Raw genomic sequence first — 57,671 nt, 5'->3', positions numbered from 1 at the left:
CCCATTGCTAATTGCCGCCGCTGGCGACTTGCTTATTGCCTATTGTTGTTGTCAATAATAAGTTTCACTGCCAATTCGCAAACCAAGAAAATAATCGACGTAAACGAAGCCATAAACATCGCTTTGCAAAATAATGGCAACATTAAGGCGAAGGATTTTGAGGTAAAATCTGCCCAAAGCTTAACCAAGTCTGCAGGCGAACTACCAAAGTTCGATCTTAGCGCTCAGTTAGGGCAGTACAACAGTTCGGAATTTGATCAGTCGTATCAGGCGTCGCAAACGATTCCCTTCCCGACTTTGTTCGGTGCTAAAAAGCAGCTCCTGAATGCAACCGTAAAAAGCAAGCAATTGCAAGGCGAAATGTCGGCGCTCGACTTAAAAACCGAGGTGCGGACGCATTATTACCAAATACAGTATCTGCAAAACAATCAAAAGCAGCTCTTGAATCTCGATAGCCTTTATAACAGTTTCACCAAGGTGGCTGAGTTGAGATATCAGGTGGGCGACATTAAAAAGGTGGAGATTAGCACCGCTGAAGCGAAAAGAGGCGAGATTAATTTGTTGCTGAAACAAAATGAAGTTTACCTGCAAAACGCTTATCAGGATCTACAGGCATTAATGAATACAAAAGAACAGTTTGAAATCAGCAGCGAACCCGAATTTAAGCCCCTGCAAATTAGTGCTTTGCTCGATAGTGATGCCGTGGCAAACCATCCGGCTATACGAATGCTTTATCAAGATGTTTTAATTGCCGAACAAAACAAGAAGGTAGAGCGGGCACAAGCGTTGCCCGATTTTACTTTGGGTTATGTCAACCAATCTTTAATCGGTTTTCATACTATAAACGGGCAGGAACGATACCTCAATTCGGGCGATAGATTTAGTTCGGTAAATATCGGAATCTCCATTCCCCTGTTCAGTGCAACCAAATTCAAAACCCGGGCTTTCGATTACCAAAGGCAAGCCGCAGAAGCCCACGCGAAGCAGCAACAGCTATTATTGGAAAAACAGCTTCAAAATGCGCTGCAGCAATACCAGCAAAATTTGAAAGGGTTCAGTTACTATCAGCAACAAGCGCTTCCGAATGCAGAAAAAATAGTTTCTGCAGCGCAATTGGGCTATCGTACGGGCGATATCAGCTACGTAGAATATCTTTATGCCTTACAAACGGCTACCGATATAAAGCTAAACTACTTACAAAGTATTCAACAGGTAAACCAGTCGGTAATTAACATTTATTCATTAATCAATAAATAACAATGAAATTCTATATAAACAAGATCACAGCAACAGTAGCCCTAACTTTATTGCTTTTTACCGCTTGTAACAACGAAAAAGGAAGCAATAGCGAAAATAAAGACGCAAAAGAAGAGGCAAAAACTGAAGAGGCCGGGCACGAGGAAGAACCAACAACCATTGCAACACTTACCCAAGAGCAAATAAAGGCAGCCGGGATAAAATTTGGCAACCTCGAAAACAAGGAGCTCACCGCAACTATAAAAGCTAACGGTACACTTAGGGTTCCAAACAACAATAGGGGAAATACCACTTCGCTGTACGGTGGTGTGATTAAAACACTGAATGTACAGATTGGCGATTATGTTAAAAAAGGACAGGTAATAGCTACAATTTCCAATCCACAGTTTATCCAGTTACAAGAGGAATATCTGGCCGTAAGCAACAAGATAACCTTCGCCGACCAGGAAGTGCAGCGACAAAAAGAACTTAACGCGGGCAATGCGGGAGCTTTGAAGAATTTGCAAAATGCTACCGCCGAGTTAAATTCGCTGCTTACCCGAAAGGCATCATTGCAGCAACAGATCAGGTTGATGGGCATTAATCCAGCTTCGGTATCAAATAATAGTTTAAAAACCACACTGGTAATTAAAAGCTCGCTCAAGGGCGTAGTTAGCAATGTATTTGCCAAAATTGGCAGTTATGTTGATGTGTCTGCTCCCGTTTTAGAAATTGTAGATAACAGCTCGCTGCACCTGGATTTACAGGTGTTTGAAAAGGATTTACCCTTGTTAAAAGTTGGCCAGACCATACATTTTACCTTAACAAATAATCCTGTTGACGAGTACGACGCAAAAGTTTTTAGCATTGGCTCATCGTTCGAAAATGAGAGTAAAACCGTTTCGGTGCATTGCGATGTAACGGGAAACAAACGCGGTTTAATTGATGGAATGAATGTTACAGGGATTGTAAGCCTGAATAATGTAACCGCACCAGCCGTGCCTACCGAGGCCATCGCAAGCGATAATGCCAGAGATTATGTTTTTGTAGTCACCGATAAAAAGCCAGAAGAACACCACGAGGAAGAAGGAGGTGAAGAACATTCGCACGAAGATGAAAAGACTGCTGGCAATGGCATTAGTCTCGAAAAAATAGAAGTGGTAAGGGGTGTTTCAAATATGGGCTATACGGCGGTAACCTTTGTGCAAGATGTGGCAAAGAATGCTCAGGTTGTAACCAAAGGTGCATTTTTCGTCAACGCCAAATTATCTAATACGGGAGGTCATGAGCATTAGCAGCCCAATGTTCTAAACCAGAGCCGACCTGTATGGCATTACGAAAAACGGTCGTTGTCCTCGACGGTCAGTTTTTGAAAGAAACAAAGGAGTTGGGGTGACAGAGTTTTCCACGAACTGTCATTTAGACCGATTGCTCCGCAGGAGCTCCTGTGGAAGAGAAATCTTTGAACAAAGTCGGGTTCAAAGATTTCTCGACTGCGCTCGAAATGACGATTTATATTGTTTTTAAAAGCGTTGTCGAAGGGTGTATGTTCACGGCGTTGATCGTTTCCAGGCCACTATAAAGAATATTTTTTTGCGTTTTCACAGCAACTTAGATACGTTCTGTTCACAATATTGTTACAGCCTAAAGGCGCATTTTTTAGCGGCATAAATGGAAATGATAAACAGAAAAGCTACTTTAGGCAATGAAAGGTTTATCGTTTTACTGGCGGTAACAAAGCACTTTCTAACCAAATCACCCTACTCAAGCTGATGAAAAAAGCACTTTTAATTTTACTGATCCTCTGCGGCAAGCTGTCATTTGCCCAAAATTTAATTAATCTAAAAGCCGTTAAAAAAAATGGTGCAGTTGTACAGGCCAAACAAACGGAATTAATTGTAACGTGGCCCGCCGGAAACGGCAGTACAGGTAAAATGATTTTAAATTTAGCACAAGATAAACCCTTATTTACCAGCTTGCAGCTCGGCAACAAAGGGGCGTTTAAAGAAATTACGAGCAACCTCGATCCTGCTTTTGTGCTTCGGGTAGGCAGCCGAACATTAAGCCCATCGAGTGGCGGCTGGGACGTGTTTTTCGATCGGGTACCTACAAGGCCATACACTACAAATGCTGTAAAATTCAACAAGCGGAATGCCACAGTGCGTACTGAGGGAATACAAACGATTGTTTCTATTGCCGAGGTGGAATCGACGATTTTTAAGGGCACGCTCGAAATTACCACCTATAACGGAAGTCCGTTGTTTAATGTAGCTGCGGTAATGGCTACGGACAAAGATTCGACCGCTATTTTATATGATGCAGGCTTGGTTTGCAAGCAAAATGTTTGGGGAAATGTGGCCTGGAGCAACGTAAAAGATGAAATGCAAAGCGAAAAGCCAGTTAAAGGAGAAGCAAGCAAAAATCTCGAGGTTAAATACCGCACTGTAATTGGCGAGCAGGCCAACGGAAGCCTGGCCTTGTTCCCAGCGCCACACCAGTATTTTTATCCACTGGATGAAGCCTTCAATTTAAAATTCACATGGAAGGGAAGTAATTATTTAAACTTGATTCCTGATTATGGGATTGGTATTCGTCAAGATCCATTGGGCGATAAACGGTTTGTGCCCTGGTTTAATGCACCACCAAAAACAGCGCAGCGACTCAATTTTTTCTGCCTTTTATCGCTCGAAAATGCAAAAAGCACACTTAACGAAGTTAAAAAGTTTACCCATGGCGATACTTATATTCCTGTAAAGGGCTATAAAACGATGGCCACCCACTTTCACAATGAATTTATCTCTGATGTGGTTCTGAGCGGAAAGCCCGTTCCGGAAAAGCCTGAATTTGTTGATGTGTTGAAAAAAGCCGGGCTAAACATCGTTAAGCTTGCCGAATTTCACGGACCGGGGCATCCGAAAGGGCCAGATTCTACCAGATTAAACGAACTGGATGCACTTTTTAAGCAAACCAAACGGTTATCGGACCCGAACTTTTTATTGCTTCCGGGCGAGGAGGCAAATAATTTTTATGGTGGTCATTGGTTGGCATTTTTTCCCAAACCCATTTACTGGGTAATGTCTAAAAAAGATGAACAACCTTTCTCAATGACAGATCCTAAATACGGCACTGTTTATCATGTAGAGAACAAGGAAGAAATGTTGAAACTGCTGGAACAGGAAAAGGGCCTGGCATGGACTGCGCATGCCCGCACCAAAGCTTCGACCGGATATCCCGACAAATATAAGGACGAAAATTTCTTCAAATCGGAAACCTTTTTGGGCGCTGCCTGGAAAGCTATTCCCGGCGATTTGTCGTTGCCCACCTTAAGCAAGCGTGTACTAAACCTGATGGATGACATGGCCAACTGGGGATTGAAAAAACATGTAATTGCCGAGGCCGATATTTTTACCATTACCCACCAAAACGAAATGTACGCCCACTTAAATGCCAATTATCTGGAACTTGATAAAGTGCCCGATTACAAAGATGGCTGGCAACCAGTGTTAGATGCCATTAAAAATGGTAAGTTTTTTGTTTCAACAGGCGAAATTGTAATTCCATCATTCAGTATAAACGGAAAACGAGCTGGCGAAACGCTTAAAATAGGAGACGGCAAGGCAAATATCAAAATGGAATTAAACTGGACTTTCCCCTTGAGTTTTGTAGAAGTGATTTCGGGCGATGGTAATAAGGTTTATCGAACACGTATCAATTTAAATACTACCACCGCATTCGGAAACAAAGCCTTTAATTGGAATGTAGATCTGAAAGATAGGAAATGGGTTAGGGTAGAAGCCTGGGACATCGCAACCAATGGCGCCTTTACCCAAATGATTTGGTTGGAAAACTAGGCTTTCGAGAGCATATTCCTTAAAAACGATTCGTCATCTCGGCCAGCACCGTCCGCTAATCAGGATTTGCAATCCTGATTTAAATAGCCCTGGATTTAAAATCCAGTATTAGATAGGACGAGATTGGAAATCTCGACCAGCACCGTCCGCTAATCAGGATTTTCAATTCTGATTTAAATAGCCCTGGATTTTAAATCCAGTATTAGATAGGGTGAGATTGGAAATCTCGACCAGCACTGTCCGCCAATCAGGATTTGCAATCCTGATTTAAATAGCCCTGGATTTTAAATCCAGTATTAGATAGGACGAGATTGGAAATCTCGACCAGCATGGATCTCGACCAGCACTGTCCGCTAATCAGGATTTGCAATCCTGATTTAAATAGCTCTGGATTTTAAATCCAGTGTTAGATAGGATCAGATTGGAAATCTCGGCCAGCACTGTTTTGAGTGCACTTGTGCCTAAAAAAAAAAACTACTATTTTTCATTATATTTGCTCATATTAATTTTGAAAATTATGGAGCAAAAAGTTAGGAAAATGGCCATGGTGATGAATAAATTTAATATGCTGGAACATGATGAGGCATATGAAAACTTGAATTATTGGCTAACTAAGTCTCCACAGGAAAGAATTTCAGCGGTTACTTTTCTGATAAATCAAACTTTAAAGCCTGGACAAAGAATGGATAAAACAAAGTTTAAAAAAGCTATTATCCGGAAATGATTCTCTCCAATGATTTTGAAGATTTTTTATTGCTTCTTAACCAATATGAGGTAGATTATCTAATTGTGGGGGGTTATGCTATGGCATTTCACGGAAAACCAAGATATACAGGAGACTTGGACGTTTGGATTGATATCTCTGAAGAAAATGCATCTAAGATGGTAATGGTCATTAATGACTTTGGATTTGCCTCAGTTGGCTTTACTAAAGCAGACTTTTCGAAACCAAACTTAATTAATCAGATTGGTTTTCCTCCTTTAAGAATCGATATTTGACGAGCATAGACGGAGTAATATTTGAAGAAGCTTATTCTGAAAGGTTGATAATAGAACTCGACGATGATTTGAAAGTAAACTATATTGGCTTGGACGAATTGATAAAGAATAAGAAATCAAGTGGACGAAAAATTGATATTGCAGATGTTGCTGACCTTGAAAAGAAACGCGAAAATCCCTAACCCTCCATTTCCCAAATCATCAACTGCCTGTCATCGCCGGTAGAAATTAAATACTTACCATCATTGCTCCACATTATTTTATTGATGGAATGTGTATGGCCAATGCCTGTTTTTTCTAAACTTAAAATTTTATACAGCTTAAAGTTCTCGGCATCCCAAATTTTTATGCTTTTATCTTGACTGCTGGTTGCGAAATAGGGTAGGGTTGGGTGAAAAGAGATATCATAAACCGTAAACATATGCGCCGGAATATTTTGCAGAAGCTCGTAATTAGGTAGGCTCCAAATTTTCAGCTGCGCATCTCTGCTTCCAGAAATCAGGTATTTGCCCTCCGGGTGGTAAGCTAACGATGTAACCGGTAATGAATGGCTGTCTAAATTCTGTTTGATGCTATAATCATTAAGGTTGTAAATCTTGATTAAGTGGTCTTTGCATCCAAAAGCGATTTCGGTTTCATCGGGCGAGATTGCAATAGCCCTTACGGTATCATAAGCGGCCTGAAAGCGATATATTTCTTTAAAATCATTAAGCGACCACACGGCAACTGTTCCATCTTCGCCAGTAGTTAAGAGTTCATTTTTGCCTTTAACCGTCTGAATATTGAAAATGGGTTTCGTGTGTGCATTAATTCGTTCGATTACCTTTTGCGCATTAAAATCATACACACTGAATGCCCCACTGCGTTCGCCAACAAAAAGCTGGTTGTTGTAATAATGCAGGTAATACACCGAACTTTGAACGGGCATCATTACCTTAACAAAGGCCATCGTTTCCAGCGACCATTCTACAACGCCCTTGTCATTCCCTGCACTGAAAAAAGTTTCATCGCGATCGGAATTTGCCAACGCATAAATAGGATTTTGATGGCCAGAAAGGGTTTTGAGGTGTTTAAGCATGGTTTATTAAGGTTTAAGGCGAAATGTGGAGGGAAATGGAGGTTTAAGGTGAAAGGTGTAGGGAAATAGAGGTTTAAGGCGGAAGGTGTAAGGTCTAAGGTTTTTGCACGTAGCACAAATTGCGATTTAGCGCTTTGTTTTTGGTTCGGGATAGCGCCTTCTAACTTACGCCTTTGACCCTCTGCCTCTAACTTCAGGCTCGGGATAGCGCCCTATACCTTACACCTTTTACCTTCTACCTTATTTATGCCTTTTCTCTAAATTTTTCGCAATATCTTGTATGGATAGTCCTTTCTCTTTCAATAAAAATAGCAGGTGAAAAACTAAATCTGAAGCCTCGCCAATTAACTCTTCTTCCGTTTCTGCAAGTGCGGCAATTACAGTTTCAACGCCTTCTTCACCAACTTTTTGTGCAATTTTGTTCAAGCCCTTGCCACGCATTTTGTTGATGTACGAACCTTCAACCGGATTTTCGTATCTATCATTTATGATGTTTTCAAGCTCGAAGATAAAGTTTTGATTAAACTCCGTTTTAAAACAGCTGCGACTTCCTGTATGGCAAGTAGGGCCTACCGCATCAGCCTTGATTAAAACGGTGTCGTTATCGCAATCAACAAAAAGTTCTTTTACATAAAGGAAGTTGTTGCTGGTTTCTCCTTTTGTCCAAAGGCGGTTTTTTGAGCGTGAAAAGAACGTAACCTTACCTTCAGTTTGTGTTTTTTCGAGCGCCTCAGCATTCATGTAACCGAGCATTAAAACCTCCAGGGTTTTATAGTCCTGAATAATTACTGGAAGTAAGCCAGCCGTTTTATCCCAATCAAGGGTACTAACATCAATAGTCATTTTATTTGTTTTTGCTGTCATGCTGAGGAACGAAGCATCCCCGACTAACTCGGGCAGGTGTTTCATCGCTTGCAGATCCTTCCTTCGTCAGGATGACAGCGTTAAGTTTTATATTCTAACTGGAATTTGCTGTCTTTTAAGCTCCTGCTTCAAATCCGGAATCAGAATCTCGCCATAGTGAAAAACCGATGCCGCAAGAGCTGCATCGACATTTGCTTTTTGGAAAACCTCGGCAAAATGAGTCATATTTCCTGCGCCACCTGAAGCAATAATCGGGATGTTAATCATCTGGTTTACTTTGCTGAGTAGCTCACAATCGAAACCCGATTTTGTGCCATCATGATCCATCGAGGTGAGCAAAATTTCGCCTGCACCTAAATTTTCGGCCTGCTTAATCCAGGTTTCTGTTTCAAGTTCAGTAATTAATCGCCCACCGTTTAAGTGAACCCTGTTTTTGCCGTCAACGTGTTTAGTGTCGACCGCTAAAACTACAAACTGAACGCCAAACGTGTTTGCCAGTTCTTCAATGAGTTTGGGGTTCCGTACCGCTGCGGAGTTGATGCTGATTTTGTCTGCGCCGGCATTTAACAGGGCATCCGCGTCGGCAATTTCTGTAAGTCCCCCGCCAATGGTAAAGGGAATATTGAGCTGCCGTGCTACAGATTTCACCATTTCTACCATGGTTTTGCGTCGTTCGTGAGTGGCTGTAATGTCTAAAAACACCAATTCATCGGCACCTTGCTGCGCGTATTGAGCGGCGAGTTCTACCGGGTCGCCTGCATCGCGTAAGTCGACAAAGTTGACGCCCTTTACCGTGCGACCGTCTTTAACGTCTAAACAGGGGATTATTCTTTTTGATAACATTTGTTTGTGTTTTCGTCATGCTGAATTTATTTCAGCATCTTTTATGTAAATAAAGACCCTGAAATAAATTCAGGGTGACGACCGATGTGAGATTGCTTCGTGCCTCGCAATGACGATCGTGTTAATTTTTTGCCCTATATAGTGCTCAAAGCTCTCAAATTCCACTCTTTAATCTCTTCGATGGTAATTCTGTCTTCGTAAATTGCCTTTCCAACAACTACGCTTCTAATCGGGTATTTGGCCAGCTCATGAATGTCTTCCATTGAACTTACACCACCTGAAGCAATCAATTTGATCATTGGAGAGTGTTCGAGCAGTTTTTTATACAATTCGATGGCAGCACCGCCCAGCTTTCCGTCTTTGCTGATATCTGTACATAAGAAACGGAAGAACCCTAAGGCAAGGCACTTATCCACGTAATCCATTAATTTAATTGGCGAACTTTCCATCCAGCCCGAGTATTTAATTACCTCGTCCAAAACATCAATAGCGATTACAATTCGATTTGCGTAATTGTCTTTTTTGGCAAAAGCCTCGCTTAACTGTTGCAAAAAATCGGGGTTGGTAATGGCCTGGGTGCCAACAATAACACGGTGGATTCCGGCGTCAAGTAGATTGGTTACCTGCTCAATTGTACGGATCCCGCCACCGTACTGTACCCTCATTTCGGTTTTCTTAATAATTTCGAAAAGGGATTTCTGGTTGCTGAAATCGCCTTTGGCACCGTTAAGATCAATAATGTGGATGAAATCTGTTCCGTTTGAACGATACTTTTCTATCATATCGGCGATAGAAACATCGTATTCAGTTTTTTGGTTGTAATCTCCCTCACGAAGTCTAACAACCTTTCCATCCAAAATATCAATAGCAGGAATTATGTACATTTTATAAGCTTAAGTTTGAAAAATTCTTTAATATCTGTTCGCCAGCCTTGCCCGATTTTTCGGGGTGGAACTGAACGCCATAAAAATTATCTTTTTGTACCGCCGCCGAAAACTGTAAACCGTAGTTGGCAGAGGCGATGTCAAAAGTAGGGTTATATTCAATAAAGTACGAATGAACGAAGTAAAATTGTGCATTATCTTCAACACCTTCAAATAAGGAATTGTTTTTATGGTGCACCGCATTCCAGCCCATGTGTGGAACTTTGATATTCAATGTGTTACCGAATTTTTTGGTTTTTACCGGTACGATATCCAAAAGTTCCGCATCACCCTCTTCAGAATGTGCGGTGATGAGCTGCATGCCTACGCAAATGCCCAAAACCGGCTTTTGTAATTGCTTTATGGCCTCAATTAGCCCTGTTTGCTTTAGCTTTTCCATCGCTGCACCAGCATGCCCCACACCAGGGATGATGATATGGCTATATTTTTCGAGGTCAGCCTCAGTGTTTACCATGCCGTACGCTACATTTAAACGTGCCAAAGCTGCAGTTAAAGAGAAAATGTTGCCAGCGCCGTAATTTACTATTCCAATCATTTTAGTATCAAGTATTTAGTATCGAGTATCAAGACTCAATACTTTGTCTATTAATTTGAAAACGAATGTCAGTTTTTCAAAGGTTAAGGAGTCCTGTGTCAAAGGCACTACAAAGCAAAAAGATTTTCATTGCTATGGGAGTTATTATATGATGTTCTGTGCATCTTAAACCCTCAGCCTTTTACCTTTTAACCCTCAACCTTTAAAGCATTCCCTTTGTACTCGGCAGAACCATTTTTTCGGCATCACGCTTAATCGCCATCTTAATCGCTTTTGCGAAAGCCTTAAAGATAGCCTCAATTTTGTGATGTTCGTTATCGCCTTCTGCTTTTATGTTTAAATTACATTTTGCGGCATCGCTGAACGACTTGAAAAAGTGATAAAACATCTCTGTTGGCATGTCGCCTACTTTCTCTCGTTTAAATTCAGCATCCCAAACAATCCAGTTGCGGCCGCCAAAATCTATGGCCACTTGCGCTAAACAATCGTCCATAGGCAAGCAAAAACCATAGCGTTCAATGCCGAGCTTATTTCCCAAACCTTTGGCAAATGCTTCGCCAAGTGCAATTCCGGTGTCTTCTATCGTATGGTGCTCGTCGATATGCAAATCGCCCTTGGCTAGAATTTCCAAATCTACACTTCCGTGCCTGGCAATTTGATCCAGCATGTGATCGAAAAAGTTTAAGCCTGTTTCAATTTTCGCTTTTCCTGTTCCGTCAAGGTCCAGGTTAATGGCAATATCCGTTTCATTGGTTTTGCGAACGTGGCTTATTTTTCTGCTTCCAGCTTTGAGCAAATTGTAAATATCTTCCCATTTTTGGGTTTCCAAAATTATAATATCGAGCAGGGTTTCGTGCTTATCTAAAGCTTCGGTAGAACCCAGGGCATCATTTTGACGAAGAAATATTGCTTTTGCACCTAAATTTTTTGCCAGAACCACATCGTTTAGTCGGTCGCCGATAACATATGAGTTTTTCAAGTCATAATCGCCGCCCAAATATTTTGTCAATAGGCCCGTGCCTGGCTTTCGGGTTGGGGCGTTGTCTTTCGCAAAAGTTCTGTCGATAATGATCTCACTAAAATTTACGCCTTCGCCAGCGAATGTGTCTAACATAAAGTTATGAATGGGCCAGAAGTTTTCTTCAGGATTGGACGGAGTTCCCAGTCCATCCTGATTGGTTACCATAACCAATTCGTAATCCATTTCGGCCGCAATTTTCGAAAGGTAATAAAGCGAGCGGGGGTAAAATTTCAACTTCGCAAAACTATCTACCTGTTCATCATCTGGCTCAATATTTAACGTTCCGTCGCGGTCTATGAATAGTACTTTCTTCATTTTTTAAAAATTTTTCAGAATAGTTAAGAGTTGATCATTTTCTTCTTTCGTACCCACGGTAATTCGCAGGCAACCCTCGCATAAGGTAACTTTCGATCGGTCGCGAACGATGATTCCTTCATCAACCAAAGTGTCGTAAATTTTAGTTGCATCGTTTACCGCTGTTAATATAAAATTAGCATCCGACGGATAAACTTTTGTAACGATATTTAATGCATTTAATTCTTCAGATAGTCGGTCTCTTTCAGCCACAGATTCTTTGATCCAATCGTTTACTTGCGCTATGTTTTTTAGTGCTTCGAAAGCCAGATCTTGAGTCGCCTGATTGATGTTATAAGGCGGCTTAATTTTGTTCAAAACATCGATCACTTTTCGTGATGAAAACGCCATTCCCAAACGCAAAGCGGCGAGGCCCCAGGCCTTCGAAAAAGTTTGTAAAACTACCAGGTTTGCGTACTCGGTTAGCTCTTGAATAAACGTCTTTTGGCGGGCGTAATTGATGTACGCTTCATCCACCACAACGATGCCATTAAAGTTGGTTAAAATGGTTTCAATATCTTCGCGGTTTATCGAATTTCCGGTGGGATTATTCGGCGAGCAAATGAAGATTAATTTTGTGTTTTTATCAATCGTTTCTGCAATCTTTTCCATGTCTAACTGGAAGTTCGGCAACAAACTCACTTTGCGTATTTCCACATCGTTAATGTTGGCCGAAACCTCGTACATTCCGTACGTTGGTGGCAGTACAATTACGTTGTCTTTTCCGGGGTTGCAAAACGCCCGAAACAGCAAGTCGATAGCCTCGTCGCTTCCGTTGCCCAAAAAGGTATTCTCAATCGGCACGCCCTTGATTTTGCTGATGGCATCCTTTAAATCAAGCTGCAAAGGATCGGGGTAGCGGTTATAGTTGGCCGGTAGGGGAGAACCGTAGCTGTTCTCGTTAGCATCTAAAAATACCGATGCCTGGCCCTTAAACTCATCTCTGGCGGTAGAGTACGGCTTAAGGTTTTTTATGTTTTCTCTAACTAAATCGTTAATATCCATATCTAAAGGTGAAAGGCGTAAGGCGTAAGGTAAAAGGGATTGGCGTGTTGCCTAAACGTTTTTTACTTTATATCTCACACAGTTTTTAATCATATTTAAGGTTAAAGTCCGAGGTCGGAGGTCCGAAAGTCGGATGATATTGTTTGTTATTTGATGTCATTTTCCCTCTTCGGGTTGTTATGCTCTCCCTAACTGGGCGGGCAAGGATTGAAGAGATTTTACAAGTTTTTTTTTACTTCAGTCTTTCTGCTTTCTTTTACCACCCCGTCCTTAGGGCACCGCTCTAGAGGGGGATTGTATGGCGCTTTAGTCTTTTAGTCTTTAGACTTCGGACTCCGGCCTTCCGACTTTCCGACTTCTTCTAATCGTAATTGCATTTTTATGTGCTTGTAAGCCCTCGGCGGCGGCAAGTGTTTCCACTGTTTCACCGATGTTATTTAATCCATTGGCCGACAGGTGCTGAAAGGTAATCTTTTTAAGAAAAGCATCAGTTGATACGCCGGAATACGCTTTGGCAAAGCCGCTGGTGGGCAAGGTATGGTTAGTGCCTGAGGCATAATCGCCGGCACTTTCCGGTGTAAGGTTCCCTAAAAATACCGATCCTGCATTGATTATCAAGGGAATTAGCTCCTCAAAATTTTCTGTCGCAAGAATTAGATGTTCAGGCGCATACTCGTTTGAAAAATTCATCGCTGATGCCAAATCATCAACCAATACGGCATACGAATTAGCTATTGCCTTGGCCGCTATTTCCTTTCTTGGAAGTATAGCCAACTGATTTTCAACTGCTAACAACGTTTGCTCAATAATTTCTTTTGAGGTAGATACTAAAATTGCCTGACTATCAGCGCCATGTTCGGCTTGTGCGAGCAAGTCGGCCGCTATATATGACGGATTGGCAGTGGTATCGGCAATTACCAAAACCTCTGATGGACCCGCGGGCATATCGATGGCAACCTTATTTTGTACCATCGTTTTTGCCGTGGTAACATAGCGATTGCCGGGGCCAAAGATCTTATACACTTGCGGAATGGTTTCGGTTCCAAAGGCCATTGCGGCAACGGCCTGTGCGCCTCCAGTCAGATAAATTTTGTCGATACCCAAAAGCACTGCGCAGTACGCCAAATAACAGTTCGTTTTGCCATCATTTTGGGGCGGCGAGCAAACCACAATTTTTTTACAGCCCGCGATAATTGCAGGTGTTGCAAGCATTAAAAAGGTGCTCGGCAAAACCGCTGTTCCACCGGGTATATATAGGCCAACTTTTTCAATTGCACGCGATTCCCGCCAGCAAACCACACCGGGCATGGTTTCTATTTTATCCTCAGTTTTTAATTGAGATTGGTGAAAGGCCCTGATGTTTTGATAGGCTGTTTCAATTGCTTTTTTTGCATCGGCTGGAATGGTTGACGCGATCGCTTTTAGTTCTTCTGCGTCTAAAAAAAGTTTCTCCAGCTCCACTTTGTCAAAAGCTTTGGCGAAATTGAAGAGCGCTTGATCACCTTCTTTTTTTACTGTATTTACGATTTCTGCAACACGCTCTTCAACCAATTTATCGTCGTCGATTTGCCTCGAACACAGCTCTTCAATTTTTGATTTAGATAAATCTGTATAATTGTAGACTTTCAATGTTTTATAATTTAAAATTAACTATTAGTTAATATGAATTTATGTGTTTTCGAGTGGTTTTTAGGTGATAATTTTTTCAATTGGCATCACTAAAATTCCTTCCGCACCGGCAGCTTTTAAGCTGTTGATTTTCTCCCAAAAATCTTCCTCGGCAATTACCGAATGAACAGCAACCCAATCGGGTTCGAACAACGGAACTACAGTTGGACTTTTAACGCCGGGCAACAAATCTACCACTTTTTGCAGGTTATCTTTTGATACGTTTAGTACGACATATTTGTTCGACTTGGCGCTCAAAACTGAACGGATTCTTTGCAACAATTCGGCAACTTCAGGGTTATCAAGTATCGATTTATTTCCGATTAAAATGGCTTCCGATTGCATCACATCGGCGAACGGTTTTAGCCCATTGCTCTTTAGTGTTCCGCCTGTAGAAACGATGTCGAAAATGGCATCACTTAATCCCAAACCCGGGCCAATTTCTACGGATCCGGAAATGGTTCTGATATCAGATTTTATGCCTTTTTCAGTTAAGAATTTTTCGAGAATTACGGGGTATGATGTGGCGATTGCTTTGCCATTTAAATCTTCCAGTTCTTGAATGTCGCTGCCTTTCTGAATGGCGATTTTTAGCGTGCATTTTCCGAAGCCCAAACGCTGCAGGTATTCAACGCCAGCCTTAGTTTCAGTAATCACATTTTCGCCTACAATACCAAGGTCGGCAATGCCATCTTGCACGTACTCCGGAATGTCATCATCGCGAAGGAAAAGAATCTCTAAAGGAAAGTTTTGAACGGTTGATATTAATGAGCTTTTATAGTTCTCGAAAGAGAGACCACAATTTTTTAATATTTCTACGGATTTTTCGTTTAACCTACCCGATTTCTGGATAGCAATTTTAAGTGTTTTCAAAGTATTGAATATAGAATGAACAAGAAATAATTTTACGGAAAAATAGTTTTGAAGTACAAAACAAACATATCATATCGCCTAACGGCGATGGTGTAAATGTAAGTAATGGTTCAAAGTTAAATTCATAAAATATTTATGCCCAGTATCAATACGTTAGCTGATATGCGGTGGCAAATATAGCGTTTGAAACCGTAAATCAAAAAATAATGGCACTTAATTTGCCCATATTGTGTTTTAGCTTGCAATAGACTTATTTTTGTATTAAATTTTTACGTATTGAAGAACATCCGCTTTCTAATTGTCCCTGTTGTTTTGTTCATTTCCGCTTGTGGCTGGTTTAAATCTCCCCCTGAGATTGGAAAAGTTTTGGCTGAACACTTTAAAAATAATATTTATAAAGACTTCGACACTGTGGCCTACGACAGTGTTTTTGTAAATACGCTGGCATCGCTTTCGCACAATTTTGCTAATCCGAAAACAATTAAGTCGTTTTATGAGGCGAATAATGACGAGCCCAGATTGGTAACCAAATTTTTTGTTAACGGAACACTCGATTCGCTTACCCATTATTTGGAAAACAGTACAGCACACGGATTGAACCCGGCGATATTTAAAACTGATGAGATAAAAGCGCTGCTCAGGGAACTCGCGGCCAATAAATTTAAAAAGGTAGATGACGCTTATCCCGTAATTGCAAAGCTCGAAATTCTGAGTGCAAACGCCTACTTAAATTATACTAACTTTTTAAAGTTTGGCGTGGTTAATCCCCGCAACATATTTTCGCGATATTACATCAGGGTGAAGCGTCCCGATAGTGCTGGTATGCTCAATTTATTGGGATCAGATCACATGCTCGATTCGTTAAAATCGGCGCAACCCGTTTCGCCCCAATACAAGGCTTTACAGGCCGCCTACTTGAATGCAAATGGTGCAGATGAGAAGCGGATTTTAGCAGTTAATATGGAGCGCTTTCGTTGGCGAATGCCCGTTACCGGAAACAATTTTGTACAGGTTAACATTCCTGATTTTAGGTTAACCTGGTTCGATAATTTGGATACCGTTATCACCATGAAAGTTTGCGTTGGTGGTAAGCGTGAAAATGGCTATGAAGAGAAAATGAAAGTTTATCTGAAATCGCATAATTTAGATGATAAGCCCAAGAACCATGAAACGCCGTTGCTGTACAGCGAAATCAACTCGATACAGGCCAACCCGATCTGGAATATTCCGGTGAGCATTGCGCAGAGCGAAATTTACTGGATGGCCCGAAAAGACCCATATTATCTGTCTAATAGTAATATTAACGTGTACTATAAAGGCAAGTTGATAGCGGAACCCGATACCATTAACTGGGGCAACTATTCGAGAGATAAATTGCCTTTCAAGTTTAAGCAGGGCTCGGGCGACGGCAATGCGCTTGGCAAGTTTAAATTCATTTTCAATAACAGCTCGAGCATTTACCTGCACGATACGAATAACAAAAACGGCTTTGCTTTAAGAAACAGGGCAATTAGCCACGGCTGTGTTCGTATAGAAAAACCTTTGGAATTTGCCGAAAAGCTGGTAGGCGATACCTATACTTATGATAAGCTGCGGGCGGAGGTTGATTTGCCTCCCGTTGATAGTACCCACATGAAATGGTATCAAAAGCGTATGGCCGCGAAAGCCGATACCTTAAAAACCTTTCAGTTAAAGCCGGCCTGGTTTGCACCGAAAAAACGGATTCCATTATTGATTACTTATTTTACCGCCTGGTCGCAAAACGGAAGGATAGAATACCGGCCGGATGTTTATGAAATGGATGAGAAACTTTGGATGGCAATGAAGAAATATCGATAGAAGGTGTAGATTTGTGCAATGCAAGATAACCCCACTTTTAATCATCAGGCTGATCTCGTAAATAGTGCCATCAGATTTATAAACTCGTGGTTTAAGCAGTCGAAAGCAATTACGCAAGAACTGAACGACTTTTTTATGCTTCCCGGCAAAAAGGTTGTTAGCAAAGAGGTAATTATAAGTAAATTGAAAGGTATTTTCGGTCAGGCTGATGAATATGTCGGCGGTAGATACGACATTATCGATGTCAATTTCGAATTACTTAGCGACGGAAAGGGAATGGGTTTTGTTGAAGGTGTCGCCGGCTTCAGGTCGGTGGTTAACAAAGAATCAAAAATTGTAAGCGGGCCTTTTAAGTTGTATTTTGCTCTAAATAATAACAACTGGAAGATCGTGAATATCGAGTTTCCAGGTTTTGTATATTAGTGCCTTATAAATTAATCAGACTTTGGTATGAAAGACACATCAGATGAAATAAAAGAAATGCAACTTAAATTATGGCTTGCGAAAGCGCCACAAGAAAGATTGCGCCAAATGTTGATCGATAATGAATCTCTTTACGTGTTTTGGGCCAACCTTAAACCTGCTGGTACGCGTAACATTATCAATAAAAAATAAGGCTCACTTCCATAATTTTTCTATCTTTGGTTTTTAATGAATTTCCTGTATCCGGGCTTTCTTTTCGCACTATTATCGGTTGCAATTCCGGTTATCATACATTTATTCAATTTCCGAAAGTTTAAAAAGGTTTATTTTTCTAATGTTCAGCTTTTAAAAGAAGTAGAACAGCAACATTCTTCCAAAGAGAAGATCAAAAACTTGCTGATCTTACTTTCGCGGATTCTTGCAATTATTTTCCTTGTGCTTGCTTTTGCGCAGCCGTACATCCCCGTAGCCAATCAAAAAATCAGCTCCCTTAACAATACGGTAAGTATCTATGTCGACAATTCGTATAGCATGGAGGCCGTAAACAAAGATGGTAGCTTGTTAGATGAAGCAAAGCGCAGGGCAAAGGAACTGGTGGCTGATTTTGGAATAAACGATCGTTTTCAGCTTTTGACCAACGATTTCGAGGGGAAACACCAACGGCTACTAAGCAAAGATGAGTTTTTTAAAGCGCTTGATGATGTTCAGATTTCGTCGATAAGCAGAAATCTCCAACAGATCATAAATCGGCAAGCCAGTGTTTTAACGGGCGCTGCGAATAAATATAGCTTCCTGATTTCCGATTTCCAGCGGAACATGTCGAACGGCAAACAGTTGCAAACGAAAGACGACATTCAGTATTCAGTTCTCAAACTAAACGCAACCACGCTGCCCAATGTAGCTGTAGATAGCGTTTGGATGCTTTCGCCCAACCATCAACCCGGTGCAAGCGAAAAGCTCGTTGTTCAATTGAAAAACTATTCTGAAGAGGAGGCGCAACGCATTCCATTAAAGCTTACCATTAACAATCAGCAAAAGGGGTTGAGCTCGGCTACCATTGCGGCAGGTAAAACCAGGCGAGATACATTTAGCTTTTCGGGGCTGGCGGCAGGGTGGCAAAAAGGTGTAATCAGCATGAAAGATTTTCCGGTAACGTTTGATGACAGCCTTTTTTTTAGCTTCAAGGTAGAGCAGAGCCGCTCTGTGCTATCTATAAACGGCCCCGGTGTTGGAAGTTACATCAAAGCGCTTTTTGGAGCAGATCATTACTACAAGCTTACTGAAAATCCTGAAAGCAACATTAACTATAACGGGTTCGCAGATTATGGCCTGATTGTGCTGAACGGACTAAAAAATCCATCGAGCGGACTGGCGCAGCAATTAAAAAGTTATTTAAATGGTGGCGGAACCGTTGCTGTTTTTCCCGATTTGGATGCCGATATACAATCTTATAACGCTTTTTTAAGCAGCCTCTCATTGCCGGTTATCGATAACTTAAACAAGGCAGAAACTAAGGTAGACCGCATTGATTTACAACATCCGATATTTAAAGGTGTTTTTGAGCAGGTTCCCAAAAATCTCGATCTGCCAACGGCAACAAGGTATTTTTCGTTCAAAGAAAGCAATTCTGCCAATAAGGAAAGCATTTTATCGTTGCCGGCAGGAAAACTCTTCTTTGGGAGGTACGGAGTGGGCAACGGATCGGTATTTTTATCAGCTACGGGGTTGGGAAACGGCGACGGTAATTTGGCCCGGCATCCGGTATTTGTACCATTGATGTATCGGTTGGCGCTAAATTCTGGACGGGAAAGCGCCTTATATTATTATTTGGGAAATGAATATGCGCTTGCAACAAAAAAAATAAATCTGGGGAAAAATCAAACCTTAAAGCTTAGTGCAAATAATTTTGAGGTGATTCCTGAGGTTAGGCAACTGAACGGTAAATCGTTGATATATGTTGCTGACCAAATAAAAAGGTCGGGCTTTTATAACCTCAATATGGCCGATTCGTTGGTGGGAGTTTATGCCTTCAACAGCGGCAGAACAGAATCAGACCTGCACTATTTGAGTAAAACCGCACTCGATAGCCTCGCCGGAAAAAGCAATTTAAAGATTTTTGATGCCGATAAAGATGCGGTGAAGTTACTTGCAGGCGCAAATAAAATAGGGCAAACTTTATGGAAACTTTGTCTAATTTTGTCGCTGATTTTTATTGCGGCAGAAATCCTGCTCATCCGATTTTTTAATAAACCTAAAAAAACAATATGAATCTCCTAGTTAAAAATGTAACCATCGCCGATCCACAAAGTAGTTTTAACAAACAAAGCTGCGATGTTAGCATAGTTGATGGTAAAATTCAAAGCATAGGAAAATTAACTCCCCAAAACGATCAAACCGTTTTCGATGGCGAGGGTTGTTTTCTAACACCGGGATTTTTTGATCTGAATTGTGTTGCCGGCGATCCGGGCTTTGAAACCAAGGAAGATCTGCAAACCTTAACCAGCGCAGCTAAAGCAGGAGGTTTTACTGGGCTGGCGCTATTACCACAAACAAGTCCGGTTGTGCAATCGAAATCGCAGGTAGAATATATTATCAATAAAACGAAGGCGAATTTAGTTGATGTTTTGCCAATTGGGGCAATCAGCCAAAACCGCGAAGGAAAGGAACTGGCCGAACTGTTCGATATGCAGCAGGCAGGTGCTGTGGCTTTCTCTGATGGCGACAGGCCATTGCAGGATGATGGTTTTATGAGCCGTGCGCTCCAGTATGGTAAAGGTTTCGACGCTTTGTTGATGGTTTATCCGGAGAATAAATCAATTGCTGGAAAATCGCAAATTAACGAGAGCAAAAACTCTGTTTTGTTAGGTATGAAAGGCATGCCCGCGTTGGCAGAAGAAATGCACATCGCACGCGATATTTTTTTGGCTGCCTATAACGAAACCAAGGTTCATATCAGCAATATTTCTACCGCGGGTTCGGTAGCGCTTATCCGCAAGGCGAAAAAAGATGGTGTTCGCGTTTCGTGCGATGTTACCGCCCATCATCTGGTGTTTACTGAAGAACTTTTGGCCGATTTCGACAGCAATTACAAAGTTAAACCGCCACTGCGGAGCCAAGCGGATGTAAAGGCTTTAATAGCAGGACTAAAAGATGGTACAATTGATGCCATCACCTCGCAACATCGCCCGGAGGAGATTGAGTTTAAAAATGTTGAATTCGAAATTGCCCATTACGGCATTATCGCACTTCAAACCGTACTTCCATTGTTGCTAAGGGCCGGTCTCGATTCGGGTTTAATTGCAGAAAAGTTGGCCGTTAATCCACGCAAATTGTTAAATTTAGCAATTCCGGTAATCGAAGAAGGGGCAAATGCAAACTTTACAGTCTTCAATCCAACCGAAAAGTGGCAGTATAATTCAGCAAGCAACTTCTCAAAATCAGCTAACAGCCCATTGTTGGGCACTGAACTTACCGGAAAGGTTATGTTGGCAGTTAACAATGGACAGATCTTTAAAGCGTAAAGAGAACGATTTAGTTAACTCAGGCCACAGAGCATTTTGTCTTGATACGAACTACTTGATACTAAAACTATGGATAACAGAGTAAAAAATGCGCTTGTCGCATCGTTGAATAAATATGCCGAGGTTTCGGCGATAAACGTCGAAAATTTCGAAACCGAGCTGGTAGCCGCTTTTGAACTCGATGTAAATTTTTTGGATAAGGTTACCGCCTTTGATGAAGTTTTTGATTCGCACCCAAAATTTGAGGAGTTACGCGAAGTGTTTTTCGATTTGCTGATGATTAATTTCTTCAGTAGCGATGTTCAGAAACTAGAAGATGATTATTTGGAGGGCGATGAATGGGCAAATATTGAAGAGGATACCATTGACAGGGGAACGGAATTACTAAACCTGCTGCTTTATATTAAAGAGTGTAAGGATGAAGACCTTGAACCTGAACTGGGCGATTTTTTGAAAGAATTTTTGTTAGTTGAAGATGACGAGTTCCAAGATGAATTTGAAATTTATGAGGAAATGATCAGCAACCAGAATTTGGCAGAAAGCAGTGTTGAGGCTATTTGCAAGGCTGCTGAAAAATTAAACATCAGCGAAGAATTACAAGCGCTTTTTGTGCCGTTTATGGTTTTTTTCCTCGATGTAGAAGGCAGCGCAACCACCACCAAAGAATTAACACAATTTAGTAGTAACAAAGCTTTTGAAACTGCATCTTATACATTGATAACAACCATTAACAACTAAATTAAACTTCTTTATTATGGACAAAAGTGCTCAAATTTCCCAACTATCGCTTAAATACGGCTTCATCCTTGCGGCAGTTTCAATCGTATTATCGCTTACCTTACATTTTGTAAATCCGGTATTGGTTTACACCAATTTTATGGTTTCGATCGGAATTTTTATCGTTTTTATTGCGTTACTGGTTATTTCTGGAATCAACATTCGCAAGGAGATTGGTGGGTTTTGGACTTTTGGCGAGGCATTCAAAGCTTTTTTAATTATATCGCTAATTTTGGCGATAACGGCTACACTTTACAATTTTGTATTGATGAAGTTTATCGACCCTGATTTGCCGGCGAGAGCAGCTGCCGCTATTGAGGATGCTCAACGGGCAATGATGGCTAAATTTGGCCTGGGTAATGACGAAATTGATGCCGCACTGGAAAAGGGTGGAAATATGCAGGAAAAGCTTGAGCCTAACTTCAAAAACACGTTTACTAGCTTTGGCGTTTCTATCGCATCATATGGTATAATCTCATTGATTTTGGCTGCAATATTAAAAAGAAAAGAACCTGAAACCTTTAATACCTTCCCAACGGAGGCATAATTGTTTTCCTAATTTTGCCGTCCGAATTTAGCATGTTCAAAATTCTTTTCCATATCTTTATTGAAGTTGTTTGTGCGAAGAATTTAACAAAGGATATGGGCAAATTTGAAAACTGAATGTTGAAATTGCTTTCGGGTACTTCTGATAACCAGAAATTTGAGATAATCATTTATTGGAGTGCAGAAGATGATAGGTTTATCGCAGAAGTGCCTGAGTTGGCCGGATGTATGGCAGATGGAATGACACAGGTAGAGGCGCTAAACAACACACATGTAGTTATTCAAGAATGGATAGATACGGCGGTGAGCCTGGGCCGGGAGGTTCCAACTCAAAAAGGCAAACTCATGTACGCTTAAGTTACAAGCCATTTAAATACCAATCAAAATTTCTAACGTGCACATTTTATCATTTAATTTGATGAAATTTGCACGTTTTTTAATAATTCGTCATCCGATAGCTATCGGATGCGAACGAAGCAGGGTAACAAGGAAGGAGTGTGACATCTTACTAAATAGATTGCTTGGTGCCTCGCGATGACGATAAAGTTTAATAAATGGATATATCAGTTATAGTACCCTTATTTAACGAGGATGAATCGCTGCCTGAGTTAACGGCATGGATAGCCAAGGTAATGAACGAAAATGGTTTCAGTTACGAAATTATTCTCGTTGATGATGGCAGTACCGATCGATCGTGGGAAGTAATTGAATCGCTTCGCTTACAGAACACCGCAATTAAGGGAATCAAATTCAGAAGAAATTATGGCAAATCTGCTGCGCTAAATGTAGGTTTTGAGGCCACAAAGGGAGACGTTGTGATTACAATGGATGCGGATTTACAGGATAGCCCCGATGAGATACCCGAACTGTATCGCCGAATTAAAGAAGAAAAACTCGATTTAATTTCGGGTTGGAAAAAGAAACGCTACGATCCGATTACTAAAACAATCCCGACAAAGCTTTTTAACGCCGCAACCCGCAAAATGAGTGGCATTGAGCTGAACGATTTCAACTGCGGTCTAAAAGCCTATCGTAGTGATGTAATTAAAACCATAGAGGTTTACGGCGAAATGCACCGTTACATTCCGGTAATTGCGAAATGGGCAGGGTTTGGTAGAATTGCTGAGCAGGTAGTTGAGCACCGTGCCCGCAAATACGGAACAACAAAATTCGGTTTCAGCAGGTTTATCAATGGCTTTTTAGATCTACTTTCTATTTTCTTTGTAGGTAAATTTGGTAAGCGGCCAATGCACTTTTTTGGCTCGTTGGGTGTGCTAAGTTTTTTACTCGGCACATTTATGGCCCTATGGATGATCGGCGAGAAGCTTTACCACATCGCCGCCGAAATTCCATACAAGCGAGAAATCACCGATCAGCCACTGTTTTATATTGCCCTGGTTGCAATAGTTGTCGGCTCGCAAATGTTTTTAACCGGATTTGTAGCCGAGCTGGTTACCCGCAACGCACCCGAAAGAAACCAGTATTTAATAGAGAAGAGGGTATGAGGCAAAGGGTTTAAGGTGTAAGGTTATACCCCTAAACCCGTAACCTTTTAACGTTTAAATATAAGAGTTGTATGGCAGGAGGTTTAATGCGTTAGTTTTTTTGCACTGAAGCCCTCTACCCTAAACCCTCCACCTTTTACCTTTTGAAAGCAGCTTCAAGACATGTTTTTCTCCATCATAATTCCACTTTATAATCGTCCTCAAGAAATTGACGAGCTTTTATATACCTTAACCAGGCAAACCTATTTGCAGTTTGAGGTTTTGGTTATCGAAGATGGTTCAAAGATCGATGCTAGATCGATTGTAGATTCGTATGCAGACAAGCTTGATATCAAATACTATTTCAAGGAGAATGCAGGGCAGGGTTTTGCTCGAAATTACGCTTTTGAACGGGCAAGCGGCGATTACTTCATCATTTTCGACTCTGATATTCTGGTTCCGCCCGATTACCTGGAGATTGTTAAAAACTACCTGTTCGAACATCAGTTAGATGCTTATGGCGGGCCCGATGCGGCGCATGAGAGCTTTACGCCCGTTCAAAAGGCAATAAGCTACGCAATGACATCGCCGTTTACCACGGGCGGGATTCGCGGTAACAAAAAACACGTAGGACAGTTCCATCCGCGGAGCTTCAATATGGGCGTATCGCGACAAGCCTGGGAAAAGGTGGGTGGCTTTGTCTTAACCCGATTGGGCGAAGATATTGAATACAGCATTCGTATTCACGAAGCCGGCTTTAAAATCGGTTTGATTCCCGAAGCAAAGGTTTATCATAAGCGGCGGACAAGTTTTAGTCAGTTTTATAAGCAGCTACATTTTTTCGGTCGGGCACGGATCAACATTTATAAGCACTTCCCGAAAGAGTTGAAACTCGTTCACTTCTTTCCGGCGGTTTTTACCGTTGGACTAGGCTTTACTATTTTATGTAACTTTGTATATCAGCCATTAGCCAGTTTCTGCACCACGCTGCTGCTGATTTATTTTCTGTTGATATTTTTTCATTCGTTAGCTGTAAATAAATCGTTAAAAGTTGCATTTTTGAGCATTATTTCCTCATTGATCCAATTAACCGCTTACGGTTTAGGTTTTATTCAGGATTTATTTAAAAGAGTGGTATTTAAACAGCAATGATCAATTATCTAAAAGAAAGTACGTTCGCCGTAAACGATGTAATCCAAAAGGCCTGGAACATTTTAAGGAAAAATTATTTTTCTATTGCCACGCTATGCTTTTTGATGTTTATTACGGCAAGTGCGTCGAGCTTAATGGCATTTTTTATTAAAGATGTTAGTAAGGTGCTTAGCGCTGTTATGGCCATTGTGTTTGTGTTTTTGTATTTTACCATCAACCTGTCGTTGTTTAAATACATCTTCCATTTAATGGATGACGAAGACGATGATGTAAAAATTGTAGATACCTTGCCCACGAGGCAGCAAATTATCCGGTTCTTAATCGCCACTTTATATTTTATAGGCTGTATACTTTTTATTGGGCTCATTTTGTTTCCGGTGTTGTATGTGCTGGATCCTGTTTTGCGGTATCTGGTACAGATTGGCTGGGTTAAGAGCTTTAAAGCTACAGGCGTAATTATTACGCAGATTGCAGTTGGTATTGCTATTTTGGCGCTTTTTATCACCTGGTTGAGAATTTCATTCTTTCCATTCTTTATCATTGATAAGGATTCAAAGCCTTTCGAATCGATCAAATTGAGTTTAGCCATTACAAAAGGAAACTTTACCAAAATTTTGTTGTTGCTTTTAGTGCTGGGCGGAGGCTATTTAATTTATTTATTGTTCAACTTGTTGCACTGGCCATTTGTAGCCTTCATTGTAAATATTTTAAGTTCGTTTTTAATTGTGCCGCTTTCGAGTGTGGCGCTAACGGTGGCTTATAGAAAAATTGCAAGCGAGTACAAGGGCGATGAACACCCAGATATTTTGCATAATATTGTTTAAATCCCCAAAGGGGACTTTGAAAACGATACAATATTACGCTAATTGTAAGAATATTGGGGACGAAAGAATTTGTAAGAGGGTAGTTTTAGCTTTGTGAAGCACAATCTCGTGTTAGCACCTATTGTCTCAACCACAACTTAAAATTTAACCTAAAATTATTTTGTAAATTTGTACTGTTATGAATAGAGAACTAATAGATCGAATTACAGTTAATCCTGAAATTTGTCACGGACGACCAACGATTAGAAATACTCGTTATACAGTGGATTTGATTTTAGATTTACTGTCTGCTGGAATGTCGGAAATTGAAATCATTGAGGACTACCCCGCTCTAGAATTAGGTGACATTAAAGCATGTCTTTCATTTGCTTCGCAACTATCTCGGATTAAATCAATTGCAAAAATTCTTGCATGAAATTCTTAATCGATGCAAACTTACCTTTTAAACTTGCTTTGCATTTAAGAAACAAAGGGTTTGATGTTATTCATACAGATGACTTACCAAATAAAGAGCAAACAACTGATCGAGAAATAAGGAAAACGTCTCTTGAGCAAGATCGAGTCGTTATTTCAAAGGATTCTGATTTCTTAGATTCTCATATAATAATTGGTGTTCCGAAGAAATTTCTCTTTATTTCAACAGGTAATATTATTAATCGCAACTTAATAAACCTTATCGAAAGCAATTTAAACCAAATAGTTGATTTGCTTTCAGAGTACGATTTAATAGAAATAAATAACAAAGAAATAATAGCACACGAAAATTAACTACAACTGCCGGGTAGAGACGGTTTAGCGGTCAAAATCGCATAAAAAAAACAACATGCCAAAAATTGACCTAGGATAAAAATCTCAAGCACCCGTCAAGAAAAAAATCTTTTTAATATGTTTCAATCTCAGTTTTTTGTAAATAAGATCAATAGAAAGGGTAAGCCCTTCTAGGGGCTTGGAAGTTATGGGATTGAAATCGATGCTAAGTAAGCCTTTTGCGGCATTTGCAGTTTGGCGAATAAACCGATGGAAGAATAATGCTGTTAACGCTCAGCAGAACATTCTTGAAAGCCTGATCAGGGAGGCTAAACACACCGCTTTCGGTAAAGACCATCGCTTTAACACCATTAATAACTATAACGATTTTAAGCTGCACGTACCCGTTCGGGATTACGAAGGTTTAAAGCCTTACGTAGATCGCGTTGTGGCCGGAGAGGCGGATGTGCTTTGGAAAGGCAAACCGCTTTATTTCGCCAAAACCTCAGGAACAACTTCGGGCGTAAAGTATATTCCACTTTCAAAAGAATCGATGCCTGAGCACATTAAAGCCGCTCGAAACGCCATTTTAACTTATATTAATGAAACCGGAAAAACTGACTTTGTAAACGGAAAAATGATCTTTTTACAGGGAAGTCCGGTGTTGAGCGTAAAAAACGGCATCAACGTTGGGCGCTTATCGGGCATTGTTGCACACCATGTGCCTGCCTACCTGCAAAAAAACAGACTGCCATCATACGAAACCAATATCATTGAAGACTGGGAACAGAAAGTTGATGCCATTGTTGAGGAAACCGTTCATCAGAACATGACTTTAATATCTGGTATTCCGCCCTGGGTGCAAATGTATTTCGACAAGCTATCAGAAAAAACAGGAGGCAAAAAAATCGCTGAAATATTCAAAAACTTCAGCTTGTTTATTTATGGAGGCGTAAATTTCGAACCTTACCGGGCCAAAATAGAGCAGAGCATCGGCAGAAAAATCGATTCTATTGAAACCTATCCCGCATCTGAGGGATTTATCGCTTATCAGGATTCGCAAAAAGATAAAGGTTTATTGTTATTGGCCGATGCAGGGATATTTTATGAGTTTATTCCAGCTGATGAATACCACAACGAAAATCCAACCCGGTTATCGCTCGGCGAGGTGGAGCTAAATACCAATTATGCACTGATTTTGAATACCAATGCCGGTTTGTGGGGCTACAGTATTGGCGACACGGTTAAATTTGTGTCCAAAAATCCTTATAAGATCGTCGTTACCGGAAGGATTAAGCATTTTATCTCGGCGTTTGGCGAGCATGTAATTGGCGAAGAAGTAGAACATGCACTGTTAACAGTTGCCAACGAGGAAAAGGTAGAGATTACGGAATTTACAGTGGCGCCCCAGGTGAATCCCAACGAAGGCACGCTGCCTTACCACGAGTGGTTTATAGAGTTTTCTGCTGCGCCCAACGATTTGGCCGCTTTTAGTAAAAAAGTAGACCTGGCCCTGCAAAAGAAAAATATTTATTACTTTGACCTCATCGAAGGCAACATTTTGCAGCCATTGATAATACGTACGCTGCAAAAAGATGCCTTTGTAAATTACATGAAAAGCGAAGGGAAACTCGGCGGACAAAATAAGGTGCCGAGATTGAGTAACGACAGGAAACTGGCGGATGGGCTGGAGAAGTATATTATTTAATAACCAAATTCGTCATTGCGAGGAGGAACGACGAAGCAATCTTACCAGGCAAGTTAGATTCCTTCAGCTCAATCAGGCCCAGCTTCGCATTGACGGAACGATAATTAGGGTGAACAAAAAATGCTTAATTAAATTTTAAGCATCACGATATTAAAACGATTTGAAAAATATTTCCATATTAGGCTCTACGGGAAGCATAGGCACACAAGCCCTCGAAGTTGTTCGCGATAATCCGGACATTTTTAAGGTTTCGGTATTATCTGCGTTAAAAAATGCAGAACTACTTATTCAGCAGGCAAAGGCATTTAAACCCGAGGTTGTTGTAATTTGCGATGAAGGCCAGTATTTGCACGTAAAAGAATCATTATCACCATCAGGCATTAAGGTTTTGGCAGGAGAGGATGCTTTATCTGAGGTGGCTGCCTATCCGCAAAGCGATATTGTATTAACAGCCTTAATGGGCTCGGTTGGCTTAAAGCCGACTATTGCCGCTATCAAGGCAGGTAAAAACATTGCGCTCGCCAACAAGGAAACGCTGGTTGTGGCGGGAGAATACATCACTGCTCTAGCCAAAGCGCATCAGGTAAAAATACTTCCGGTTGATTCGGAGCATTCTGCAATTTTTCAATGTTTGGTGGGTGAGGAGCAAAATGAAATTGAAAAAATCTATTTAACCGCTTCTGGTGGCCCATTTATAGGAAAAGACCGCAATTTTTTGTCAAGCGTTAAAAAAGAACAGGCTTTAAAACACCCTAACTGGGTAATGGGGGCAAAAATAACTATCGATTCGGCCTCTTTAATGAACAAGGGTCTGGAGGTAATTGAGGCTCGGTGGTTGTTCGATCTCGATGTTGATCAAATAGACGTAATCGTTCACCCGCAATCCATAATTCACTCCATTGTGCAGTTTAACGATGGATCTATGAAAGCGCAAATGGGCGTTCCCGACATGAAATTGCCTATTCAGTATGCATTAAACTATCCCGATAGGCTAAAAAACACTTTTAAGCGTTTTAACTTTTTAGACTACCCGAATTTTAGTTTTCAGAAAGCAGATTTGGAAACTTTTAGAAACCTCAACCTGGCTTTTCAATCGTTGAGAAAAGGCGGCAACATGCCCTGTATATTAAATGCAGCCAATGAAGTTGTGGTAGCCGCTTTTTTAAAAGACGAAATTGGTTTCCTCCAAATGAGCGAAGTAATTGAGAAGTGTATGGAAGAAATCGGGTTCATAGCAAAACCACAATTGAGCGATTATTTAGAAACTGACAAACATAGCCGTATCTTAGCCGGCGAATTAGTAACAAAAAATATAAATTAACATCTAACATAAAATTTTATAAGCATATATGAATGGATTGATTATGGCGGGGCAGCTGTTGCTCGGATTGTCTTTATTAGTTATACTACACGAATTAGGACATTTCCTGGCGGCAAGGGCGTTTGGTATTAAAGTAGAAAAGTTTTATTTGTTTTTTGATGCGTGGGGCTTTAAGCTCTTCAGCTTTAAAAAAGGGGATGTAGAGTATGGGGTAGGATGGTTGCCGCTTGGTGGTTACGTTAAAATTGCCGGCATGATTGACGAAAGCATGGATACCGAGCAAATGGCCCAACCTGCGCAACCCTGGGAATTTCGCTCTAAACCCGCCTGGCAACGGCTTATTGTAATGCTGGGTGGTATAATTGTAAACATTATTGTTGGTATCATTATTTTTTGGATGTTGACCTTTAATTATGGACAAAACTATACGGTTAACGAGAAATTAACAGATGGGATCTCTGTAGGGAACATCGGCAAAGAAATTGGCCTAAAAAATGGCGACAGAATTTTAGCCATCAACGGCAACAAACTTATTCGTTTCGAAGATGCCATTTCGAGCAAGGTATTATTTGACGGTGCGCAACTAACGATTTTAAGAGGCAATAAAACATTATATGTTTCGGTGCCTGACACCATTTTAAATAAAATTTCGAAAAACGACAGGGAAAACTTCATTGCGCCCAGATACAGAATGCAGCGCATTGATAAAGTATCTGTTCCCGATCCGAGCGTAGATGAGCAATCGTTTTTTGGAAAATTAACCGATAAGATTTTTGGCAGTAAATTTGAAAAACCAACTTATCCGGCGTATAGTGCTGGCATTAAGCCCGGCGACAGCGTTTTAACGGTAAATGGCAAAGCGATCACTTTTCTTGATCAGTTTAAGGAAGAAGTATCGGCTAACAAAAGCAAAAAAATAACGATTACCGCTTTGCGTAATGGCAAGCCAGTAAGTTTTAACCCTACGGTGAGTAAGGATGGCACAATTGGCGTAATTCCGAACGTAAATGTTCCCGAATCGGCACATATTGAATTTGGCTTTGCCGAATCGCTTCCGATTGGGGTTACCATGGCCAAAAGCACCTTTTTAGATAACGCCAAGGGCATTGGTAAAATGCTTACCGGGAAGCTCAGTGCAAGAAACATCAGCAGTCCGATTGGAATTGCTAAAGTTTACGGCGCAACTTTCGATTGGGTAAAATTCTGGACATTAACCGGGCTGATCTCTATGGCACTGGCTTTTATGAACTTGTTGCCAATACCAGGCTTGGATGGTGGCCACGTAGTATTTTTGCTAATTGAGATGGTACAGCGTAAGCCGGTGAGTGAAAAAGTGCTGGAAAAGGCACAGATTGTCGGCTTTGTAATCTTAATCTGCTTAATGGTATTTGCCTTTGGCAGCGATATTTTAAAATCTTTCGGTAAGTAAGATCAAATTTTTATTATTGCCGCAGATGTGGGCGTTTGATAAATCAAGCCAAACATCTGCGGCTTTTTAATTTATACCCTGTTATGATGAGCAACGATAAGCAACAGCCTAATTACTTCGAGTTTTACGAGCTACCCGTAAAATTTAACCCAGATCAAAATGCGGTGAAAGCCAAATTTTATGCGCTCAGTAAAAAATATCATCCCGATTTTTATGCAAACGAAAGCGAAGAACGGCAGCAAGATGTGCTCGAACTATCTACACTTAACAATAAGGCTTACCAAACACTAAGCAACGCCCAAAAGCGATTAAAATACGTATTAGAGCTCAAAGGAATTGTAGCAACTGACGAAGGATATCAGTTACCTCAGTCTTTTTTGATGGAAATGATGGATGTTAATGAGGCGCTGATGGATCTTCAATTTGAGCCCGATCCCCAGCGGCTTGCGGAAGTAAGCAATCAGGTCGATGTGATCGAAAAAGCGCTTAAAGAAACACTTGCTAAGTTGATGGTGCAGTTTGATAGCGGGCTGGAAGCGCCAGAAAAGCTGTTGGCTGAAATTAAGGATATTTTTTACAGACAGAAGTATGTTGCGAGGATCAGGGAGAAATTGAACTAGTTGATTGGTAATAGGCGACTAAACAATTGGCAGTTACAATAAACTAATGACTAATGACCAATGAACTAATAAGCAATAACCAATAAGCAATGACCAATAAGCAAGAACCAATGAACTAGTTCCTTGATGACCAGTGAACTAATGAACCAAATGAACTAATGAACCAACACTTCATTGTCAAATCATTTTTTAGTTTTTGATTGCTGACTGCTAAGTTTTATTTTCGGACAAAACAATCAGATATATGAGTTCGCTTACTATTTTTCGCAAGGTTGCGGTTGCCGAAGGTGTTTCTTACCTGCTTTTATTGTTCGTGGCAATGCCTATTAAATACTTGTTGCATTTCGATTTGGTAGTGAAGTACGCAGGTTGGTTACACGGTATTTTGTTTATTGGTTATGCCGCTACACTGATCATGGCCTGGCAAGAGCAGAAATGGAAATTTGGCAAAGCATTCTTAATATTTCTGGCTTCGTTACTTCCTTTTGTTCCATTTTTGGTAGATAAAAGGCTTAAGGATGAGCAGCCCCGCAATGCAAGTGACATAGCCTAAGCGGTTTGCAAATTATTTTAAAATATTTTTGCGATTTAGATAACCGTTATCTACATTTGCATCCCCGTCCAACACATGCCCGGATGGCGGAATTGGTAGACGCGCTGGTCTCAAACACCTGTGGGAAACCGTGCCGGTTCGACTCCGGCTCCGGGTACATTTTCTTAGGGATCCCAAACGGGATCCCTATTGCTTTTACAATCAATTTACATTCAGAAAATTATTCTATCGCTTAGTATTGTTGATTGCAAGAATCCATCAGTATTAACGTAAATTATTAACATTATACCGCCGATTTATAGTTCGCTAAACCCTATTTTAATGAACAGAAAGGGAACTGAACAAAAAAATTATTATCCAAAATTGATAAGTATCAAAATATGATAAATAAAATATGATAATCACATGGTTGTATTTATAGTCTGGTTTTGGAGGGGAGACTTTGTGCTGATATTCCCAAGGTTCATTCAAAATGAATTGTATAAGGGACTTATGGTAGATTTAATGAGCAGCAGAACCACCGTTATTTATTAATCATAAATGAAGGCATTTGCAACTTTAGCAACTGGAATTACGTCTAGTATAAAAAGAATACTGATGGTAAGCAAAATTATATGCTCATTTCTACTAATTACATGTTTTAACTTCGCTTATGCCCAGACTCGAAATAGTTGTGACTGTTCAATAGTCTTAAAAGAAATTATCTCCGATGTTGAAAGTAACTATCCGGGGTATAGAGCTAAAGTTGACGTTGCCAAAAAGAAGGAATATAAAAAGTTAAAAGCTAAAGCAATTACCGAAGCGACAACCAATACAGATCGTGAGAATTGCTTTTATATTATAGAGCGTTATATCCGTTTCTTTAAGGACAATCATATTATTTTTAGCGACCGAAAAACAGCTCCTAAACAGGCGATGTTTACAAAGAAAGCACTGAAGAATGCATCTGATCAACTTACTGGTGTCTGGCGGAGGAATAACGATTCGCTGTTGGTAAGGATCGTAAAGGAGTCGAAAGATAAAGCCTTTTCTACGTATAAAGGGTACAGTTTGAAGCCAAATGGCATCATTGGAAACATTTATTTTGAACTCATTGGGAATGAACATGAGTTTAGGATTAGAAATTACAATAATTATCTGACCACTGACTTACTTCGGGGACGAAGGCTAAAAAACCTACTAATTGAGCCTGGTGGAATTTGGCAGAAAATGGGTAATGAAAAAGATAATCTGACGGTAAAGACATCATCATACCCCGACAATTCAGAATTTATTTACAAATCAATAGATGACAACATCTATTATCTGGGAATACCATCATTTACCGCAGACATCGCAAAATTTGACTCAATAATTGTGAAAAAAGTCATTCCTGAACTAGCGGTGAATAAAATACAAAACTTGATTATCGACCTCCGGAATAATGTTGGTGGGAACAGTTCATTTTTATCACTAATGAGACTTGCCTATGAAAAACCATTTTCTGTTCCTGGCGATTTTTTACTTTCGACCCCGAAATTGATTAAAAATTACGAAACATCCACAAGCGCATATCGGGTGGCTATGCTTTCTAAACTAAAGGCAAACATTGGCAAATTTGTGCAGCGAGACTCACTTAAGATGGCGCTTAAAGAAAACTATGAATATCCTAAAACCATTAACATAATAGTAAATGAAAACTCTGCAAGTAGTTCGGAGTATTTTTTGATACTTGCAAAACAGAGCACAAAGGTTAAACTGTATGGAAGACATACAGCGGGGACACTTGATTACAGCGAATTGCTTGAACCGGAAGAACTTTCTTGTCCAGACTACTCTTTTATGCTTCCAACTACCAAGTCATATTGGACAGATACGAATCCAATAGATAATAATGGTATTCAGCCAGATGTAGATTTAAGCGTTTATCCGGAAAATGAGTGGATAGATATAATTGTACATAATCATCTTCGCAACAGGATCAGAGAATAGCTATTGTTGATAGCAATAAGTTGGGCATAAGCATTAACCCCAAAAATGCTATTATTCCCTTGTTTTTTAAAAGATGACTGCTGGTACAAGCCATGATTCCCAACTAAGCTACCCCTATTGTATTTTCTAATTCAATCCTCTGTTTTTAACTTCTGAAGCAATCGCTTTGCTGGTCTTTTGGCCATTGATGATTACGAACACGAAAAAGAACGGGAAAAAAGTAAAAAAACCAATACCGTTTTTAGCCGAACTATAGATAGCAACACCTACTAAAGCACCAATGAGTATACATGTAATAATTAAATTGGATTTTGCTGCCTGATGTCTTTTTAGAAGTTCCTTATCAGATAGCTGCTTAATTTCTTGTGTAGTATTCATGAGGTTAAATTTGGGATTTTAAATCTGTAGTTTAAATTGGTTATAAAAAATGTGTTAAAATAAAGGAACTGCGGAGCGCATAAGAAATTAATATGTCCCAGTTATCAATTAAACAGGTTAAAGAGACTTCAATTTATTGATCTTTTTATGAGACAGAAACCCCAAATCCTTATTTATAGAATAATGAATAGCACAAAAATAAAGTAATTCAGCACATGTGGTTTTTAGTTCTGTGTTGCTGAGCTTTTCTTCAAATTGCAAAACTGCGTGCTTATGATTTGGCAAGCAATCGGATAGATTAATTGATCAATTTGATTAGTGCCATTATAAAACCTATCGCCATAGAAAAGACCAAGTAGGAGACAGGGATCATTATTGCTCTTAATAGTTTCGATGTTCTTGAATAGCCGTATCCGGTAAAAAACTGATTGTAAAACCAAATACTGTAAAGGAAGCCCCCTATAGCTATAAACACATAATAAAAGATCAAAAGCGTAGGAATATGCGTATAAAAAATCGTAACTATTGTAAATAGTAAAGCCAGAATGAGTTCGACTGCTGTTTTGTAAGAATTCAAGACCAGGTGTTCACTATAATTAAGTTTAGCTTTTTTAAACCAGAAATAACTAAATGATGAATATAAAGGTATTAATATCAGCATAATGATCTTAGGATATTTTGTAGCGAAATCCTCGTAGGCACTAACTGCCTGCTTACTGTTCAGTGGCATTATGTCCGCTAAATGGATCTTCGCAAACGGGGCTACTAAACTGGAAATAGCAAGTAAAAGAATAATCAGGGTAACAAAGCTGAAAAACCCGACCCTTTTTCCCTGTATAAATTCCCGGACGCTATCACCTGGTCTTAAAATCAGCTCTTTTACCGTAAATAAAACTCCCTTATCAACATGCCACACGCCGTGAATCAGATCGTGTTCCATGAAATGAAGTAAAGAGTAGCGATGAGTACTTGCCTTTTGCCCACAATTTGCGCAGTAAGTTCCGGAAGTTTCCGACTGACAATTTAGGCAAGCATGGAGCTGTTGATGTTCTGAACTTTCCACTATCACTAATTTCTGGTTTTTATAGCCTTGTTAAGTTGACTAACTCTCATCAATATAGGGATCATCACGATCAGGCAAACCGGAAGAATAGCAAGTAAATAAGCCTGTTGTTTTGTAAAGGTTAAATACAAGGCTAAGCTTATTGCCACCGCCATTACCAGCGCATAGCCTATAGCTACGCCTTTCATTAAGTTTCGCTGTTTTTTTAATGATTCAATAGGCTGATCTGAAACTTCAGTTTTCATTAGGGTTGGTATTTATTTTAAAGTCTTAAATTTCTAAATTCTGTGCTAGTCATCCTGTGATGTCGATAAACAGTCCAAATATAGACAAAAGTCCCTAAATAGTGACAAGCTACGACATTATTTTAATTCGCTAATCGTTAGTTATTTATATGAATTTTTTGCCGGGGATTTACTGGAATTTAAGACCTGCTACGCGTCGAATGGCTAAATTGTGGTAAAATGGCGCTTGCGCCAGGTGGGGACCTATATTTAAATAAGTCGTCAATGGTCGGAAATATTTTCGTAGCTCAAATCTACAAGGAGGTTCAGGGCTTCCTCGATGCTGTGTTTGCCCTCGGGGGTGTTTAAATCAATACCGCAAAAAACGCTACCATTAAACTGCGAAAACAGGTTAAGATAGTAAATGCCCGAAACCAAAATTGCAGAGATTGCCCGGAATTGTTCTGCTTTTTTACCAAAATGTGGATCAATAAAGCTCTTAAAAAGGGCTTCTCCGCTTGCCTCCTGATTCTCTGTAAGTTTTCTAAGCGATTCTTTTTCTTCAGATAATCGCCAAAGCAGAAGCTTTCTGAATGCTTCATTTTGCCTGATGTATTCAAATTGAGCTTTGAGGGCCGACTTTACAAATGTTTTTCCGCCATCTTCAATCTTTTCGAAGGTTTGTTCTTCATTTACATTGCTCCAGAAATCTTGAGTACTGATGTATTGATCGATAAGCTGCTGTAAATTGCCAAAGTACCGATAAATTAGTTTTTTATCCAATCCTGCAGTTGCTGCAATATCGTTAATTTTAAGGCCTGGGAAGCCTTTTTCAGTTATTATTTTTCCTACAGCATCGAGAAACTTTTGCTTGCTTTGCTCTTTATTCCTCACCGGCCTCTTTTCAACTTTGTCTTTCATTTCCTTTAAGTTCAAGGTATACATTTATAAACGAATAGACAAGCACTACAGGTGAAAACTAAACAGGCAGGCGTTGCTTTGCTTTTAATGGGCTACAGTTATGGCATTTTTTTATTATACTCAGTTGGCGTTGTCCCAAACTGTTTTTTAAACTCCCGGCTAAAGTATTTGCGATCTGCAAATCCGACCATGTACCCGATTTCATATACCTTAAACTGCTTTTCTTGAAGTAATTGCGCAGCCCTTTTCAGGCGGATCGACTTAGAAAAATCATTTACCGACATATCTGTAAGTGCTTTGATCTTCTTATATAATACCGACTGGCTCATACCTATTTTCTCCGAAAGAATCTCCACTCCAAAATGTTCATTCTCCATATTATCTTCTATAATCTGTACAAGCTTTGAAAGAAATTTTTCGTCCATTGAATCAACATTGATGTGAGTTGGTTCTAGAATAAAGGATTGGCTGAATTTCCTACGCATGGTGTCACGCAACATTAACAGATTGCCAACACTTAGCTGAAGCACTTTTTTGCTGAAAGGCTTGGTGAGATAAAGGTCGGCCCCACCGGATAAGCCCTGGATGAGGTCGCTTTCGGCAGTTTTAGCGGTTAAAAGTACAACTGGAATATGGCTGGTTCTTTCATCTGATTTAAGCTTATTACAAAGAGTAAAACCATCCATCTCTGGCATCATAACGTCACTAATGATCAACTCGGGAATCTCCGTTATTGCTTTTTTCCAACCGTCCAATCCGTTTTCGGCAATGCTGACATGGTAATTGTCTTCCAGAGATTCCTTAATTAGTAACCGGAGGTCGTAATGGTCTTCCACAACTAATATGCTCCGTTTTTGAACAGTATTCTGAAGTAGGTTTTGAGTGGTTTCCGCCGTTTTCGCGACGTTCATCTCCGCCGGCAAATCAGCATCATGCGGCGTTTGGGGCGTTGGCAGGTAGGATGTACTTTTAAAATGAGGTTTGCCAGCCAATAGTGTCACCGTGAAATTTGTATTTCCCGGTGAATTGCCACTTGAAGGAACACTCGTAACATCGATTTCGCCGTTGTGGAGCATTACGATGTTTTTAGAGAGCGCAAGTCCGATGCCGTACCCGGTATTCTGGATATTGTAATCATCCACCTGAAAAAAGTTCGTAAACAACCGGTCAAGGTATTCAGCTGCAATGCCACGCCCGGTATCAGCCACATTGATGATAACCTTATTTTTCTGTCGTTGAATACCAATGGTAATACTTCCGCCTTCGGGCGTAAATTTAAAGGCATTTGAAATCAGGTTGAAAAAAACTTTCTCAAGTTGTTCCTTATCGAAATCCAGCAAAATTGGATCTTCCTCATAATGAAATGAGAATTTAATATTCTTTTTTCTGGATAGTTCAGTGAAGGAATTATAGATATCCTGAATAAACGAAACCAGATTATGTTCAGCCAAATGAAGTTTTAGGTTTTTTGTTTCCGCTTTTCTAAAGTCGAGCAGCTCGCTTACGAGTTTTAGTAAACGATCGGCATTGTTTTTTACACTCGTCAAGTGCTTATTTATCGTTGCATTGTTCTGGTTATCATTCATCATGCTTTCTATTGGCGCCATAATGAGTGTTAAATGCGTTCTGATCTCATGAGAAACATTGGTAAAGAAGTTTAATTTCACTTGATGAAGCTCTTTATCTTTGGCGATCAGCTGCCTCAGGTAAAAAAACCTCGTAATAAAAAACAAAATCACTATCACTAAAATGGCGTAAATGCAAAACGCCCACCACGTTTTGTAAAATGGTGGAAGTATTTCTATTTGCAGGCTCATGGGCACACTCCATACCCCGTCATTATTTGCTCCCTTTACCAGTAAACTGTAGACTCCGGGTGGGAGGTTAGTGTAAGTGGCGGCGGGAGTATTGGTTTCTATCCATTGATCGTTGATACCTTTCAGCTTATAGGCATACTTATTTTTGTCTGATTTTATATAATTGAGCAGCGCAAATTCAATAGTGAAAACATTTTGATCGTGTTTAAACCTTAATTTTTTGGTAAACCCAGGGTCTTCCTGTAACAGTCCATCCGGGGCATTTATTTTTACAGGCATATTAAACAACCTAAGTCCGGTAAACTCAATAGGCGCTTTGTAGTTATTTTTTTGGATCTGGTTTGGAAAGAAATGCGTAAGACCATTGTAGCCACCAAAGAACAACTCCCCATTTTTGCTCGCGAAAAATGAGTTATAATTAAATTCATCCCCGGCAAGGCCATCGCTTGTAGTATAAATCTGGAAGGTTTTATGCATTGGATCAAACTTGTTTAAGCCGTTTGATGTACTGATCCAAAGCTGTTGCTTGTTGTCCTCAATTATTCCTACTACATTATTGTGCGATAAGCCATCTTTGGTGGTGTAATTTTCAGCAAATTTGTTAATTCTGGGATCGTAATAAGTTAATCCGCCGTAATACAGCCCAAGCCAAATATTGCCACGGGCATCTTCCACGATACAGTTTATATAATTGGAATTAGTACTTACGCTGTTGCTGCCTTTTGGCAGTTTATAGGAACGTATGGTGTTAAAGGTTTTTGAGTATACGTACAGGCCAGTTGTGGCGGCAATCCAGATGTTTTTACGCGAGTCTTCAAAGAGAACCTTGATGTTCTTATCCTCAAACGTTTTCAGTACCGAGGGTGCCATTAAAGGTTTCAGGTCGGTTTTTTCCTTGTTGAAAATTCTTAATCCACTCTGGCTGCCAACCCAAAATGTTCCATAACTATCTTCCAGTAGGGTTACGATTTCCGAACGTGTAATATTTAAATCTGCTTTGTAGCTCAGTAGGCGTTTGAATTTACGCGTTAATGGGTCAAAGAGGTTTAATCCCCCGCCATGGGTGCCAATCCATAAATTTCCCGAGCGGTCTTTGTAAAGAATTTTTATCAGGTCGGAGCCAATGCTTCCGTAGTCAGCTGATGTGTGTTTGTACGCTGTAAACCCGCCCGAAGCCCAGTCATAGTAATTTAACCCGCCGCCTTCGGTACCAATCCAAAGATTGTTAGCGCTGGTTTCCGAAATTGAGCTGATTACATTATGGCTAATCCCCGGAAGCTTATCGTTGTATTGCCAGCTTTTAAAGTCGGTAGGGTTGGCATAGGCTACATTTACGCCACCGTAGTAGGTACCAATCCATACTGATCCATTTAAATCTTCATATATACTATAGATCGAATTTTGGTTAAGGCTGCGGAAATTGGCTTTTCGGTGCTGGAAAGTACGAAAGTTTTTGGTTATCGGATCAAATATGCTCAATCCTTCCTGTGTGCCAATCCAGAGTTCGCCAGACGAATGTTTAATAATTCTACGAATGGCATTATGTACAATGCTGTTATTGTTGCCCTCCCGATGTAAAAACGGCGTAAATGTTTGGCTTTTCTTGTTAAACAGATTCAGCCCCCCGTTTTCGGTAGCTATCCAAAGGTTGTGCTGGTTATCTTCTATAATATCAGTTACTGCATTATCGCTTAGGCTGCCCGATATTTCAGAACTGGTAAATGTTTTTTTAAGATAAAGACGCTTGTTGAATAGCGCCTGGCTGAGCCCTTGATTGGTTCCAATCCATAAAAAACCATCCTTGTCTTCGTAAATACTTAATATTTCGCTTTTTGCAATATTGCCGGGCAATCCGAAATGTCCGGCAGAGACGAACTGATTTATGTTGCGGTTAGCGAGTAAATAAAGACCATGATTGGTAGCAACCCACAAATGGCCTGTTCTGTCTTGATAAATATTTTTGATTCCGTTATGAGTATGCGTCGGGTTTTCCTGGTTTAAATAGATTCTTTCGAAGGTGTTTTTTTTGGGATTGAATTTGTTTAGGCCGTTTGCCGTTCCAACCCACAATATCCCTTGGGTATCGCTGTACAATGCCGTAATGTAATCGTCTGTTAAGGTATTCGAATCAGCCGCATTGCTTTTATATAACCTGAACTGATTGCCATCGTATCTGTTGAGCCCAAACCTGGAGCCATACCACATAAATCCGTGGCTATCTTGTGTAATTGCGAAAATAGAATTTTGCGATAAGCCATTCTCCGTCATTAAATGATTGAAAATGAGCTCCTGAGCTTTACAGTATAAGTTTAAAATTACAATAGAAAGTATGAAAAGGATTCTTTTTTTCATCTGGGGATGTGATTTCTAAAGACAATAGGGATTTTACGGCAGTATGATCCCTAAAAATACAATTTCAGGAAGTATTAAATGACTTTGAAACGCATGAATTTTATGTTTTGATGCAAAAACAAGATTTTCTACCCAGATAAACAGATTCTTCACCCCTTTAAGTTTTCGCATCTCGACAACTTTACCCAAGCCAAATATTTGTTGCGCGCTAGCAATATCAACCCTAAACAAAACAAACTATGATGAAACGTTACTTAAAGAAGGTAATGTACCTTAAACCAAGGCATGAGTTACTTTTTTTGCAATTAATTTGCCTGGGCTTAATCCCGTTCAGCGGATTAGCCCAAAACAGTTCTGTAAGTAAGACGCAAGAGACCTTACTTTCGGGCACCTTAAAGGGCATAATTTCTGATATATACGGAGAGCCATTGTTTGGCGTAACCGTACTTAATAAAGCTAAGGGGGAGCACACCTTAACCGACAGAAGCGGAAAATACACCATAACGGGAGAGCCGGGTGAAATACTGGTGTTTTCACTTAATGGATACTTAACAAAGGAAATTGAGGTGGTAGGGCAAAACCTAAATCTTCCTTTAACAGAGAGTACGCAAACCGAAAAAACATTTAATAGTTTGTACGGACCACGCAAGAAATCGACCAGTATTCAATCTTATGCAGATATTTATTCAAGGGAACTGGCCCAATCGCCAACCGTATCGTATTTAAATGCCCTTACCGGTCGACTTCCGGGTTTGACGACACTACAGGCAAATGGCGAACCGGGCAACGATTTTGTGGGTGCTTCTATCAGAGGAGTTGCTCCGCAGATCCTGGTGAATGGCATTCCAAGAGATCTTACTTCCATAGATCCTGAACAAATCGAATCCATTACTATTTTAAAGGATGCGTTAAGTACTGTAATGCTGGGCCAACGGTCGTCGGGTGGCGTTATACTAATCAAAACCAAACAGGGCGAGATTGGGAAGCAAAAGGTTTCATTTACTGCGCAAAGAGGTATTCAGTCATCCACAACTATTCCCAAAGCGCTGGATGCCTACAATTATGCTTCGTTATTTAATGAGGCACTAAGAAATGATGGTAAGGCAGAAATTTATACTCAGGCCGATTTACAGGCTTATAAAGATGGCTCGGACCCTATTGGCCATCCCAATGTTGATTGGTATGATGAAATACTTAAGCCATCATCCATATTTTCTCGTTACAACCTCAATACGTCAGGCGGAGGGAATAATGCAAGATATTTTGTATCAGTCGATTATTTAAATCAAGATGGTCTGTACAAAACGTCAGACGACAATTCATATAACACCAATGTTAATTACAAACGGTATTTATTACGATCAAATATCGACGTTGATATTACCAAAAATTTATCTGTAAATCTTAATCTTTTTGGTGCTATAGAAAATGGAAATTACCCGGGAGGCGGGGGTATATACGGTGCTTTGGCAACTACGCCGAATAATGCTTATCCTATCTTTAACAGCAACGGATCTCTTGGCGGAAATAACGATTTTCAAAACAATATCTGGGGCTTAAGTACCAGATCGGGTTATACACTGAGTTATAACAGAACCATTACGGCCGATCTTTCTCTAAAAAGAACGCTCGATGATGTTTTGAAAGGCTTGTTTGTAAAAGCAACCCTTTCATTTAATACAGGGCTGGGAGATGCAACAAACAGAACGAAAACATTCGCTGTGTATAAGCAAACGCCAAATGCTACCGGCGAGTACGATTACCAGAAATTTAAGGTAGATGGTGTTCAAAATGCAGGATCGAGCACAAATACTGCTCAGAACAAAAATTTATACAGCGAGTTTCAGGCAGGTTTCGACAGAAGTTTTCAAAAGCATCATGTAAGTGCACTGCTTAACGGAAACATTCAAAACGTTTATGTAAACGGCCCCAATTTACCACTCGATTATAAAACACTGGCCAGCTCGTTTTCTTATGATTATGATGAGAAATACATGTTTGAGGTAGCCATGAGTTATAGCGGGTTAAACAGGTACCTCGATAACAACAGGTACGGTTATTTTCCGGCCGTGGGTGTGGCGTGGAATATTTCTAAAGAGAACTTTTTAAAGGAAAATGTAAGCTGGATAAATAACCTCAAACTTCGTGCTTCTTATGGGAAGACAGGAAACGCCAATATCGGATATTTCGTTTACGACCAATATTATACAGATGGTGTAGGCTATTACTTTGGCACCAGTGCTACATTCGCCTATACCAAAACAGAGGCTACCCTGGCCAATCCAAATGCCACCTGGGAAAAGGCAAGAAAACTGAACATCGGGATGGATGCTGATTTTTTTAACAACACCTTTAACTTAACTGTAGATTACTATAAAAACAGGTTTTACGATTTGATGCAGCAAAGAGGCAAAAGCGCATCAATTATTGGCAATACTTATCCGCTGGAGAATATCGGAATTACTGATTACAGGGGACTGGACCTACAGGCTACCTATAGAAATCATATCAATAATCTAAACTATTTTGTTTCTGCCATAATTTCTGCCGGAAGCAATAAAGTGATTGATCAGGACGAAGTTTTTCGGGAATATGACTGGATGAAAAGAACCGGACAAAGCGGTAGCCAAACATTTGGTTATCTGGCCGACGGCTTTTTTCAAACGATTGAGGAAATTAATGCCAGCCCAAAAATTGCAGGTTATAACCCTGTTCCGGGCGATATTAAGTACAGAGATTTAAATGGCGACCAGATCATTAACGAATTTGATGTAACCGCCCTCAGATCAAACAAACCGATGGTTTATTATAGTTTCAATCTGGGCATTAACTATAAGGGGTTTGATTTTTCGGCCTTGTTGCAAGGCGCCAGAAACCGTACCATTTATGTATCGGGTACAACCGAATGGGAGTTTCAAAACAACGGATTAGGACAGGCGTTTGAACATCATTTAAACCGCTGGACGCCTGCAACTGCAGGAACTGCAACTTATCCCAGGTTAACCGTCGGAAGCAATGTCAACAATCAGGCAAGTTCTTCGTTCTGGCTTAGAAATGGCAATTACTTAAGGCTTAAAAATGTTGAGCTTGGCTATACCTTACCGGGCTCATTAAGTCATAAAATTGGTCTTTCTTCTATCCGTGTATTTGCTAACGGGCTCAACCTGCTCACCCAATCAGAATTCGACAGGGTAGACCCCGAAACCATCGGGAGCATTTACCCCGCCCAACGCGTAATCAACATGGGTATTAACATCAAATTTTAAATCTTATGAAAAGATATATATACGTTATTGCACTGGCGGCAGGATGTTTAGCAGCATGCCAGAAAAATGATATTGAGAAAACGCCCTTAAATCAATGGACGGAGGAATATGTTTTTGATGAAAAAGACTCCGTTGGAGATTTTGCCAGGGGATTTTTAATTGAAACTTATAGCAACCTGCCCACCGGTTTTAACCGCATTGGGGGCAATATATTAGCGTCTGCATCTGATGATGCTATTGCTTCGCAAACATCCAGTACAATTGAACGGTTTACCAACGGGCAAATTAGTCCCTTCAACAATCCCGATGACCAATGGGCCAAAAATTATACAGGTATTCGCCGGGCCAATATCTTTCTGGCCAATATAGGCAAGGTTCCGTTTAAGCAGTCGATGATTACAGAAAAAAATTATTGGGTTGCAGAGGCCCGTTTTCTCAGGGCGTATTTTTATTTTGAACTGGTGAAGCGATACGGCGGTGTCCCTTTATTGGGCGATAGGGTACTGACGTTGAATGATGATCTCTCCATTCCAAAAAATACGTTGGCCCAATGTGTCGAATACATCCTAACCGAATGCGATGCCATTAAAGGCGCTTTAAGGAAAGACCCGGTAAGCGATGCAGAGTTGGGAAGGGCTACCCAGGCAGCAGCATTAGCCTTAAAGTCGCGGTTGCTTTTATATATGGCCAGCCCCTTGTATAATGCCGGCGCAACGGCCAACGATCCGAAGTGGAAAGCTGCAGCAGATGCTGCCAGAGAGGTAATGAAATTGAACGTATTTTCTCTCCACGCCAGTTTCGGTACACTTTTTACCACCCGAAAAAATACGGAGGTTATTCTTGCATTTCAAAGGGCAAATGGCACCGATGTAGAAAACAACAATACACCAGTTGGCTACGCGGGGCCGGTTACTGCAAATGGCTATACCAGCCCTACGCAAGAATTGGTTGATGCCTTCCAAATGAAAGATGGTAAGCCCTACAATCAATCAGCACTTTATGATGCTGCCAACCCTTATGTAAATCGCGATCCACGTTTTTATCTCACCATATTTCACAATGGCTTAAAATGGCTCAACAGAAATGTGGAAACTTTTGAGGGTGGAAAAGACAAACCCGGCGGAATTGTAACCCAAACCCGTACAGGCTATTACATGCGGAAATTTATGGGCGATTTTACGTCCAGTACAGTCTTCAGCAGCCAGACACACAACTTTATCCTATTTAGGTATGCAGAGATCCTGTTGAATTTTGCAGAAGCACAAAATGAGTTTTCAGGGCCAGATGCAGATGTTTACAAGGCCATTGAGGATATCCGCAAGCGTGCTGGATTAGTGCCTTTTGCCTTACCGCTTAATCTTACCAAAGAGCAGATGAGGGAAATAATCAGGCACGAAAGAAGGGTTGAAATGGCTTTTGAGGAGCAAAGATTCTGGGATATTCGAAGATGGAAGATTGCTGAGAACGTATTGAACGGTTCGCTACATGGCATGCGCATAACCAAAAATGGAAATGCACTTGTATATGAACGATATGAGGCTGCGAAGGTGAGCTTTTCAGCACCAAAAATGTATAGCTATCCAATACCCTACACTGAAATTACAAAGAACCGCAACCTGGTTCAAAATACAGGATGGTAAAAAAGGATAAAAAAATTAAACAGACATTACATATACATGTTTTATGAAAAAATTTTTAATAGTAGTATATATGCTCACCTGTGTTTCTTGTGGCCTGGTAATGGCACAAACCAAAACGGTAACAGGGGTAGTAAGGGATAACGCAGGGCCACTTCCGGGTGCCGGAATAGTAGAAAAAGGTTTGCCAAACAATGGTACAGTGGCCGATGGAGAAGGGAAATTCAGGTTCGCACTTAAGGGCACCAGTCAAATTATCGTTGTAAAAAGTGTAGGCTATCTTAGTCAGGAAATAAATGTGGCCGGCAAAAGCTCAGTTGAAATTCTGCTGGAAACAGATACAAAAGGATTGGAAGAGGTAGTAGTGGTAGGATACGGCGTACAGAAAAAAATAACCAATACCGGTGCCGTGAGTTCGATTAGTGCCGCAGAGGTAAGGCAAAACCCAACAGCGAGTGTTCAGAACACACTTGCAGGACGTTTGCCAGGGTTTACATCGCAACAAAGAAGCGGACAGCCGGGGAAAGACGGGGCAGATTTTTTTATTCGGGGGGTAAGCAGCTACGTAAGTGGTCAGCGACCTTTGATCATTGTTGATGATATTGAATATAATTATGCCGATGTGGCGCAATTGGATCCGAACGAAATTGAGACCATCTCGATATTAAAAGATGCTTCAACAACAGCTATTTATGGGATAAAGGGGGCCAATGGCGTGCTGGTAATTACTACAAAAAGAGGACGGGCCGGCAAACCAGGCATTAACTTCAAATCGGAACTTGGCCTATCGGAGATGACTTTCAAACCTAACTTTCTCGATGCCTATAATGCAGCCGTGCTCACCAATCAAGGGTATATAAATTCAGGACAAACGCCTTTTTATACCGAACAGGATCTTGAATTGTTTAAAAATGGAACCGACCCGTACGGGCACCCGAATGTAAACTGGTTTGATGAAATTTTTAATAAAACCTCTCAGCAATCGAGAACAAACCTCGATATATCGGGAGGAACGGAAAGCGTGAAGTACTTTGTTTCCATGGGCTATTTATGGCAAAATGGATTAATGAAAGACTTTAGCTCGGCAAGTGATGTGAATAACAACTATTATTATAAACGCTATAACTTCAGATCGAACTTAGATGTTCAGGCAACCAAAACACTGAGCTTTCGTTTGGATATGACCGGGCGCTTTGGGGAAACCAACGATCCTATTACTTACAGCCCCGAAGGAGAAGGATTAATCCGCGAAGTGTACAGCTACAACTTTTTGCCCCCATTTGCATACGCAATTTACAATCCCGATGGTAGTTATGGATATAATCCAAGATTGAACACAACCAACGTAATCGGCAGACTGGCTACCCAGGGGTACAATCGTTCTTTTGATAATGATTTAAATATCACTTTTGGCGGAACGCAATTGCTGGATTTTTTAACCAAAGGTCTAAGTGCGAAAGCGTTAATTGCTTATTCAAGCGCACAAACCAATAGTCGTGGTTTGGTAAGATCAGGAACGGTGAACAGTTTTCCACAGTACAGCTATAATATCGCAACCGGGGCCTATACCCCCAAAGATCCAAACCTTTATCGTTTGCCGCCATTTAACTTAACCAGTTCTTCGGGAAACGCCCAGCGAACCACCAACGTGCAGGCATCCATAAACTACAGACGCTCATTTGGCGATCATAATACTTACGGGTTGGTATTGTTAAATCAAAACAGCTATATCGATGGCCCGATAGTTCCGGTAAATTACAGGGGCTTAACCTTTAGGGCAGGATATGACTATAAACAAAAATACCTGATAGAATTTAATGCCGGTTACAATGGTACAGATAAGTTTGCCGAACAAAACCGTTATGGCTGGTTTCCTGCTGTGTCGGTAGGGTGGAACCTGGCAGAAGAAAAGATGTTTAAGGAAACACTTCCTTTTATCGATTTATTCAAATTACGGGCTTCATACGGGCTTGTAGGATCTGATTTTACGGGAAGCACTTTTGCCTACGCTTACGATCAGATCTATTCGAGTTCGGCAACCAGCTATAATTTTGGTCCATCGCCTACAAATGCGCTCGGCATTACCGAAGGCACCCTGGGCAATAATTCCATTACCTGGGAGAAAGAGAAGAAACTCGACATCGGCGTAGATATTAATATTTTTAAAGGTAGGGTAGCCCTGACCGTAGATTACTTTAATAATGACCGTTATGATATTCTGACAAGAAGAGAAAGTGTGCCTGCCTTTATTGGTATAGGCCTGCCACCAGTAAACCTGGGTAAGGTAAATAACAAAGGATGGGATGGCGAGATCACTTTTAAAGACAGGATGGGTGAATTTGACTATTTTGTACGGGGAACTTTTTCGTTTGCTGAAAATAAAGTGGTATTTAGAGATGAGGCCCAGCAGCGATATCCCTGGCTACAGGCTACGGGTAATCCGGTCGGACAAAATTTCGGGTATGTTTTTGATGGGTTTTACAGCGAAACAGATGTAACAGACCCATCGGTACCAAAGCCAACCACTGCTTTTAGGGCGGGCGATTTAAAGTATAAGGATTTAAACGGCGATAACATTATCGATGCATTTGATAGAAAAGCCATTGGCAAACCCAATCTTCCGAGCACAACACTTGGGGTAACACTGGGATTTAATTATAAAGGCTTCAATTTCAGCGCCCTGCTAACAAGTTCGTCGGGCTATAGCCTGGCCTTTGCCTCTGAAGCAATTTCTGCCTTTACCTCCAATTTTCAGCCCATCCACCAGCAAGCGTGGACACCCGAATTGGGCAATGCGGCAAAATTTCCGATTATTTCGAGAACGGTTAGTACCATTAGCGCCGCCAATGTATCACAATCAGATTTTTGGCAGGTAAACGCCAGGTATGTAAGACTTAAAACGATGGAAATTGGCTATCAACTCCCTGCTAAATGGGTAAAGCCAATAGGGATGAACGCCATAAGGGTATATGCAAACGGATATAATTTATTAACGTGGACTAATATCGATAAATTTTATCAAGCTGACCCGGAAGCCAATACGGGAGGAAAGATTTCAGCTTACCCTAATCAAAGAGTCTATAATTTCGGTCTTTCATTTTCTTTATAAAATCAGTTATGAAAATAAAACACATATTTTTCTATGCTTTGCTGTTGATTACAATAGCAAATGCCTGTAAAAAAGGCGACAGTTTTTTAGACGCCAAGTTGAACGACGTTTTAAATGAGGAAAGTACTTTTAAAGACAGTACCAATACGGTTGCTTTTTTAACGCGGGTTTATGCCGACGTTGGTTATAGCTTTAATCCTGGCCGATGGGAAGCCGGGGGGCACCCGGTGGTTGGCGATGAGGCAGTGCCGGTACAATATACCGGGCCGCAAAATGATGCAGTAGTGATGGCTTCGGGTGCATTATCTGCGGCTACCACAAACGTGGCCAAAAACGTACAAATATTAAATAACTGGAGTACCGCGTGGGCAAATATCAGAAGGGTAAACAAATTTTTGTCCAAAGTAGACCAATCGCCATTAAGTGCAACATTGAGAACACGCTTAAAAGCAGAAGCCCGCTTTTTGAGGGCATGGTATTATTCCATTCTTTTAAAGCATTATGCAGGCGTTCCCTTAATCGGCGATAAGGTGTTTGAGCCAGCAGACGACTTTAACTTAGAAAGAAATACTTATGAGGAATGCGTAAATTATATTGTATCTGAACTGGATGCCGCCATGAAAGACCTGCCTACCATTCAAAGCCAGATCGTTACCGATTACGGACGGGTAACCAAGGGCGCCTGCATGGGGCTCAAATCGAGGGTTTTGCTCTATGCGGCAAGCCCCTTATTTAATGGCGGAAACGCAGGTTCGGGAACACTAAAAAGCATTACGGGTTATACCGATGCCGACCAGCAGAGATGGAAAGCCGCTGCCGATGCCGCCAATGAGGTTATTGTTTCGGGGGCGTACAACCTTTACGAAGACAATACCACCAGAATGGGTTACGGATTTTACAAAGTGTTTACCATGCGGGTAAATAGCGAATATCTGTTTCAGGCCAACAGGGGCTTAAACCGCGACTTTGAAAGCCTTTTTCTCCCTTCTTCGCGAAGTGGAAGCTATGCCAGTAATGTGACCCAGAACATGGTAGATGCTTATGGTACTGCAGATGGTCTGGCAATTACCGATCCGGCTTCAAAATACAACCCTCAAAATCCCTATGTAAACCGAGATCCGCGTTTTTATAATAGTGTAATCTATAATGGCTCATTGTGGTTTCTTTCATCAACCAATCAGGTGGTAAATACGTTTTATGGCTCGAGTCCCGATGGCGTTGGCGTAAAAGCCCAAACCACAGGTTACTACAACCGAAAGATGCTTCAGGAAAGCTCATCAGGAAATACCGAACGGGTATGGCCACTAATCAGATATGCTGAAATTTTATTGAATTATGCAGAAGCACTTAATGAATATGAAGGCCCGGTGGCAGGCGTGTACGACGCATTGAAACAAATCAGAAAAAGAGCCGGAATCAATCCCGGGGCAACCAATAATTATGGCCTCAAACCAAACATGTCAAAGGATGAAATGAGACTGATTATTCAAAATGAGCGCAGGGTAGAGCTTTCGTTTGAGGAACATCGGATCTGGGATGCCCGCAGGTGGAAAATAGCCGAGGATTATTTTAACAGACCATCCCGCGGCATGAAGATTACTAAAACTGGTACATCCTTTAGCTATGAGATTTTTGATGTTATTCCTCATAAATTCTCCAATAATTTTTATTTGTTTCCAATACCGGAAGGAGAAATATCCAAAGACCCGAAATTATTACAGAACCCCGGATGGTAAAATGTATAGTTGTGATTTTAGGTTTTAATAATTGCCTATCTTAAGTAGTATTGAAACAATTTTTAAGGTAAAAAATAAAGAAAAATGATGAGAATACCACTGTTGCTCTATTTTCTGCTGATCAGTTTAACAAGTTCGGCAGCATGGAGCATAACCGATCCAATGGTTACCCATAAGTTTTATATCGATAGCCAAAATGGAAACGATAACGAAACAGGAACCACTAAAAAGCGGGCCTGGAAAACGCTGGCTAAGGTAAACGAACAAACGTTTGAACCTGGCGACCAGATTCTGTTTAAACGTGGAAGTAAATGGGACGGGCAGCTTGTGCCAAAAGGCTCAGGCACTAAAGAAAATCCGATTGTTTTTAGCGCTTATGGTAAAGGTGCTCTGCCCGTAATTGCCGCCAACGGGATGTTTACAGATGCGGTGCTGCTAAAAAACATCAGCAATGTGGCCGTTGAGTTTCTTGACATTTCTAACCGTAACCCAGCCGTAAAGGAGCAAAAAACCGGGCCCACGGGGCTGCGCATCCTTGCAGAAAATATCGGAACGATTTCAAATATCCGCATTTCAGATTTATATGTGCACGATATTAATGGCGATAATAAAAAGGGCAGTAAAGAAGGACATGGGATTTTTTGGGACTGCCAGGGCCCAAAACCAAGTAATATCGAAAATCTTTTGATAGCGAACTGCAAGCTTGAGCGGGTAGATAGAAATGGAATAAGGGGAAATGGAACCTTTAGCTTTAGAGATAACTGGTTTCCAAATAAAAATCTGGTCATCCGCAATTGTACCCTTGAAGATATCGGTGGAGACGGAATTGTAATAAAGGCATTCGACGGTTCTTTGGTAGAACACAATAAATTATTTCACATCCGCACGCGGGCTAAAGATAATGCCGTAGGTATTTGGCCTCACAGCAGTGATAATACCATTATTCAGTTTAACGAAGTTGCTTATACTCAAAACCGAGACCGTTCTAACGACGGACAATCGTTCGATATAGACGGAAACTGCAACAACACCATTATTCAAAACAACTACAGTCATGATAATGATGGAGGGTTTATGCTGATTATCTCAGATGCCATTAATGCAAAGAGCTGGATGACAAAAAACAATATTGTTAGAAATAATCTGAGTATTAATGACGGAAATAGGCGGAAACGCATTTTTAATTTTGCACTAGCCACCGATAGTACACTCATTTCAGATAATGTGTTTTACAATAATACACCTGATTCTGTGAAAATAGAGTTCGTAGATATTGAATATGGTGGCCCAAAAAACGTGGTGTTTGCGCACAACATTGTTCGCTTCACAAATTCTTCAACGTTGGTTTTTAGCAAAAGCCAAAAACAGTACGCCCATCTGTTTTGGAAAGAAAATGCGCTTGAAGGAAACATCACCGGCGAAGAAAAATTACTGAATGTTACCGAGGGAAATGTGTCTATCAAAGACAAAGATTTTAAAAAATATCCTTGGTCAGTATTAAAAAAATTAAAACTTGATAAATAATGGAAAGTGGCCAATCATCAGGCGAAAAACTGATTCGAATGCATTTAAATGTGCTTCTATAAAAATCTTGGTTAGCATACCAGGTTAGTTAGTGTAGTATGCCTCTCAGCTTTGAGAGGCTACTTTTAACCTCGTCAAATCAAACAACGGTCTAAATAATCAAACCCAAATAAATTAAATCCCATGAAAATCAGAACATTAATGATTTGCCTGTCCATGCTGTGGATATTGTCATCTTGTAAAAAATCAGATATGATCGCCAGTTCCGATCAAGGTACCGAGAGCTTGATCAACGTAACACATGATACTGCGTATGTGAGCAACCAACCCAGAAATCTGAACCTGATTTATTTTGTACCCAATGACCTGGATACACTTCCCTTGTATGAAAAGCGATTGAGTGAGCTGATGTTGTGGACTCAAAACTATTTCAAAAATGAAATGAACAGAAATGGCTACGGCTACAAAACTTTTGGCCTATTTAAGGATTCGGTGATCAATCGTGTAAAAATAATTACCATCAGAGGAACCTTACCAAAAACAAGTTACCCTTACACCAATGGCGCTTCCGCTGTGCAATCAGAAATTAATGCGTATTTCAGTACACATCCAGACGAAAAAACCAGCGACCACACTTTGGTTATCATCCCACGATATAGCTTCAAAACGGATGGTACACCCAGCGGCGGACCGTTTTATGGATTGGGCAAGTGGTGCTTTGCGTTAGATTACGAGGGATTAGATATAACAAACATCGGTAAAAGCGATGCCGATGGAAACAGATTCAGCGTATGGTTCGGTGGTTTGGTGCATGAGCTCGGGCATGGTCTCAACCTGCCGCACAACTGTCAGAAAGTGTCCGAAAACGCAACATTGGGTATGGCATTAATGTGGGCCGGCAATGGAACTTTGGGTAAATCTCCTACCTTTCTTACTGCTGCAGATTGCGCTATTTTAAACGTGAATCAGATCTTTAACAACAATACCGCAACCTATTACGGAGCCGTTACCGCTGGCATAAGCAGAATCCACGCAGATTATTCCAGCACTAAAAATGCCATCGTGGTTTCGGGTAAGTTTACCACTAATACGCCCATCAATAGTGTGCTGTATTACAACGACCCCAATGTAAATAACGAAGGCACCGGTACCAATAAAGATTATAATGCGACCACCTGGGAGTCGAAAGTAATTGGAACCGATAGTTTTTATGTTGAAATGCCCGTTTCCGAATTCAAATACAAAGATTCCAGTCCGTATGAAATGAAAGTAAAGCTTGTAGCCGAAAATGGAACGGTTAAGGAAACGATATACAATTATAAATGGGTAAATGCACTTCCGGTGCTTGAATTTGGCACAAAGAACGAAATCAGTAAGGCAGGATGGAGCATAGCCGCCTATAGTTCGCAGCAAACCACAGCGCCAGCAGTCAATATTATCGATAACAATACCGGAAGCGGCTGGCATAGCCAATACTCGGTATCTCCGGCCGCAACCTATCCACATTATATTACCATTGATATGGGGTCGGCCCATACCCTGAAAGGTTTTACCATTCAGAACGGTGCATCTAGACCAATAAAAAATGCAGATGTCCTGTACAGCACAGATGGGGTTAACTTCGTTTCGCAAGCCAGCTATGTTATTGCAAAATCAAGCTCCAAACAAAATTTCACTTTTAATACCCCGCTCACTTTTAGATATTTTAAGATCGTTCCTCAATCCAGCTGGGATGGACAGGTCTTTGCGCAAATAGCTGAAATAGGCTTTTTTACCGATTAAACCGTAGCAAAATAATTGTATGCAAAGTAAAAATACCAATTTAATCTCCCTTTTTATTTTTATCATGGCCATAAGCATTAAGGCTGTGGCAACCCCAATTAATCCTGGCCGACAATCTTTTCCTTTAAATAGCAAATGGCAATTTTATTTTGCATACAACTTTGAACAAAACATTCAAAAAGAAAATGTAGATGTACCCCATACCTGGAATGCAGCGGAAGTGCTCAAAGGCGTGGCCGATTATAACCGAACAGCTGCTGTATATGAAAATACTATTGATGTTAAGCCGGAATGGAAAAATAAACGGCTTTTCCTTTATTTTGAGGGCGTAAACAGCGTAGCTAATATATTATTGAACCATAAGTTTTTAGGCGACCACATTGGCGGCTATACCGGTTTTTGTTTGGAAATTACCGATGATGTTAAACCTGGCGAAAATTCGATCACCGTACAGGTGAGCAACGCCTACCGCCTTGATGTTATTCCCTTACACGGCGATTTCAATGTATATGGCGGTATTCATCGTCCCGTATCACTCATAGTAACAGGTAATGATTGCATTTCTCCATTAGATTACGGCTCTTCGGGCGTTTATATTACACAGAAAAAGGTTTCCCACCAATCGGCAGAGGTGGAGGTTGCCAGTAAGTTATCCATTAAAAATACTGTCGGGCTATCATTGAAGACCACAATCTACGACCAAAAAAATAAGATCATATCTTCGAAGGTAAGCGGCATTGAAAATGCTGATACAAAAGAAATTAAGCAATCTTTTGAGCTTGATAAGCCTCACTTATGGCAAGGCAGGTCAGATCCCTATTTATACACCGTTGAAATTTCGTTACTTAAGGATAAAAAGGTAATTGATCAGGTTGTTCAACCCCTGGGCCTCAGGTATTTTAATGTTGACCCGGATAAGGGCTTTTTCTTAAACGGTAAATACTTTGATCTTTATGGAGTTGGCCGACACGAGGATGTTTCAGGAAAGGGGTCGGCACTTCAAAATTCAGATCACGACCGAGATATGGAACTGATTAAAGAACTAGGCGCTACGGCGGTACGATTGACACACTATCCTCAAAACAGGCACTTTTACGACCTTTGCGATCAGAATGGCATTGTAGTGTGGTCAGAAATTCCCTTTGTGGGGCCCGGAGGCTATAGCGGTACGGGCTATGTAAAGAACGGCAATCTGGAAGATAATGCCCGAACGATGCTTACCGAGCTGATCCGGCAGAACTATAACCATCCCGCTATTTGTTTCTGGGGGATATTTAATGAATTGAAACTGGATTACGATGACCCGCAACCGTTTATAAGAGAACTTAATGCACTCGCTAAGAAAGAGGATCCCGGTCGTTTAACTACGTTGGCCTCCAATTTAGGGACCCGCGAATTTTCTGATCTGACAGATTTGATGGGATGGAACCAGTATTTTGGGTGGTATGACGGTTATTTCGATGAAGTGGGCGCCTGGGCAGACAAGGTACATGGAGAATTACCTCAAAAGTCGATCGCAGTAAGTGAATATGGCGCAGGTGCCAGTCCCTTTAAACACATGGAAGTGTTAGAGAAACCCTCACCAAAGGGCAGATTTCATCCGGAGGAATGGCAAACGGCATTTCACGAACAACATTGGGCAGCGTTTAAGAAAAGGCCATTCATTTGGGGCAAGTTTATTTGGGTGCTGGCAGATTTCGGCTCCTCCATTCGGACAGAGGGAGATAAGAATGCAATTAATGATAAAGGCCTGGTTACTTATGACAGGGGCATAAAAAAAGATGCATTTTACTTTTACAAAGCCAATTGGAACCCCGAGCCCATGCTTTATATTGCTGAAAAAAGGAATATCGAGCGAAGCAGGTCGCTTACGCATGTAAAAGTGTTCAGCACGGCAAACAGTGCAAAACTCTGGGTAAATGGTGTTTTTATCAGTGAAGAAAAAGCTAACGACTTGCACATCATTCAGTGGGACAACCTGAAGCTAAGCGACGGGATCAATCATATTGAGGTGTCTGGTGGACGCGGAAAATTGAAGCTGATTGATCAATGTGATTGGAACCTAAGATCGGCCGACAAGCCAAAGCCTATTCGATGATGCCTATTCATCAAAGAGAAAATCATTCTAGCGGATTTAACGCCGAATCTACAATAGCTTTGTGATTGGCTTAAATGAAAAGAACGGGCTATGCCCGTTCTTTTTTGCGTTACTTCAGTTGGTTTTTTTAAAATAGAACCTGATGAAAATTATTGCATTGCACAGATCCAATTTTTCTAAGCCCGGGAGCTAAAAAATACTGCTCCTGAACGGCTATCATTTTACAAATGCGCACAATTAATTAACTGCGATTATTGTAAAATCCTTGGCCATTTAACAACGCTGGAATACTTATTTAATGTGAGCTGCTATCAGTTTGTTCACATTTTCCCCTCTTAAATCTTTGGCGATTACTTTGCCCGAAGGATCTATAAGCACATTTTGGGGGATGGCGGTTATGCCGAAACGAACTGCCACCTCTGTTTTGAAACCTTTTACATCGCTTACCTGTTTCCAGGGTAAATTATCTGCTTTGACAGCGCTTAACCAGTTTGCCCTTTTATCATCTAACGATACCCCGACAATTTCAAAGTTTTTATCTTTAAGTTCGCCATAAGCCTTTAACAAAAAAGGATTTTCTGCCCTGCATGGCACACACCAACTCGCCCAAAAATCGACCAAAACGTATTTCCCTTTTAATGATGATAATTTAAATTCGTTCCCATCCTTATCCGGAAGTGTAAAATCGATGCTTTTGCCAATAGCAAATTGTTTAGCCTTTTCGTATTTGTCTGTTATTTTTTTTCCGGTAAAGCTAGCTAGTACTCTTTTGCTCAGTTTGCTATAAATGGGTTCAAATTTAACCACATCAATAACGGCCATTTTATTTCCCAATACCAGGTCGGCGGTTAAATATGAATCAGGATTATTGGAGATGAAATGATCGAGTGTTGCTTCCATATTAGCCATAACAGGCTTCGCATCTACCGAAATTTGCTTCAGTTCAACAGAATCTTTCGCAGCTTTGGCTTTGAAATATCTAGCCACAATCTTTTGATACTCTGCCTGTATCGGGTCCATTTTTTCGTGGTAAGCCAGGTTTTCACTTTGAAGCTTCGTTCCCGTTATCGATGAGTTGGCAATACTGTCTTTCCCTGTAACGGTTGTATTTCCTTTTTCCAGGTAAAATTCTTTAAAATCAGTACGGCTTTTTTTGCCTGCTTCGCTTTGAGCGGGTTTTAATTCTAAATAGGCCCTGTTTCCAAAGGCGGTTAAACCATTAAAGGTAAACTTTCCATCTTGCAACAATGTACTGTCTTTGCTGTTTTTACCTTCCTGATTAATATAACTGAGGATGAGCTTTTTATCAGTTCCGGCATTTGGTAACGTTCCGGTGATGGTAAATTTATCCTGAGCTTTGCTGCCAACAGCTAAAAGTGTTAAAACAGCGAGCATAAGTTTTTTCATAATCCGATTAATTGTTATTTTTTATTTAAACTTTATGGTTTGATAAATTTTCGAAGTTGATCAGTTAAGTCTTCACCTCTTAGGTTTTTAGCGATGATGATGCCATTTGGATCAATCAGTAAATTCTGCGGTACAGAACTGATACCATACATTACGGCTACATCATTTTTC

At 40.6% G+C, this 57,671-nt stretch carries 48 protein-coding genes and 1 tRNA gene (2 of these 49 only partly in view); 33 read left to right on the top strand and 16 right to left on the bottom strand.

What is annotated here, in order from left to right:
- The 6 genes from IZT61_RS06850 to IZT61_RS22195 all read left to right on the top strand — a co-directional run.
- A protein-coding gene (locus IZT61_RS06850; protein WP_196100426.1) for a TolC family protein crosses the window boundary here: on the top strand, positions 1-1,257 show its 3' portion. Its footprint begins 162 nt before the window's first position; the window shows 1,257 of its 1,419 coding nt (coding positions 163-1,419); its start codon lies off the left edge, out of view; its stop codon occupies positions 1,255-1,257.
- Positions 1,258-1,259: 2 nt separating this feature from the next.
- Positions 1,260-2,531 carry an efflux RND transporter periplasmic adaptor subunit gene (locus IZT61_RS06845; RefSeq protein WP_196100425.1) on the top strand — a complete coding sequence of 424 codons (1,272 nt, stop codon included), beginning with the start codon at positions 1,260-1,262 and terminating at the stop codon, positions 2,529-2,531.
- Positions 2,532-3,008: 477 nt separating this feature from the next.
- On the top strand, positions 3,009-5,087 hold the full coding sequence (locus IZT61_RS06840) for a CehA/McbA family metallohydrolase domain-containing protein (protein ID WP_196100424.1): 2,079 nt from the start codon (positions 3,009-3,011) through the stop codon (positions 5,085-5,087).
- Between the two features lie 517 nt (positions 5,088-5,604).
- A complete protein-coding gene (locus tag IZT61_RS06835) occupies positions 5,605-5,811 on the top strand; it encodes a hypothetical protein (protein ID WP_196100423.1) in 207 nt (68 codons plus the stop codon).
- Positions 5,808-6,086 (top strand): hypothetical protein, encoded by a 279-nt coding sequence (locus IZT61_RS22200; protein ID WP_230383887.1) that lies wholly within the window; start codon positions 5,808-5,810, stop codon positions 6,084-6,086. Before IZT61_RS06835 ends, IZT61_RS22200 begins: the two co-directional genes overlap by 4 nt.
- Positions 6,083-6,268, top strand: coding sequence for a hypothetical protein (locus IZT61_RS22195; protein WP_230383886.1), 186 nt, complete (start codon positions 6,083-6,085; stop codon positions 6,266-6,268). The genes IZT61_RS22200 and IZT61_RS22195 overlap by 4 nt, the downstream gene beginning before the upstream one ends.
- Here the strand turns inward: IZT61_RS22195 and IZT61_RS06825 are convergent.
- The 9 genes from IZT61_RS06825 to hisG form a co-directional block, all read right to left on the bottom strand.
- On the bottom strand, positions 6,265-7,164 hold the full coding sequence (locus tag IZT61_RS06825; protein ID WP_196100422.1) for a WD40 repeat domain-containing protein: 900 nt from the start codon (positions 7,162-7,164) through the stop codon (positions 6,265-6,267). The two genes, IZT61_RS22195 and IZT61_RS06825, sit on opposite strands and share 4 nt — an antisense overlap.
- Positions 7,165-7,404: 240 nt before the next feature.
- Positions 7,405-8,007 (bottom strand): bifunctional phosphoribosyl-AMP cyclohydrolase/phosphoribosyl-ATP diphosphatase HisIE, encoded by a 603-nt coding sequence (gene hisIE, locus IZT61_RS06820; protein WP_196100421.1) that lies wholly within the window; start codon positions 8,005-8,007, stop codon positions 7,405-7,407.
- Between the two features lie 108 nt (positions 8,008-8,115).
- The gene (gene hisF, locus IZT61_RS06815; protein ID WP_196100420.1) at positions 8,116-8,871 is read right to left on the bottom strand and encodes an imidazole glycerol phosphate synthase subunit HisF; all 756 of its coding nucleotides are present in this window, start codon (positions 8,869-8,871) and stop codon (positions 8,116-8,118) included.
- Positions 8,872-9,005: 134 nt separating this feature from the next.
- Positions 9,006-9,755 carry a 1-(5-phosphoribosyl)-5-[(5-phosphoribosylamino)methylideneamino]imidazole-4-carboxamide isomerase gene (gene hisA, locus IZT61_RS06810; RefSeq protein WP_196100419.1) on the bottom strand — a complete coding sequence of 250 codons (750 nt, stop codon included), beginning with the start codon at positions 9,753-9,755 and terminating at the stop codon, positions 9,006-9,008.
- 1 nt (position 9,756) lies between these two features.
- On the bottom strand, positions 9,757-10,350 hold the full coding sequence (gene hisH / locus IZT61_RS06805; RefSeq protein ID WP_196100418.1) for an imidazole glycerol phosphate synthase subunit HisH: 594 nt from the start codon (positions 10,348-10,350) through the stop codon (positions 9,757-9,759).
- Between the two features lie 202 nt (positions 10,351-10,552).
- Positions 10,553-11,686: a bifunctional histidinol-phosphatase/imidazoleglycerol-phosphate dehydratase HisB gene (hisB, locus tag IZT61_RS06800; protein WP_196100417.1), complete on the bottom strand. Its 1,134-nt coding sequence runs from the start codon at positions 11,684-11,686 to the stop codon at positions 10,553-10,555.
- A gap of 3 nt (positions 11,687-11,689) precedes the next feature.
- Entirely contained in the window at positions 11,690-12,730 is a 1,041-nt protein-coding gene (gene hisC, locus IZT61_RS06795; RefSeq protein WP_196100416.1) for a histidinol-phosphate transaminase, read from the bottom strand.
- 321 nt (positions 12,731-13,051) lie between these two features.
- Positions 13,052-14,359: a histidinol dehydrogenase gene (hisD, locus tag IZT61_RS06790; RefSeq protein ID WP_196100415.1), complete on the bottom strand. Its 1,308-nt coding sequence runs from the start codon at positions 14,357-14,359 to the stop codon at positions 13,052-13,054.
- A gap of 60 nt (positions 14,360-14,419) precedes the next feature.
- Positions 14,420-15,271 (bottom strand): ATP phosphoribosyltransferase, encoded by an 852-nt coding sequence (hisG, locus tag IZT61_RS06785; protein ID WP_196100414.1) that lies wholly within the window; start codon positions 15,269-15,271, stop codon positions 14,420-14,422.
- 276 nt (positions 15,272-15,547) lie between these two features.
- On the opposite strand from hisG, the gene IZT61_RS06780 reads away from it, so the two are divergent.
- The 20 genes from IZT61_RS06780 to IZT61_RS06685 all read left to right on the top strand — a co-directional run bounded on the left by IZT61_RS06780 (position 15,548) and on the right by IZT61_RS06685 (position 34,186).
- Complete coding sequence (locus IZT61_RS06780) at positions 15,548-17,110, top strand: L,D-transpeptidase scaffold domain-containing protein (RefSeq protein WP_196100413.1); 1,563 nt, start codon at positions 15,548-15,550, stop codon at positions 17,108-17,110.
- 18 nt (positions 17,111-17,128) lie between these two features.
- Complete coding sequence (locus tag IZT61_RS06775) at positions 17,129-17,533, top strand: hypothetical protein (protein WP_196100412.1); 405 nt, start codon at positions 17,129-17,131, stop codon at positions 17,531-17,533.
- Positions 17,534-17,560: 27 nt separating this feature from the next.
- On the top strand, positions 17,561-17,725 hold the full coding sequence (locus IZT61_RS06770) for a hypothetical protein (protein WP_196100411.1): 165 nt from the start codon (positions 17,561-17,563) through the stop codon (positions 17,723-17,725).
- Between the two features lie 36 nt (positions 17,726-17,761).
- Positions 17,762-19,801 carry a BatA domain-containing protein gene (locus tag IZT61_RS06765; RefSeq protein WP_196100410.1) on the top strand — a complete coding sequence of 680 codons (2,040 nt, stop codon included), beginning with the start codon at positions 17,762-17,764 and terminating at the stop codon, positions 19,799-19,801.
- Positions 19,798-21,054 carry a dihydroorotase gene (locus IZT61_RS06760; protein ID WP_196100409.1) on the top strand — a complete coding sequence of 419 codons (1,257 nt, stop codon included), beginning with the start codon at positions 19,798-19,800 and terminating at the stop codon, positions 21,052-21,054. Before IZT61_RS06765 ends, IZT61_RS06760 begins: the two co-directional genes overlap by 4 nt.
- A gap of 69 nt (positions 21,055-21,123) precedes the next feature.
- On the top strand, positions 21,124-21,792 hold the full coding sequence (locus IZT61_RS06755; RefSeq protein ID WP_196100408.1) for a hypothetical protein: 669 nt from the start codon (positions 21,124-21,126) through the stop codon (positions 21,790-21,792).
- A 16-nt stretch (positions 21,793-21,808) separates the two neighbouring features.
- Complete coding sequence (locus IZT61_RS06750; RefSeq protein ID WP_196100407.1) at positions 21,809-22,378, top strand: DUF4199 domain-containing protein; 570 nt, start codon at positions 21,809-21,811, stop codon at positions 22,376-22,378.
- A 116-nt stretch (positions 22,379-22,494) separates the two neighbouring features.
- The gene (locus tag IZT61_RS06745; RefSeq protein WP_196100406.1) at positions 22,495-22,734 is read left to right on the top strand and encodes a type II toxin-antitoxin system HicB family antitoxin; all 240 of its coding nucleotides are present in this window, start codon (positions 22,495-22,497) and stop codon (positions 22,732-22,734) included.
- Between the two features lie 197 nt (positions 22,735-22,931).
- Positions 22,932-23,882: a glycosyltransferase family 2 protein gene (locus tag IZT61_RS06740; protein WP_196100405.1), complete on the top strand. Its 951-nt coding sequence runs from the start codon at positions 22,932-22,934 to the stop codon at positions 23,880-23,882.
- Positions 23,883-24,044: 162 nt separating this feature from the next.
- Positions 24,045-25,013, top strand: coding sequence for a glycosyltransferase (locus IZT61_RS06735; RefSeq protein WP_196100404.1), 969 nt, complete (start codon positions 24,045-24,047; stop codon positions 25,011-25,013).
- Positions 25,010-25,837 carry a hypothetical protein gene (locus IZT61_RS06730; protein WP_196100403.1) on the top strand — a complete coding sequence of 276 codons (828 nt, stop codon included), beginning with the start codon at positions 25,010-25,012 and terminating at the stop codon, positions 25,835-25,837. The genes IZT61_RS06735 and IZT61_RS06730 overlap by 4 nt, the downstream gene beginning before the upstream one ends.
- 178 nt (positions 25,838-26,015) lie before the next feature.
- Positions 26,016-26,252, top strand: a complete 237-nt coding sequence (locus tag IZT61_RS06725) for a DUF433 domain-containing protein (RefSeq protein WP_196100402.1) — start codon at positions 26,016-26,018, stop codon at positions 26,250-26,252.
- Complete coding sequence (locus IZT61_RS06720) at positions 26,249-26,605, top strand: DUF5615 family PIN-like protein (RefSeq protein WP_196100401.1); 357 nt, start codon at positions 26,249-26,251, stop codon at positions 26,603-26,605. Before IZT61_RS06725 ends, IZT61_RS06720 begins: the two co-directional genes overlap by 4 nt.
- Before the next feature lie 187 nt (positions 26,606-26,792).
- Positions 26,793-28,292, top strand: coding sequence for a GH3 auxin-responsive promoter family protein (locus tag IZT61_RS06715; RefSeq protein ID WP_196100400.1), 1,500 nt, complete (start codon positions 26,793-26,795; stop codon positions 28,290-28,292).
- Positions 28,293-28,452: 160 nt separating this feature from the next.
- Positions 28,453-29,613 (top strand): 1-deoxy-D-xylulose-5-phosphate reductoisomerase, encoded by a 1,161-nt coding sequence (locus tag IZT61_RS06710; RefSeq protein WP_196100399.1) that lies wholly within the window; start codon positions 28,453-28,455, stop codon positions 29,611-29,613.
- A 28-nt stretch (positions 29,614-29,641) separates the two neighbouring features.
- On the top strand, positions 29,642-31,042 hold the full coding sequence (gene rseP, locus IZT61_RS06705) for an RIP metalloprotease RseP (protein ID WP_196100398.1): 1,401 nt from the start codon (positions 29,642-29,644) through the stop codon (positions 31,040-31,042).
- Positions 31,043-31,125: 83 nt separating this feature from the next.
- Positions 31,126-31,662: a Fe-S protein assembly co-chaperone HscB gene (hscB, locus tag IZT61_RS06700; RefSeq protein WP_317193185.1), complete on the top strand. Its 537-nt coding sequence runs from the start codon at positions 31,126-31,128 to the stop codon at positions 31,660-31,662.
- Positions 31,663-31,906: 244 nt separating this feature from the next.
- Positions 31,907-32,215 (top strand): DUF3817 domain-containing protein, encoded by a 309-nt coding sequence (locus tag IZT61_RS06695; RefSeq protein ID WP_196100397.1) that lies wholly within the window; start codon positions 31,907-31,909, stop codon positions 32,213-32,215.
- Between the two features lie 77 nt (positions 32,216-32,292).
- Positions 32,293-32,372 (top strand) — tRNA-Leu (locus IZT61_RS06690).
- 383 nt (positions 32,373-32,755) lie between these two features.
- Complete coding sequence (locus tag IZT61_RS06685; protein WP_196100396.1) at positions 32,756-34,186, top strand: S41 family peptidase; 1,431 nt, start codon at positions 32,756-32,758, stop codon at positions 34,184-34,186.
- Between the two features lie 126 nt (positions 34,187-34,312).
- On the opposite strand, the gene IZT61_RS06680 is transcribed toward IZT61_RS06685, so the two are convergent.
- The 5 genes from IZT61_RS06680 to IZT61_RS06660 form a co-directional block, all read right to left on the bottom strand.
- Positions 34,313-34,564 carry a hypothetical protein gene (locus tag IZT61_RS06680; RefSeq protein WP_196100395.1) on the bottom strand — a complete coding sequence of 84 codons (252 nt, stop codon included), beginning with the start codon at positions 34,562-34,564 and terminating at the stop codon, positions 34,313-34,315.
- 298 nt (positions 34,565-34,862) lie between these two features.
- Positions 34,863-35,627: a DUF3667 domain-containing protein gene (locus tag IZT61_RS06675; RefSeq protein WP_230383885.1), complete on the bottom strand. Its 765-nt coding sequence runs from the start codon at positions 35,625-35,627 to the stop codon at positions 34,863-34,865.
- 5 nt (positions 35,628-35,632) lie between these two features.
- Positions 35,633-35,872, bottom strand: coding sequence for a hypothetical protein (locus tag IZT61_RS06670; protein ID WP_196100394.1), 240 nt, complete (start codon positions 35,870-35,872; stop codon positions 35,633-35,635).
- 261 nt (positions 35,873-36,133) lie between these two features.
- Positions 36,134-36,772 (bottom strand): TetR/AcrR family transcriptional regulator, encoded by a 639-nt coding sequence (locus IZT61_RS06665; protein ID WP_196100393.1) that lies wholly within the window; start codon positions 36,770-36,772, stop codon positions 36,134-36,136.
- 98 nt (positions 36,773-36,870) lie between these two features.
- Positions 36,871-40,941 (bottom strand): hybrid sensor histidine kinase/response regulator transcription factor, encoded by a 4,071-nt coding sequence (locus tag IZT61_RS06660; protein WP_196100392.1) that lies wholly within the window; start codon positions 40,939-40,941, stop codon positions 36,871-36,873.
- 239 nt (positions 40,942-41,180) lie between these two features.
- Here IZT61_RS06660 and IZT61_RS06655 point away from each other — a divergent pair, with 239 nt between their 5' ends.
- The 7 genes from IZT61_RS06655 to IZT61_RS06625 all read left to right on the top strand — a co-directional run bounded on the left by IZT61_RS06655 (position 41,181) and on the right by IZT61_RS06625 (position 56,093).
- The gene (locus IZT61_RS06655; RefSeq protein ID WP_196100391.1) at positions 41,181-44,207 is read left to right on the top strand and encodes a SusC/RagA family TonB-linked outer membrane protein; all 3,027 of its coding nucleotides are present in this window, start codon (positions 41,181-41,183) and stop codon (positions 44,205-44,207) included.
- A 5-nt stretch (positions 44,208-44,212) separates the two neighbouring features.
- Positions 44,213-45,847: a RagB/SusD family nutrient uptake outer membrane protein gene (locus tag IZT61_RS06650; RefSeq protein WP_196100390.1), complete on the top strand. Its 1,635-nt coding sequence runs from the start codon at positions 44,213-44,215 to the stop codon at positions 45,845-45,847.
- Positions 45,848-45,890: 43 nt separating this feature from the next.
- Positions 45,891-48,953, top strand: a complete 3,063-nt coding sequence (locus IZT61_RS06645; protein WP_196100389.1) for a SusC/RagA family TonB-linked outer membrane protein — start codon at positions 45,891-45,893, stop codon at positions 48,951-48,953.
- Between the two features lie 8 nt (positions 48,954-48,961).
- Positions 48,962-50,689, top strand: a complete 1,728-nt coding sequence (locus IZT61_RS06640; protein WP_196100388.1) for a RagB/SusD family nutrient uptake outer membrane protein — start codon at positions 48,962-48,964, stop codon at positions 50,687-50,689.
- A gap of 84 nt (positions 50,690-50,773) precedes the next feature.
- Complete coding sequence (locus IZT61_RS06635; protein ID WP_196100387.1) at positions 50,774-52,213, top strand: right-handed parallel beta-helix repeat-containing protein; 1,440 nt, start codon at positions 50,774-50,776, stop codon at positions 52,211-52,213.
- A 183-nt stretch (positions 52,214-52,396) separates the two neighbouring features.
- Positions 52,397-53,995: a discoidin domain-containing protein gene (locus tag IZT61_RS06630; RefSeq protein WP_196100386.1), complete on the top strand. Its 1,599-nt coding sequence runs from the start codon at positions 52,397-52,399 to the stop codon at positions 53,993-53,995.
- Positions 53,996-54,014: 19 nt separating this feature from the next.
- A complete protein-coding gene (locus IZT61_RS06625) occupies positions 54,015-56,093 on the top strand; it encodes a glycoside hydrolase family 2 protein (RefSeq protein WP_196100385.1) in 2,079 nt (692 codons plus the stop codon).
- A 291-nt stretch (positions 56,094-56,384) separates the two neighbouring features.
- Here IZT61_RS06625 and IZT61_RS06620 read toward each other — a convergent pair whose 3' ends face one another.
- Positions 56,385-57,500, bottom strand: a complete 1,116-nt coding sequence (locus IZT61_RS06620) for a TlpA disulfide reductase family protein (RefSeq protein WP_196100384.1) — start codon at positions 57,498-57,500, stop codon at positions 56,385-56,387.
- Between the two features lie 32 nt (positions 57,501-57,532).
- On the bottom strand, positions 57,533-57,671 hold the final stretch of the coding sequence (locus IZT61_RS06615) for a TlpA disulfide reductase family protein (RefSeq protein WP_196100383.1). 995 nt of this gene lie beyond the right edge of the window; the window shows 139 of its 1,134 coding nt (coding positions 996-1,134); its start codon lies beyond the right edge, outside the window; the stop codon is at positions 57,533-57,535.

It is taken from the genome of Pedobacter endophyticus (genome assembly GCF_015679185.1).
Taxonomy (GTDB): Bacteria; Bacteroidota; Bacteroidia; order Sphingobacteriales; family Sphingobacteriaceae; genus Pedobacter; species Pedobacter endophyticus.
Note: the sequence above shows the minus strand (reverse complement) of the source record. Positions and strands in the feature narration are given on the sequence as shown.

What these genes read in the sequence shown, in the direction of transcription:
- IZT61_RS06845 (WP_196100425.1), top strand. Translation starts at nt 1,260, where the DNA reads ATGAAATTCTATATAAACAAGATCACAGCAACAGTAGCCCTAACTTTA.
- IZT61_RS06840 (WP_196100424.1), top strand. Translation starts at nt 3,009, where the DNA reads ATGAAAAAAGCACTTTTAATTTTACTGATCCTCTGCGGCAAGCTGTCA.
- IZT61_RS06835 (WP_196100423.1), top strand. Translation starts at nt 5,605, where the DNA reads ATGGAGCAAAAAGTTAGGAAAATGGCCATGGTGATGAATAAATTTAAT.
- IZT61_RS22200 (WP_230383887.1), top strand. Translation starts at nt 5,808, where the DNA reads ATGATTCTCTCCAATGATTTTGAAGATTTTTTATTGCTTCTTAACCAA.
- IZT61_RS06825 (WP_196100422.1), bottom strand. Translation starts at nt 7,164, where the DNA reads ATGCTTAAACACCTCAAAACCCTTTCTGGCCATCAAAATCCTATTTAT.
- hisIE (WP_196100421.1), bottom strand. Translation starts at nt 8,007, where the DNA reads ATGACTATTGATGTTAGTACCCTTGATTGGGATAAAACGGCTGGCTTA.
- hisF (WP_196100420.1), bottom strand. Translation starts at nt 8,871, where the DNA reads ATGTTATCAAAAAGAATAATCCCCTGTTTAGACGTTAAAGACGGTCGC.
- hisA (WP_196100419.1), bottom strand. Translation starts at nt 9,755, where the DNA reads ATGTACATAATTCCTGCTATTGATATTTTGGATGGAAAGGTTGTTAGA.
- hisH (WP_196100418.1), bottom strand. Translation starts at nt 10,350, where the DNA reads ATGATTGGAATAGTAAATTACGGCGCTGGCAACATTTTCTCTTTAACT.
- hisB (WP_196100417.1), bottom strand. Translation starts at nt 11,686, where the DNA reads ATGAAGAAAGTACTATTCATAGACCGCGACGGAACGTTAAATATTGAG.
- hisC (WP_196100416.1), bottom strand. Translation starts at nt 12,730, where the DNA reads ATGGATATTAACGATTTAGTTAGAGAAAACATAAAAAACCTTAAGCCG.
- IZT61_RS06775 (WP_196100412.1), top strand. Translation starts at nt 17,129, where the DNA reads ATGCAAGATAACCCCACTTTTAATCATCAGGCTGATCTCGTAAATAGT.
- IZT61_RS06770 (WP_196100411.1), top strand. Translation starts at nt 17,561, where the DNA reads ATGAAAGACACATCAGATGAAATAAAAGAAATGCAACTTAAATTATGG.
- IZT61_RS06765 (WP_196100410.1), top strand. Translation starts at nt 17,762, where the DNA reads ATGAATTTCCTGTATCCGGGCTTTCTTTTCGCACTATTATCGGTTGCA.
- IZT61_RS06760 (WP_196100409.1), top strand. Translation starts at nt 19,798, where the DNA reads ATGAATCTCCTAGTTAAAAATGTAACCATCGCCGATCCACAAAGTAGT.
- IZT61_RS06755 (WP_196100408.1), top strand. Translation starts at nt 21,124, where the DNA reads ATGGATAACAGAGTAAAAAATGCGCTTGTCGCATCGTTGAATAAATAT.
- IZT61_RS06750 (WP_196100407.1), top strand. Translation starts at nt 21,809, where the DNA reads ATGGACAAAAGTGCTCAAATTTCCCAACTATCGCTTAAATACGGCTTC.
- IZT61_RS06745 (WP_196100406.1), top strand. Translation starts at nt 22,495, where the DNA reads ATGTTGAAATTGCTTTCGGGTACTTCTGATAACCAGAAATTTGAGATA.
- IZT61_RS06740 (WP_196100405.1), top strand. Translation starts at nt 22,932, where the DNA reads ATGGATATATCAGTTATAGTACCCTTATTTAACGAGGATGAATCGCTG.
- IZT61_RS06735 (WP_196100404.1), top strand. Translation starts at nt 24,045, where the DNA reads ATGTTTTTCTCCATCATAATTCCACTTTATAATCGTCCTCAAGAAATT.
- IZT61_RS06730 (WP_196100403.1), top strand. Translation starts at nt 25,010, where the DNA reads ATGATCAATTATCTAAAAGAAAGTACGTTCGCCGTAAACGATGTAATC.
- IZT61_RS06725 (WP_196100402.1), top strand. Translation starts at nt 26,016, where the DNA reads ATGAATAGAGAACTAATAGATCGAATTACAGTTAATCCTGAAATTTGT.
- IZT61_RS06720 (WP_196100401.1), top strand. Translation starts at nt 26,249, where the DNA reads ATGAAATTCTTAATCGATGCAAACTTACCTTTTAAACTTGCTTTGCAT.
- IZT61_RS06715 (WP_196100400.1), top strand. Translation starts at nt 26,793, where the DNA reads ATGGGATTGAAATCGATGCTAAGTAAGCCTTTTGCGGCATTTGCAGTT.
- rseP (WP_196100398.1), top strand. Translation starts at nt 29,642, where the DNA reads ATGAATGGATTGATTATGGCGGGGCAGCTGTTGCTCGGATTGTCTTTA.
- hscB (WP_317193185.1), top strand. Translation starts at nt 31,126, where the DNA reads ATGATGAGCAACGATAAGCAACAGCCTAATTACTTCGAGTTTTACGAG.
- IZT61_RS06695 (WP_196100397.1), top strand. Translation starts at nt 31,907, where the DNA reads ATGAGTTCGCTTACTATTTTTCGCAAGGTTGCGGTTGCCGAAGGTGTT.
- IZT61_RS06685 (WP_196100396.1), top strand. Translation starts at nt 32,756, where the DNA reads ATGAAGGCATTTGCAACTTTAGCAACTGGAATTACGTCTAGTATAAAA.
- IZT61_RS06680 (WP_196100395.1), bottom strand. Translation starts at nt 34,564, where the DNA reads ATGAATACTACACAAGAAATTAAGCAGCTATCTGATAAGGAACTTCTA.
- IZT61_RS06670 (WP_196100394.1), bottom strand. Translation starts at nt 35,872, where the DNA reads ATGAAAACTGAAGTTTCAGATCAGCCTATTGAATCATTAAAAAAACAG.
- IZT61_RS06665 (WP_196100393.1), bottom strand. Translation starts at nt 36,772, where the DNA reads ATGAAAGACAAAGTTGAAAAGAGGCCGGTGAGGAATAAAGAGCAAAGC.
- IZT61_RS06660 (WP_196100392.1), bottom strand. Translation starts at nt 40,941, where the DNA reads ATGAAAAAAAGAATCCTTTTCATACTTTCTATTGTAATTTTAAACTTA.
- IZT61_RS06655 (WP_196100391.1), top strand. Translation starts at nt 41,181, where the DNA reads ATGATGAAACGTTACTTAAAGAAGGTAATGTACCTTAAACCAAGGCAT.
- IZT61_RS06650 (WP_196100390.1), top strand. Translation starts at nt 44,213, where the DNA reads ATGAAAAGATATATATACGTTATTGCACTGGCGGCAGGATGTTTAGCA.
- IZT61_RS06645 (WP_196100389.1), top strand. Translation starts at nt 45,891, where the DNA reads ATGAAAAAATTTTTAATAGTAGTATATATGCTCACCTGTGTTTCTTGT.
- IZT61_RS06640 (WP_196100388.1), top strand. Translation starts at nt 48,962, where the DNA reads ATGAAAATAAAACACATATTTTTCTATGCTTTGCTGTTGATTACAATA.
- IZT61_RS06635 (WP_196100387.1), top strand. Translation starts at nt 50,774, where the DNA reads ATGATGAGAATACCACTGTTGCTCTATTTTCTGCTGATCAGTTTAACA.
- IZT61_RS06630 (WP_196100386.1), top strand. Translation starts at nt 52,397, where the DNA reads ATGAAAATCAGAACATTAATGATTTGCCTGTCCATGCTGTGGATATTG.
- IZT61_RS06625 (WP_196100385.1), top strand. Translation starts at nt 54,015, where the DNA reads ATGCAAAGTAAAAATACCAATTTAATCTCCCTTTTTATTTTTATCATG.
- IZT61_RS06620 (WP_196100384.1), bottom strand. Translation starts at nt 57,500, where the DNA reads ATGAAAAAACTTATGCTCGCTGTTTTAACACTTTTAGCTGTTGGCAGC.